Source organism: Actinomadura sp. NPDC049382 (assembly GCF_040677125.1).
GTDB classification, from domain to species: Bacteria; Actinomycetota; Actinomycetes; order Streptosporangiales; family Streptosporangiaceae; genus Spirillospora; species Spirillospora geliboluensis.
The window spans coordinates 56,416-106,135 of the sequence record NZ_JBFARO010000021.1 but is presented as its reverse complement, the minus strand read 5'-3'; the positions used below and the strand labels follow the sequence as shown (position 1 = coordinate 106,135).

Genomic DNA, 49,720 nt, shown 5'->3' with positions numbered 1-49,720 from the left:
CCAGCTTGTCGCGCCCGCGCAGGAACGAGAGCTCCAGCAGGACCGACAGTCCGGCCCGCGCCGGGGCGCTCTCGTCCACGGCCGTCCCGCCCATCACTTCCCGCCCTGGAGGATCTTCTGGCACTCCTGCTGCGCGGCCTCGAAGTCGGGGTCCTCGCCGACCTTCGCGTCGATCCGGATGCCGCGCTGGCCCGGCTTCGGGTCGGGGAACGCCTCAACGCCGTGCTGCCGCATGCATTCGGCGTGCTTGCGCGCCCGCTCCTGCATCTGCGGGTCGGGGGCGCCGGTGGCGTTCGCCTGCGGGTTGTACTGCCGGCACGCCTCCATCGCCTTGTCGACGGTCTCCTTGTTGCCCTTGACCTTGAGCTGGACGCCCTTGCCGGGCTGGGGGTCGTCCATGTCCACGCCGTGCTCGCGCATGCACTGGGCGAACTTCACGCCCAGCTCGTCCAGGTTCGGCTTGGCGCCGCCGCCCGCCGGGCCCTCCTGCTTCGCGCCGCCCGCCGACGCCACGCCGGTGTCGCCGCCGCCGTCCGAGCCGCATCCGGTCAGCGCCAGCGCCAGCGCGAGCGGCAGCGCCGCCAGGATCCGCAGTCGCATGTCTCCTCCTCGTCCGCCGGCCGGAGCCGTTCCGGCCGATGCCGAGCGATGCAACCCGGCCGGACGTTTCCCCCGCGTTTCCGCGTCCGCGGAGCCGGCGGCTAACGGCGACGAAACACGCCGTCGGGCAGCATCACCCCTCGGAGGAGGAGCGATGAGAGTTCTGGTGGTGGAGGACGAGCGGCTGCTCGCGGACGCGATCGCCGAGTGGCTGCGGGACGACGCGCACGCCGTCGACCTCGCCTACGACGGCGCGGCGGCGCTGGAGCGCACCGGCGTCAACGACTACGACGTGATCGTCCTGGACCGCGACCTGCCGCTCGTCCACGGCGACGAGGTGTGCCGGGAGGTCGTGCGGGCCGGGGCGGCGGCGCGGATCCTGATGCTGACCGCCGCCGCCGAGGTCACCGACCGGGTCGGCGGCCTCGGGCTCGGCGCCGACGACTACCTCACCAAGCCGTTCGCGTTCCCGGAGCTCGCCGCCCGCGTGCACGCGCTCGGCCGCCGGTCCCGGCCGGCCGCGCCGCCGACGCTGCACCGCGCCGGGATCACCCTGGACCCGGCGCGCCGCGAGGTGTTCCGCGACGGCCGGTACGTGCCGCTCGCCCGCAAGGAGTTCGCCGTCCTCGCCGAACTGCTGCGCGCGGACGGCGCCGTCGTCTCCGCCGAGCAGCTCCTGGAGAAGGCGTGGGACGAGCACGCCGACCCGTTCACCGGCGCCGTCCGGCTGACCGTCCTCAAGCTGCGCCGCAAGCTCGCCGACCCGCCCGTGGTCGAGACCGTCAAGGGAGCGGGGTACCGGATCCCATGAAGCTGTCGCTGCGCGCCCGGCTCACCCTCACCTACTGCGGCCTGTTCCTCGTCGCCGGGGTCGTCCTGCTCGGGGTGACCTACGCCCTGTTCAACCAGCAGCTGTCCCGTTCGGGCACGAAGGTCCTCGCGACCCGGCTGGCCCCGGCGCCGGGCACCACGCCCGCTCCGGAGCGGCGCGTCCCGGAGGAGCAGCTGCTGGCCGACACCGAGGGCTGGATGAAGAAGCAGCGGGCCGAGCTGCGCGACGCCGCCATCACGTCGCTGGTGACGCAGGGGTCGATCGCGCTGCTCGTCGTCGGCGGGGCGGCGGCGGGTCTCGGCTGGCTCATCGCGGGCCAGGTGCTGTCCCCGCTGCACCGCGTCACCGAGACCGCCCGGCGGATCGCCGGCTCGCCCGCCGCCGACCGGGGCCTGCACGAGCGCATCGCCCTCACCGGCCCCCGCGACGAGGTGAAGGAGCTCGCCGACACCTTCGACACGATGGTGGAGCGGCTCGACCGGTCCTTCGACGGCCAGCGCCGCTTCGTCGCCAACGCCTCGCACGAGCTGCGCACGCCTCTCACGCTGGGCCGCGCCCTGGTCGAGGTCGCGATGCACCGCGCGTCGGCGTCCCCGGACGTCCGGCAGCTCGGCGAGACCCTGCTGCAGATCAACGCGCGGCACGAGCGGCTCATCGGCGGCCTGCTGCTGCTCGCCCGCTCCGAGAACGAGATCACCCACCGCGCGCCCGTCGACCTGGCGGACGTCGTCGCCCACGTCGCGTCCCAGACCGCGCCCGAGGCCAAGGAGACCGGCATCGCCGTCGAGACCGACGCCGCCGAGGCCATGACGTCGGGCGACGCCCTCCTCCTCGAACGCGTCGTGCAGAACCTCCTGGAGAACGGCCTGCGCCACAACACCGAGGGCGGCTGGGTCAGCGTCGCCTGCCGCACCGAGGACGGCCGCGCCGTCCTGGAGGTCGCCAACTCGGGCCCGTCCGTCCCGCCCTACGAGATCCCGGCGCTGTTCGAGCCGTTCCGGCGCCTGGACGGCGACCGCGTCGTCACCGCGAAGGGCGCCGGGCTGGGGCTCTCGATCGTCCAGTCGATCGTCCGGGCGCACGGCGGGACGGTCAGCGCCGTCCCCCGCGCCCAGGGCGGCCTGGCCATCACGGTCGCCCTGCCCGGCGGCTAACCGCGCGGGATCAGCGCGTCCACGAACGCGTTGCGGAACTTCCCGCCGGGGTCCAGCTCGCCCGCCAGCGCGGCGAAATCGGCGGCGCGGTCGTAGCGGGCGGCGACCTCCCCGGCGGGCGTGGTGCTGAGCTTGCCCCAGTGCGGCCGGGCCCCCAGCGGGACGAGCCGTTCCTGCAGCGCGGCGACCGCGGGCAGCACCCCGGCGGGGTCGTCGTGCCAGGTGAAGTGGAAGGTCACCGAGTCCCTGCCGTACGCCGGGCTCAGCCACAGGTCGTCGCCGCGGACGGTGCGGATCTCGGAGATGTGCAGCACCGGCGTCAGGACGCCGGCGAGCCCGCGCACCTCCGCGATCGCCGCGCCCGCCGCCTCCCTGGGCAGGAACCACTCCGATTGCAGCTCCCGTCCGGCGCTCGGCGTCAGCTCGGGCGGGAAATGGGGCAGCCGCTCGTGCCACGGGCCCGGCTCCCCCCAGCTGGACGGTGCAGGCCGCCGGGTCCATGCCCGGCACCGGGTGGACCGCCGCACTCGCCGCGCGCCCGCCGCCCCACACCGGCTCCGGCGCGCCCGCGCGGCATTTGAGCCACACCGTGGCCTCGCCGCTGCGCCACCCTGTGAACGCGCTGACGCTGTAGGCGGCGCCGAAGACCTCGTCGAACCGGGCGGCCAGGTCGTCCAGCGTGACGCCGAGCCGGACGTTCTGCGCGACCTCGAACGCGGGCTCGACCTCCAGCATCAGCCGCGTGACGACGCCCAGCGCGCCGAGCGCGACGACCGCGCCGGGGAAGCCGGCGTCGGCGTCCCGCCGCAGCTCGCGCAGGTCGCCGTCCGGGCCGACGAGTTCGAGCGCGGTCACGGACGCGGACAGGCAGCGCAGGCCGTCCCCCGACCCGTGCGTGCCGGTCGCACAGGACCCGGCGACCGAGATGTGCGGCAGCGACGCCATGTTCGGCAGGGCGAAACCCTTGCGGTGCAGCTCTACCGCGACGTCCGCGTACCGCATCCCGGCCGCGACCGTCACGGTCGACCGGGCGGTGTCGATCTCCACCTGCGCCGGCAGCCCGTCGAGCCGGACGAGGTCGCCGGTGGTGTCGGCGACCAGGCTGAACGAATGCCCGCTGCCGAGCGCCCGGACCCGCCGCGCGTCCGCCACGACGCGGCGCAACGCGTCCACGGACTCCGGCCGGTGCACCTGCGCGGCGCCGTAGCCGACGTTCCCGGCCCAATTCCTGAGGCGCGCACCTCCGCGTTGATCCACAACGGCACCGTACTTCCGGCGTAGCCCTTCCCATAATGGCCACTTGTGTATTTGTCCATATTTTCCGAACGATTCGCACGTTACGGTGAAAACCAGGTCGATCTAACCGCGGAGGGCCGGCATGACGACCTTGTTCGGCGAGGCGAACGCCAAGGGCGACCTGGTCTCCGGTGACAAGCACGTCCACATGGCGCCGCCCCCCGAAGCCGAGGGCCCGCCCCGGCAGCTCCCGCTGGACGTGCCGGGGTTCACCGGGCGGCGGGACGTCCTCGACCGGCTCAACGCCCTCATCGAACCGCCGGGGCAGTCCCCCGTGATCATCGCGCTGACCGGCATGCCGGGCATCGGGAAGACCGCCCTGGCCGTGCACTGGGCGCACCTGGTGTCGGAGCACTTCCCCGACGGGCAGCTCTTCATCGACCTGCGCGGCTACGCGCGGCGGGGCCCGGTCGCCCCCCGCGAGGCCCTCGGCCAGGCGCTGCGCACGCTGCGCGTCCCGTCCAGCCGGCTGCCCGTCGAGGAGGACGAGCTCGCCGCCCTCTACCGGTCCCGGCTCGCCGGGAAGCGGGCGCTGATCGTGCTGGACGACGCCGCGTCCGCCCAGCAGGTGTACCCGCTGCTGCCGGGCACGTCGTCGTGCGTGGTGGTCGTCACGGCCCGGCGGCGGCTCACCGCGCTGGTCGCGCGCTGCGGCGCCCGGGCGACCGCGCTCGACCTGCTGTCCCCGGCGGAGGCGCGCGACCTCGTCGGCGAGGTCGCCGGGCGGGAGCGGACCCGGCGCGAGCCCGGCGCCACCGCCGAGCTGGTGCGGATGTGCGCGCGGCTCCCGCTGGCGCTGCGGGTCGCCGCCGCGAACCTCGCCACCCGCCCGCACCAGTCGGTGGCCGACACCGTGGACGCGCTCGCGGAGGGCGACCGGCTCGCCAAGCTCGCGGCGGGCGAGGACCCGGACGAGGCCGTCGAGGCCGCGTTCGACCTGTCCTACCGCGGCCTCGCCCCGGACCGGCGTCGCGCGTTCCGGCTCCTCGGGCTCGTCGAGGGGCCGAACGTCGCGGCCGGGGCCGTCGGCGCGCTGCTCGGCACGACGCCGGAGGCCGCCCGGCGCCTGCTCGACGAGCTGGAGACGGCCGGGCTCGTCCAGGCGATCGGCGGCGGCCGCCACCACCTGCACGAACTGCTCCGCGAGTACGCGCGGGACCGGGCGCTCCAGGAGGACCCGCCCGTCGTCCGCACCGCCGCCATCCGGCGGTTCGCGATGTGGTACCTCACCACGGCCCAGCAGGCGGGGCGGTTCCTCGACCGGTACCGCCGGACGATCCGCCAGGAGCTGACCGCGCCGCCGGTGAACCCCGACCCCGCCGAGCGGGCCCGCCACCTCGAATGGTTCGCCGCCGAGCAGCAGAACCTCACCGAGCTGACCCGGCAGGTCGCGCGCCTGCACTGGGACCAGCTCACCTGGGAGCTCGCCGACGCCGTCTACGACTTCTTCGAGCTGCGCCGCTACTGCCACGAGAACCTGGCGGTCCACCGGGCCGGGCTGGAGGCGGCGCAGCGCGGGGCCGACCCGCTCGCCCGCTTCTTCATGCACCACCACATCTCCGTCCTCTACCGGGAACTGGGCCAGACCCAGGAGGCGCTGCTCGAAGCGGCGCCCGCGCTGCAGCTGAGCGTCCAGTTGCAGGACCGGTACGGGGAGGCGGCCGTCCTGGACAACATGGCCCGGACGCACCTGCAGCTCAGCGACTACCGGATGGCCCTGGACCTCGGCAAGCAGGCGCTCGCCATGCGCCGGGAGATCAGCGACCGGCACGCCGAGGCGACCACGCTGGACACCCTCGCGCGCGGCTACCAGGGCCTCAGCGAGTACGACCGGGCGTACGAGTGCGCCGCCGACGCGCTGGAGATCCGCAAGGAGATCGGGGACCTGCGCGGCGAGGCCGAGACCCTCGACAACATGGCCCGCATCTACTACGGCTGGGGCCGGATCCGCGAGTCCCAGGCCGCCACCGAGCAGGCCCTCCGGATCCGCCGCGAGATCGGGGACCGGCACGGCGAGGGCGAGACGCTCGCCTTCCTCGGCTACCTCTACATGCGGATCGGCCGCCACCTCCAGGCCCGCGCCCACGCCGAGGAGGCGCTGAAGATCCGCCGCACGATCACCGACCGGCAGGGCGAGGGGCACGCCCTGGTGTACCTCTCCACGATCAGGCGGCGGCTCGGCTGGCACGAGAAGGCCGTCGAGGCGGGCCTGGAGGCGCTCGACATCCTGCAGGAGCTGCGCGACCGGCACGGCGAGGCGGAGGCGCTCGACAGCCTCAGCCGCTGCTACCGGCGGATGGGCATGTACACGGAGGCCAGGGAGGACGCGAACCGCTCGCTCGCGATCCGCCGCGAGATCGGCGACCGGCACGGCGAGGCCAACACCCTGAACGCGCTCGGCCTGATCGAGCTGAACGCCGGGCGCCTCGGCCGGGCCCGGAACGCGGCGAAGCGCTCGCTGCGGCTGTGCCACACGATCGACGACAAGCGCGGCATCGCCGGCTCCCTCGACCTGCTCAGCAAGGTGTACCTGCGGATGGGGATCGCCGGGAAGGCGCTGCGCACGGCCGAGAAGTGCCTGAGCCTGGAGAACGACCTCGGCCACAGCTACGGCAAGGTCGTCACGCTGCGCAACGTCGGCGAGATCCTGCTGCGGCTGGACCGCCCCGCCGACGCCCTCGTCCGGGTCCGCCTGGCCCGCGACCTCGCGGCGCAGATCGGCGTCCAGCACGAGGAGATCAAGGCGCTCCGCCTGCTCGCCGACATCCACCGGGCCGCCGGCGACCCGGCCGCCGCCGCCACCGAGGCCGAGGCCGACGCCCTCGACCGCCAGCTCAGCCACCTCCTCGGCGACCCCTGACCCGCCCGCCGCCCCGCCGGCTCACCCAAAACCCCTTCCCGACTGGTTGTGGATTTTCTATTCATGAGTTTCGGTCGCTCTTCTGTGGTGCAATTTGCTGCTGAGGCCTGAGTGGGGCCTGTTGTCGCACCCGGGGACGTGCCTTGCTCCCGAATGACCGTTTTCTCACTTGCCGTGGGATTCTCTGGCGGTATTACGGCCACCGCCGCCCGCTGTTCCTGGGCGCCCCGCGCCGCCACTACAGCCTGCACTACCTGTACCGGCACGTTGACCGGACGTACCTGATCTCCCAGGTGCGCAGGGAGCGGGGACGGGTTCCTTTCGAGTGGCAATTCGCAATTATGCGGGCACTCGCCGATACGGCGGCGAGTTCCGTGGTGCGCTCCCCGGTCGAGACCCGGAAGGGCCATTCCTGCGTGGCGGGTCCACGCCACCGCTGGTTCGTCCGCTCCCATACCGAGCACGACCCGGCTCCCGACTGGCTGGCGGTCCCCCTGGTCAGGGACGCCGCGCGCAAGCTCGCCCTGGTGCACCGGAGCGCCGGCGCCGTCGACCAGGCGTCCCTGGACACCGGGCGCACCCGGCTCCACGTCTACGACTGGCCGATGCGCCGGGTCCTCCGGCAGGCCGGCCCGCTGGTCGACGACATGGTGGCGCGGGGGCGCCCGCCGGCCCACATCGAGGCCGTCACGGCCGGGCTGGCCCGGTTGAGCGCCGAGCGGGTCGGGCTCTACCTCGGGCCCAGGGGGCTCACCCACCACGATCTGCGGACCGAGAACCTCCTCGTGCGGGACGGCCGGGTCGTCGAGATCGTCGACTGGGACCGGGCGCACTGGGACGTCCAGTGGTACGACGTCGCGCTCGCCGGGCTGCACCTGGCGCACCTGGGCGCGGACCGGCCGCGCTGGGACCTCGCGGACGCCTTCGTCGCCGCCTACCGGGACGAGACCGAGCACGAGCTCACGGACGAGGCGCTGGCGTGGCTGTTCCGGTTCACGGCGGTGCGGAACCTCGCGGTCTCGCGGTCGCCGGCGAAGTGGGCGCGGCTGCTGCGCGGCGTCGAGGAGCGCTGGCAGAACGGGCCGTCAGCGCTCGTGGACGGTCTTGTCGCCGAGGACCATGTCGCCGTGGACCTCGACGTGGTGGAAGACGGTGGTTCCCTGGGGGCCGTCGGGGTCCGGTGAGCGCTGGGGCGGCGGGGCCGGGCGCGCGGCTGGGCGCGAGGTGGTGCCCGCCAGGTACATCCAGGCTTCGGTGGTGGTCTCCTTCACGGTGACCGTCACGGGTTCGAAGGCGCGCGGGTCGAGCGCGCCGTGCAGGTGGGCGACGAAGGCGTCGTAGACGAACGACGAGACGATGAAGCCCAGGTCGGCGCCCGTCTCGGCGAGGGCGGTCTTGAGGGCGGGCGCCTCCATGAGGCGGGCGGTCTGGATGATGGCCTGGCCGTTCAGGCCCTCGGCGTCGGGCGTGACGGGGCCGACGTGCAGGGCGACGCGGAGCTGGACGCGGACGGCGGGGCTCGCGCGGTGGTTGTGGCGGCGGAGCGCGACGGCCAGGTGGCCGGCGAGCGGGTCGATGAGCGAGGCGGTCGGGACGGCCGGGGAGACGATCACCAGGGCGCCGTCGCCGCGGTCCTCGCGGTAGGTGTCGGCGGCGGGGACGTCGGACACCTCCAGCGCGGCCAGCAGCACCCCGTAGGTGACGTCGCGGACGACGCGGCGGTCGTCGTCGTCGCGGGACGGGTCGCCGAAGCCCGCGACGTCGCAGAAGAGCACGGAGCAGTTGAGCCCCGACCAGGTCGCGAGCGCGCGGTCGGGCGCGCGGTCGAGTGGTGCGTCCACGCACCCCAGTGAACGCCGCCGGCGGCGGGGCGTCCAGGTCGTCCGGCACAGAGCGGCGGGTATTGCGGCGTGTTATGGCCTGCTGGCATTTCCGCGCGTTCGGGGTGCGGTGCGACTTTTGTGGAGTTCCTCGGTCCCTCGCGCGGGGATTTCCGGCCGGAGTTTCCCCCGGCACCGGCACGGAGTCGCGCGGGGGGCGCGGCCCACGCCGGGAGAAATGGCGGAAGCATGAGAACGCGTACCCGACCCGCCCGGGCACGCCGGTGGCTCGCGGCCGGTGCCGCGGGGGTGGCGGCGGCCACCTTCGCGGCGCCGGCCGTGGCGGCTTCGGCGCAGGACCTGCCGATCACGCAGCAGGTGCAGCAGCAGAACCAGTGGTGCTGGGTCGCCAGCGGGCTGACCATCGCCCAGTTCTTCGGAAAGGGGAACGTCAGCCAGAACGACTTCTGCAACCTCGGGCGCGGCTACCCGCGCGGGAGCTACTGCCCGAACCAGGCCGGCTACCTGGAGTACGACCAGCGCGCGTTCCAGGCGCTCGGGCTCTCCCCGGGGCAGGTCTCCGGGCCGCTGTCGCTCTCGTCGGTGCAGGCCGAGATCAACGGGCGGCGCCCGATCCTGACCGGCATCTACTGGACGGCCGGCGGCGGCCACGCCCAGGTCATCTACGGCTACTCCGGACAGACGGTCTCCTACGGCGACCCGTGGCCGTCCAGCCCCCGCTACGGGGAGATGTCCTACAGCAGCTACGTCAGCAACTACCAGTTCCGATGGGGCCAGGCCCTGTCCAGGATCGGGGGTTGAGATGCGCGGCAGTATGAAGATCGCGGCCGGCGCGGTGATCGGCGGCACGGTGATCGCCGGCACGGTGCTGATGGGCGGGAGCGCGGCGCTGGCCGCCGGGCCGCCGTCGGACGAGGCCGCCGCGGCGAAGGCGGCGCAGGCTCCCGCGGCGCAGCAGCGGCTCGCGGAGTTCTTCGTCCACCTGGACCAGCACCAGCGGGGTCAGCTGACGAACCAGGCCGTGACGAAGGCGCAGGCCCAGGCGAAGGCGCCGCGGCTCCAGGGAGCGGCGCAGAAGGTCTACTCGCTGAACCCGGCGTTCGTGAAGGGTGAGAGCGCCCCGGTCGCGACGTTCGCCTACATGGCGGTCGGCGCGGCGTCGGCGAGCGGGCAGCACGCGACGGTGTGGCTGACCGGGTCCGGCGCGAGCTGGCAGGTCATGAACATCATCTCGGGGTCGGACGAGGCGGCCTACCCGGCGCGGGCGGACGGCGGCACGGTGTTCACCGAGCCGCAGATCCACGCCTGGTACCGGCTGAAGGACGGCCGGGTCACCGCCCTCAACGACACCGCCAGGACGTCGGTCGGGAAGGCCGGCGTGACGGTGGCCGCGTACCAGCGGCTCGTGCACGGCCGGTACGCCGACAAGCTCCCCGGGACGGCCTACCAGCGGTCCGGGAAGCTCGGCGGCTACTCGCCGGCGACCGGCGTCCGCGGGCCGGTGCCGGATCGGGGCCCGGCGCCGGCCCTCCTGGCGCTCGGCGCGGGCGGGGCCGTGACCGCCGCGGGCATCGCGGTGGCGCGGCGGCGCAGGGGCAGCTACTAGCGGCTCGGCGCGCGGGTCCCGGAGGCCGGTCCCCCTCCCGGGACCCGCGCGGCGAGCAGTGCCGGGTGCGCTTCGGGGTGCTCGTCCCACCATTCGCGGTAGATCCGCTGGGCCTGGACGAGGCCCAGGTAGACGCCGGTGAATGCTGCGCGCAGCCGCTCCGCCGCCGGTTCGGCCTCGGGGCGCCACATCAGCACCACGCGCTGCGCGAGCGGGTCGCCGGCGATGCGGTGGAACGCGATCCCGTCGCGGGAGGCCGCGGTCGGCTGGTAGAGGCCGACGGCGCGCCCGGACCGGATCAGCGACGCCGAGATCTGCCAGTCGCTCGACCAGTACCGCACCCGCGGGGTGAACCCGGCCTCCGCGCACACGGCGCGGAAGTGGGCGGGCCACGGGCCGTCGTCGAGCGGGTCGTCCAGCCAGTCCCGGTCGGCGAGGTCGGCGAGGTCGACGGCCGGTCTGTCGGCGAGCGGGCCTGCGGCGGCCATCCCGACGAGCAGCGGCTCGCGCTCCACCAGGACGAGCCGCCGCAGCCCGTCGCGCGGGCGCGGGTCGTGGCCGGCCGGCTCCTGGAACAGCCCGATGTCGAGGGCGCCGGAGCCGAGCAGGGCGAGGATGCGGCCGCCGCCCGGGTCGACCCGCAGTTGCAGGCGCGCCTCCGGATGCAGCGCGTCGAGGTGCTCGCCGAGCCCGGTCAGCGCCGGGCACGCCTGGATCCCGATCCGCAGCAGCGGCGGCGCGGCGGGGAGCCGGTGCGCGAGCGCCGCGTTGAGGTCGTCGATGCCGGCGAGCGCGGCGCGGGCGCGGGTGGCGACCTCCGCCCCGACGGGCGTCGGCGTGACGCCCTCCGGCGAGCGGACGAACAGCTGCACGCCGAGGTGGCCCTCGACGCGGCGGAGCATCGTGCTGACGGCGGGCTGGGTGAGGCCGAGCCGCGCGGCGGCCTTGCTGATGCTGCCGGTGGCGGCGATCGCCTCGATCATCCGCAGATGGTGGGGGCCGAGGTCCACGGGCGCTCCTGACCTGTCGTCGCCCCGTGCCGCTGGTTCTCCGCCGCATGCTAGCGCCGGTCCGGCGACGGCGGAATGGCAATCCGTGCCCGACCGGCTCAGCTCGGCCCCGCGTCGCGGCGCAGGTCGCGCGGGCTGACGCCGAAGCGGCGGCGGAACGCGTGGCTGAGCGCGCTCGCGGAGGAGAAGCCGCTCGCGTGCGCGAGGTCGGTGATCGTGACGTTCCGGTAGAGCGGATCGCGCAGCCGGTCCCGGACGAGCCGGAGCCGCTCCTCGCGGATCAGCTCGCGCGGCGTCGTCCCGGCCCGCTGCAGCGCGAGCTGGATCTGCCGCAGCGACCAGCCGAGGTCCTGCGCCATCGCGGTGCCGGTGAGGCCGGGGTCGGCGGCGTGCTCGCGGACGTGCCGGCGCACCACCGCCTCCACCTCCGCGAGGTGGCCCGACGCGGGCGGCCGGGCGCGTCCCGCGACGAGCAGGCACAGCAGCTCGGTGATCCGGTCGCAGGCGGCGTCGAACTGCGGCTCGGACAGGCTGTCGCGCTCCTCCCCGACGGCCCGCACCATGTCGGCGACGACGCGGCCGAGCCCGGCGGTCAGGTCGATGCCGGTCACCGGCAGCGCCGGGACGTTGGGCCGCCCGGCCATCTCGCGCGCCGGGATCGTCAGCACGAGCGCGCGGCCGGGCCGCCGCCGGTCGACCCGCAGCGGCGCGGCCGGCGGGACGAGCCCGCCCGTGCCGGGGCGCAGCCGCGCCTCGCGGGCGCCGTCGAGCATGAGCAGCTCGCCGTGCAGCGGCAGCAGGAACCGGTAGCCCTCGGCGCCGGGATCGGGGCGGCCCTCCTCGTACAGGACGAGCCGGTAGGCGTCGCGCCGGACCGGCCCGCCGAGGAGGTCGTCCACCCGCAGGCCCTTTCCGCCGGTCCGCACCGCGCCGGACCTGGTCCGGAGCGGTGATCGCTTGCGCGCCCGAGCGTAGTACGCGCGATGCCACCGATTCACCTGATTCCAGCGGAAAGTAACGCGATTCAGACTGTCGGTGATCTTGCCGTGCGCCCGGCGGCAGGTTCCTTGCGCGCGGGCACAAGCACGCGCCCCCGAACCGCCCTACGGTGCCGAACCTGTGGCGTGTTCCGCGCCACTCCCCCCACCTCCGGCCCCGCGGCCGGTCCACCTCGCCCGAAAACCCCTCTGCACCGAGGATCTGATGGAGCAATTCCTCCTGGCGGCGGCGTTCGTCCTCGTGGCGGGCGCCGGCATCGCCGCCGCCGCCCTGCTGGCACGCCAGCGGCGGGCGACCGCCGACCTGCGCGAGCAGAACTCCGTGCTCGCCCACGGCCTGGACCTGCGGGAGCGCGAGCTGCGGCACCTCGCCGAGGTCCGGCTGCCCGAGCTCATGGAGTCACTGACCAACCCGGGCGTGCGCGTCACCGGACCGCTGCACGACCTCGACCGCGAGGCCCCCGCGTACGGCCAGGCGATGCGCACCGTCGTGGACCTGTTCTCCGGCGCCACCGCGGGCGTCCGGGAGCGCGCCGACCGGTCGGCGAAGTCGACGCTGCGCGCGATGATGCGCGCCGTGCAGAGCCTCGCGAACGAGCAGCAGCTCGCCATCTCGCACATGCAGGAGCGCCACGACGACCCCGACGTGCTGGAGGGCCTGCTCCGCATCGACCACATGAACGCCCAGCTCGGACGGCGCGCGCAGGCCACCGCCGTGCTGTGCGGGTCGTGGCCGGGGCAGCAGCGGTCGGCGTCCTCGCTGACCGACGTGGTGCGCGGCGCCACCTCCCGCATCCGCGACTACCTGCGCGTCAACCTGGAGGGGTCGCTGAACGCCGCCGTGACGAGCCGCGCCGTCGAGCCGATCGTGCTGACCCTCGCCGAGCTGCTGGACAACGCCGCCCGGCACTCCCGTCCCGACACCGCCGTCGAGGTCAACTTCCGCTCCGCGCACAACGGCGTCGCCATCACCATCGACGACGCGGGCGTCGCGATGGACGCCGACGAGCTGCAGCGCGCGGCGGAGCTGCTGTCCGGCGACGCGTCGGTGGACATCCACCGGCTCGGCGACCCGCCCCGCGTCGGGTTCGCGGTCGCGGGCGTGCTCGCCGCCCGGTACGGGTTCCGGGTGTCGGTCGACAGCCACTCCCCCTACGGCGGCGTGCGCGCCGTGGTGTTCGTCCCGTCCGCGCTGCTCACCGAGATCCCGGACGAGCGGGCGCCCGCACCGGCGGCGGAGCTCCCGGCGGCCGCGGCGGCGGGCGCGTCAACGGCCGGCGGGCTGCCCAAGCGCAGCCGCGTCGCCGTCGCCGAACGCCCCGCCGAACCCGAGGGCGACGCGGCGGCCGCGCCGGACACCGGAGACTCCGGCGGCGCCCCGGTGCCGCCACCGCCCCGGCCGGCGCGGGAGACCGCCGCCGGCCTCGGCGCCTGGCAGCGCGGCACGCGCTCCGGCCGCGCCGCGACGCCGTCCGGCGACCCGTCCGGGTCCGGCGCTGACAGTAAGGATCTGCGGCCATGAACGAGGGGTGGAACGGCGCGATGGACGACGGTACGAACCGGCTCGGCTGGATGCTCGACGACGCGCTGCGGATGCCGGAGACCCGCTACGCGATCCTGCTGTCGGCCGACGGCCTGCTCATGGCGCACTCCGAGCGGATCGGCCGGGACGAGGCGGAGCGGCAGGCGGCCGGCATGGCGGGCCTGCAGTCGCTCGCCCGCAGCACCGCCGAGTTCTGCGGCGACGCGGGCACCACCTGGCGGCAGACGGTCAACGAGTTCGACGACGGCTACGTGTTCCTCGTCGCCGCCGGCCCCGGCGCCTACCTCGCGGTGTCGGCGACGCAGCGCGTCGACATGGAGACCGTGTCGTTCCGGCTCCAGGAGCTGGTGCAGCGGCTGGGCAAGGAGCTGACCAGCCCGCCGCGACCGGGCGCGGGCAGTCCCGCATGACCCCGCGCCGGAACGAGCGCGCCCTGGTCCGCCCGCACGTCGTCACCGGCGGGCGGGCACACCCGACCCGCAACGTCTTCGACCTCGTCACCCTCGTCATCGCCACCGGCGACCTGCCGCGCAAGGGCCTGACCCCGGAAAAGCTCCGGATCGTCGAGCTGTGCCGCGGCGGCGCCCTGTCGGTCGTCGAGATCTCCGGGCACCTCGACCTGCCCGTCGGGGTCGTCAAGGTGCTGCTCTCCGACCTCGTCGACGGCGGGCACCTCACCACCCGGGCCGCCGCGCCCGCCGACCGGCAGCCGAAGGTCCGGCTCCTTCAGGAGGTGCTCGATGGGCTCCGCGCTCGCCTCTGACCCGTCCTACGTCCGCGACAGCGTCCGGACCGCCGTCAAGATCCTCATCGTGGGGCACTTCGCGGTCGGCAAGACCACCTACGTCGGGACGCTGTCGGAGATCCGCCCGCTGCGCACCGAGGAGCGGATGACGCAGGCCGGCGCGACCGTGGACGACCTCGCCGGCATCCGCGACAAGACCACCACCACCGTCGCGATGGACTTCGGCCGCCTCACCCTCAGCGACGACCTCGTCCTGTACCTGTTCGGCGCCCCCGGCCAGCAGCGGTTCACCCGGCTGTGGGACGACCTGGCGCGCGGCGCCCTCGGCGCGCTGATCCTGGTGGACACGGCCCGGCTCCAGGAGTCGTTCGCCGTCATGGACATCGTGGAGAAGCAGGGCCTGCCGTACGCGGTGGCCGTCAACCACTTCGACGGCTCGCCCGTCTTCCCGGAGGGCGAGGTCCGCGAGGCCCTCGACCTCGCGCCCGGCACGCCGCTGGTCACCTGCGACGCCCGCGACCGCAGGTCGTCCACCGAGACGCTGATCTCCCTCGTCGACCACCTCCTCACCCTGGACACGGAAACGGCATGACCGAACCGGAGCGCTTCCCCCTGTACGGCCCCGAGTACGCCCGGGACCCCGCCGCCACCTACGCCCGGATGCGCGCCCACGGCGACCTCGCGCCCGTCGAGCTGGCCCCCGGCGTCCCGGCGACGCTGGTCATCGGGTACGAGGCCGCGCTGGAGATCCTGCGCGACCCCGACACCTTCCCGCGCTGCAGCGAGGTGTGGGAGGAGGAGGTCGGCCCGAGCTGCCCGGTGCTGCCGATGATGATGGCGCGGCCGAACGCGCTGTTCACCAACGGCGCCGTGCACGCGCGCCTGCGGTCGGTGATCGTCGACAGCCTCGACCGCATCGACCCGGCGGCGCTGCGCGAGCACACCCAGGTCAGCGCCGACACCCTCATCGACCGGTTCGCGGGCGACGGCAAGGCCGACCTCATCGGCCAGTACGCCCGCACGCTGCCGCTGCTGGTGTTCAACCAGATGTTCGGCTGCCCCCGCGACATCGGCGACAAGCTCGTCCGCGGCATGAGCGCCATCTTCGACGCCGTGTCCGCCGAGGAGGGCAACGCGCTGCTCGCCGAGGGCAACGCCGAGCTCGTCGCCTACAAGCGGGCGAATCCCGGCGCGGACGTGACGTCGTGGATGATGCGGCACCCGGCCGGCCTCGACGACCTGGAGATGGCCCACCAGCTCACGCTGCTGATCGGCGCCGGCACCGAGCCGGAGCAGAACCTCATCGCCAACGGCATCCTGCTGCTGCTGTCGGACGACCGGTTCGGCGGCGACCTCGCGGGCGGCAGCATGCCCGTCGAGGACGCGCTCGACGAGATCCTGTGGACCGACCCGCCGATGGCCAGCTACGGGACGACGTTCCCCCGCCGCGACATCGACTTCCACGGGCACCTGCTGCCCGCCCACCAGCCCGTCCTGATCGGCTACGCCGCCGCGAACACCGACCCGTCCCGGTCGGTGGCCGACCGGAAGGGCAACCGCGCGCACCTGTCGTTCGCCGGCGGGCCGCACACCTGCCCGGCCAAGAGCCACGCCCGGCTGATCGCGTCCGCCGCCATCGAGGTGCTCCTGGACCGGCTGCCCGACCTGGACCTCGCCGTCCCGCGGGACGCGCTGGAGTGGCGTCCCGGCCCGTTCCACCGCGCCCTGGTCGCCCTGCCGGTCACGTTCCCGCCCGCGGAGACACGCTGACCTGAACCAGCGGCGGGGGTGCGCGCATACCACCGGCCGTGACGGCACCTGAGGCGATCCCCGACCCGCCCGCGGCCCGCACCGACCGGACGATGCTCGCCATCGGCGCCGCCGCGCTCGCGCTGGTCGTCCTCGCGCTGGTGGTGCGGCTGGGCGGCGCGTTCAGCGAGACCGCCGTCCCCGGCCTGTCGCGGGCGGGGGCGCTCACGAAGACCGGGCTGTCGGTCGCCAAGCTCGGCGGCGATGTCGCGGCGGTCCTCACGGTCGGCTGGCTGCTGGTGGCCGCCGTGTTCGTGCCGGGGACGTCCGGCACCGGCCGCCGCTGCCTGCGCGCAGCGTCGCTGACCGCGCTGGCGTGGGCGCTGTGCACGCTGGCGCTGATCGTGTTCACCGTCCTCGACCTCTTCGGGACGGGCCTCGGCGGCGTCACCGGGAACATGCTGCGGACGCTGCTCATCGAGCTGCCGCAGGGCCGGGCGCTGCTGCTGGTCCTCGCCGCCGCGCTCGCCCTGGCCGTCGCGGCGAGCCTGCCCCGCGCGGCGGGCGGCGCCGGATACCTGCTCGCGGGCGCGCTCGCCGCGATGCTGCCGCCGCTGTTCACCGGGCACGCCGCGAGCGCCGCCAACCACGCGCTCGCCGTCTGGAGCCTCGCCGCCCACGTGGCGGGCGCCGCGCTGTGGGTCGGCGGGCTCGTCGCCCTGGTCACCCTCGCGCCCGGCATGCGGGACGGCCTGCCCCGCGTCGCCGAGCGGTACAGCGGCCTCGCGCTCGCCGCGTTCGCCGTCGTCGGCGCCAGCGGCGCGGTCAACGCCTGGGTGCGGCTCGGCGGCGTCCACCTCGGGTCGCGGTACGGGATGCTGGTCGTGGCGAAGGGCGCCGCGCTCGCCGTGCTCGGCGCCCTCGGCTGGTGGCACCGCCGCGCCACGCTCCCCGCGCTCCGGGACGGCGCGAACCGCCGCCCCTTCCTGCGCCTCGGCTCGGTCGAGGTCCTCGTCATGGCGGCGACGATGGCGCTCGCCGCCGGGCTGTCCCGCACACCGCCGCCGGAGAACGCCCCGGGCACCCTCGACGTCGTCGCGCTGCGGCTCGGCTTCCCGCTGCCCGGCCCGGCCGGGCTCGGCCCCTACCTCCTCGACTGGTGGGTCGATCCGCTGTTCGCCGTGCTGATCGTCACCGCGGCCGTGCTGTACGGGGTGGGCGTCGCACGCGTCCGGGACTGGCCGGCGCGCCGCAGCGCGGCGTGGGCCGCCGGCCTGCTCGTCCTGCTGCTCGCCACCGCGAGCGGGATCTCCCGCTACAGCATGGTGCTGTTCAGCGCGCACGCCGTCCAGCACGTCCTCGTCGGGCTCATCGCGCCGCCGCTGCTGCTGTACGGGGCTCCGGTGCGGCTCGCGCTCCAGGCCATGCGCGGGGAGGGCCGCGCGCTGCTCGCCGCCGCAGCGGGCAGCCGGGGGCTGCGGGCGCTCAGCCATCCGGCGGTCGCGTGCCCGCTGCTGCTGCTCAGCCTCTACGCGTGGTATGTGTCGCCGCTGTTCCCGCCGTCGCTCGGCAACCACGCGCTCCACTCACTCGCCATGCTCGCCTTCCTCGCCGCCGGGCTGGCGTACTTCCACGGCGCGACGGGCGCGCTCGTGCCGTTCGCCCTGCTGCCGCTGCACGTGCTCGCCGGGGTGGCGCTCATGCGGGACGGGACCGTCCTCGGCAACTGGTACGAGGACCTCGGCCGCACCTGGGGCCCGCCACCGCTGGACGACCAGCACTTCGGCGCGCTGCTGCTGTGGACCGCCGCGGCCGCCGTCACGGCGGCGCACGGCGCCCACGGACTCTCCCGGCGCTACGGGCTACTCCGGCGCTACGGGCTACTCCGGCGCTACGGACTCACCCGGTACTACGGGCGGGGCCGCCGGTCGACGACGCGGCTGAGCGCCTCCACGACCGTCGGGTCGTACTCGGCGGCCGAGTCGAGCCGGAGCCGCTCCAGCACGGCGGCGCCCCGGTCGCGGTCGGCGGAGTCGCCGACGAGGTCGTCGTAGGCGTTGGCGACCTTGATGATGCGGCTGGCGAGCGGCGGCGGCAGCGGCCGCTGCCCACCCGCGTCACCGGCCGGGTCGCGGCCCGTCCGGTACGGGTGCGAGGACAGCTGCACGACGTGGGCCACCCGGTCCAGCACCCCGGTCTGCTTGATCACCTCGGCGCCCAGCTCGGCGATGCGGCGCTGCTCGGCCGGGGACGCCAGCACGGTCGCGCCGCCCGGGATCGGGTCGCCGAGCGACAGCTGCCCGATGTCGTGCATCAGCGCCGCGTACTCCAGTTCGAGCAGCTCCTCCTCGGCCATGCCGAGCTCGCGGCCCATCGCGACCGCGAGCCGCGCCACCCGCCGCGAGTGCCCGGCCTCGACGTAGCCGCCGACCTCGGTGACCCGCGACAGCGCGCGGACGGTCTCCAGGTAGGTGGCGCGGATCCCGGCGTACCGGCGGAACGCGAACTGCGTCACCAGGATCGGCACGGTGAAGATCAGCAGCGCGGCCTCGCCCATCGCGGTCGTCGCGACCGCGATCAGCATGGCGGTCGCGCTGGTCGCCGCGCACAGCGCGATCTTCGCCTCGATCTCGTCGCGCAGCGCGATGCCGAACCGCGCCCGGACGGTCTCCGCCCGGATCACCGCGGCGATCAGCACGTCGCTGAAGCACGACGCGACCACGACGAGGCCCATCACGGCCAGCAGCAGGTACCAGGCGAGGTCGAGGGTCAGCACCGGCCGGAAGCACAGCGCGATGACGGCGACGTTGAACAGCCGGCGGGCCATCGCGTCCGGCCGCGGCATCCGGCCCACCGCGATGTGCGGCAGCGAGCCGACCAGCATGCCGACCGCGGTGACGGCGACGACCTGCAGCGCGGAGTGCTCGGCCGGGACGACGCCGAGCGGCGCGCCCGGCGGGGCGCCCTCGGGGCCGACGCCGACCAGCAGCGCGTACCCCATCGCGCCCGCGGTGGCGATCGGGGCGACCTCCCGGTTGCCCGGCATCACCATGCGGAACAGCTCGCCCAGCGCGATCAGCACGCCGAACATGATCGCGATGTCGGCCTGCCGGAGCCCGACCGCGGCGACCTGGGTGACGGCGACGACGACGAACAGCCCGGCGGTCGCGATGAGCAGCAGCTGGCCGGAGTCGATGGTCTGCCACGCCGCCCGTTCCCGGGCGGGCATCTGGCCGGTGGTCACTGGTGCCGCACCTCGTCGCCGCCGGTGACCCGCAGCGGGGCGCTCGGGTCGTCGTGGTCCTGCCGGGTGGTCTCGACGACGTCGTCGTCCGGCAGCACGACCGGGTCGGGCGGCTCCCAGCCCTCGCGGTCGAGCGCGCGCAGGAACGCCTCGACCATCTCGGGGTCGAAGTGGTCGCCCATCCCGCGTCGCAGCTCGGCCACGGCCTCCTCGATGCTGCGGGCGGCCCGGTAGGAGCGCGTCGAGGTCATCGAGTCGAACGCGTCCGCCACCGAGATGACCCGGGCGAACTCGGGGATCTCGTCCCCGGCGAGGCCCATCGGGTAGCCGCGGCCGTTCATCTTCTCGTGGTGGTGCATGATCCCGGCGAGCGCCTCGTCCAGGAACCCGATCTCGCGGACGATCTCCAGCCCGCGCATCGGGTGCAGCTGGATCGCGGCGAACTCCTCCTCGGTCATCGGCCCGTTCTTCTGCAGCACCTTGGTGGGGACGCCGAGCTTGCCGACGTCGTGCAGCATCCCGGCGTAACGGATCGCCTCGACCCGGTCGGCGCGCATCCCGATCTCCTGCGCGATCATCACCGAGCCGCGGGACACGCGCTCGGAGTGCCCGCGGGTGTAGTAGTCCTTGGTCTCGACCGCCTGGCACAGCGCGGCGAGGGTGGCGGCGTGCGCCTGCTGCTGCGCGTACGCCTGGTCCATCGCCCAGCGGGCGATGAACAGCGGGAGCAGGACGAGCACGGCGGCGAACGGGCCGACCCGCGGCCACAGCCCGGCGATCAGCAGGCCGACCATGCCGTACCCGAGGCAGCCGACGGCGAGCTGGCCGCTCTCGTGCAGCAGCTCGCGCGGCGCGGCCTGCCGGCTGAGCAGCAGGACCCCGGCGGTCAGCGCCAGGTTGACCACCACGAACGCGACCAGCGCGCCGAGGAACGGCCCGATGACGTGCTCGACCCAGCGGGCCTTCTCCGGGTGGAAGCGGTCGCCGCCGAGCAGCTCGAAGACCGTCCCGGAGACGAAGCCGCTGAGCGCGAACTGCGCGCCGTTGAACACGCGCTTGACCGGGGCGAAGAACCGCTGCCCGGTGACCACGGCGACCAGGCCGAGCAGCGCGGCGCCGGTGGGGCCTAGCAGCACCACCGAGGCCAGGCTCGCGGCGAAGCTCAGCGACACCCTGGCGCGCGCGACGGTCAGCCGCGCGGGCGCCGAGTCGCAGACCAGGAACAGCAGGGCCAGCACGACCAGCTTGCCCCAGTCCAGCTCCGCGAAGGACGAGGTCGCGATGAGGCCGGCCGCGACGGCCACCACACCGCTGACGTACGCCCAGGCAGCGAGAGGAAGTCCACGCATTGCCGCCCCTCGGGGAGTGACGAGATGGCGGGCCGCCGCCGGGGTGCTGTGCGCCTGCCGGCACCTAGACCCAGGACACGCCCTTGGTCAGCATCAACGACGACGCCGGGGCGCTCGGGCACCGGCCGTGTCCTGCCGGCGACACGCGTTCGTGCATGGCTCCTTGCCTCCCCCCGCCGATCCGGGCCGTCCCGGCCTCGCGGCCGGCCTTCCGAGGGGCCGGGCGCGGGGCCCGGCTTCCCGGGCGAGCACATACCCCGAATTGCATCGGCACGCACGTGCTCCCGTCGCTGATTTCGGCATAAGCCTAACGCGAACTGCCCAGGTCACACAGGCGTCAGGGAAAAACTGAGCAAAGCGTGAACCGACCGTCACCATAGGTGATCAATTGCCCCGGTGAATACACCCAACGTAAGCGCACAATCCGACTGCACAACAGAATGCACGTGCATCGGCAAACGCACGCCCAACCCGAGTCTTTTTCATCCCCGTCGGCCACCGCCGGTACGCCATACCGTACCTCTCGGATGAAAAAGACTCACCCCAAGGAAATAACCGCAAAGCGACAACCCCGTGTTTTGGGGTATGCGCCCGAATTCAGCCGCGCGCGGCGCCGCGCTCGCGGGCCCAGGCGACGGTCTCGGCGATCCCCTCGGCGAGGGCGGTCGTCGGCTCCCAGCCGAGCGCCTCGCGCGTCGCCGCCGGGTCGACGGACATCGCGGGCAGGTCGCCGAGCCGGGGCGGGGCGAACTCCGGGTCGTCCGGCGCGCCCGCCGCCTCGGCGACCAGCGTGTGCAGGTCCCGGTCGGTCGTCTGGAGCCCGGTGCCCACGTTGAAGCGGCCCCCGCCGCCCGCCTCCCCGGCGGCGCGGGCGAAGGCGTCGACCACGTCCAGGACGTAGACGTAGTCGCGGGTCTGCGTGCCGTCGCCGTAGACCTTGGTCGGACGGCCGGCCAGCAGCGCGTCGGTGAAGATCGACACGACGCCCGCCTCGCCCTCGGGCGTCTGCCGCGGCCCGTAGACGTTCGCGAGCGTCAGCGTCGTGAAGTCGATGCCGTGGAGCTGCTTGTACATCCCCGCGTACACCTCGCCGGCGACCTTCGAGGCCGCGTACGGCGACGCGGGCCGCAGCTCGGCGTCCGCCGGGACGGGCAGCGCGTCCGGCACCCCGTAGACCGCGCAGCTGGAGGTCACCACGACCTTCCGCCCGCCGGCGGCGCGCGCGGCCTCCAGCACGTTGGCGGTGCCGACCACGTTCGTGCGGGCGTCGCCCAGCGGGTCGGACACGCTGACGCGCACGCTGACCTGCGCGGCCAGGTGGCAGATCACCTCGGGGCGGCGGACCGCGACCTTCTCCGCCAGCGCCGGGTCGGCGACGTCCATCTCCCACATCTCGACACCGGGGCGGATGTTGGTGCCGGACGACAGGTCGTCCACGCCGATGACCTCATGGCCGTCGGCGAGGAGCCGGTCGACGAGATGGGAGCCGATGAAGCCGGCCGCGCCGGTGACGAGTGTGAGCACCCGCAGCACGATACCGAAGCGCCGGGCCCGCGCCCGGCCGCGACGGGACGGGCGCGGGCCTCAGACGCTCTCGGACCTGTCGGCCCCGCCGGACGCCTTGATCTCGCCGCAGATCTCCTCGATGCGGCCGAGCACCTTGGCGCGCAGGTCGGTGGGCGCCTGCTCGCACCCGCAGGACTTGTTCACCAGTTTCTTGACGGCCTCTTCGAGCCCGTACTCGCGCAGGCACGGCCCGCACTCGTCGAGGTGCTGGCGCACCTCGCCGCAGCCGCCCTGGTCGAGCTCGCCGTCCAGGTAGGTGTAGACCCGCGCGAGGACCTCGTCGCAGGGCGTCTCGTGGTGGTTCCCACAGCTCATGATGACCCCCTGGTGGCGCGCGTCAGGCCGCGCTCCTCAGCGTAGTCCTCCAGCATGCCGCGCAGCTGGCGCCGGCCGCGGTGCAACCGGGACATCACCGTGCCGATGGGCGTGCCCATGATCTCGGCGATCTCCTTGTAGGCGAAGCCCTCGACGTCGGCGAGGTAGACGGCGATCCGGAACTCCTCCGGCAGGTCCTGCAGGGCCCGCTTCACGTCCGAGTCGGGCAGGTGCTCCAGCGCCTCGGCCTCCGCCGACTTCAGCCCGCTGGAGGTGTGCGACTCGGCGCGCGCGATCTGCCAGTCCTCGATGTCCTCGGTGGCGGCCTGCTGCGGCTGGCGCTGCTTCTTGCGGTAGGAGTTGATGAACGTGTTGGTCAGGATGCGGTACAGCCAGGCCTTGAGGTTCGTGCCCTCCTTGAACTGGTGGAAGGACGCGAACGCCTTGGCGAACGTCTCCTGGACGAGGTCCTCGGCGTCGGCCGGGTTGCGCGTCATGCGCAGCGCGGCCGAGTACAACTGATCCAAGAACGGGAGCACGTCGCGCTGGAACCGCTCCTGGCGCTGCTCCACGGTCTCCGTGGTGCCCGGTACCTGTCCCACCCCCTCGGCTGTGGCGCCCTCGGCCCTGGCTCGGCCTGCGGCGTCGTGTCCCACAGACGATATCGGTCCGCGCGGCCGGCCGACGCGGACGGGTGGCCGCGCGTCGCCGCGGGCCGCCGCGGCGCCGGCTCTCCGCTGCTGGTCGGCGACGGCTGTCGTCATCGGCTCGCACCTCCGTATTGCTCGTGTGAGACGGTGCAACACCGGAACGGCCCCGCCGATTCCCGGGGTGAGGCCCCGGCCGGATCCCCGCCGCACCCGGTGCCGCGTCACTCAGGGTGATGATCGGGGCCGGACGGGGAAGGTAGTGACATAGACGGCGAGAACAGGAGCATTTGGTGCACTCCGTGCCATCGGCGCGACCTTCCGAGCCCAGCATCGCCAGCCTGCGCGACACCTCCGGAGCCGCGGCCGGGGACTCCCTGGCCAGCTACTGGAGGTTCTACCGGGCGGTGGCGGACGCCCAGCTCGCCCGGTGGCTGCCGCGGCGGCCGTCCCGCGTGCTGGACATCTCCGGCGGCCAGGGGCACAGCGCCCGCCGGGCCGCCGACGCCGGCCACGCGGTGCTGGAGGTGCGCGATCCCGACCGCCCGGGCCGCCCGCCCGGCCGCGCCCGCCAGGACGGCGCCCACCGGGACGGAGCGGAGCGCCCGCCGCAGGGCCCGGTCCCGGTGGTCGGCGACTCCGGCACGCTGCCCTACCTCGCCGACGCCTCGGTGGACGCCGTGGTCGCCGAGAACCGCGTGCTGTCCCGGCACCTCGCCACCGAGGCCACCGTCGCCGAGATCGCCCGCGTGCTGCGCCCCGGCGGCCGCGTCCTGCTCTGCGTCGACTCCCTCACCCTCGGGATGGCGCTGCTCGCCGAGCGCAACTACTGGGCGCACCTGTCGGACGTTCCGAGCGCCGAGGTCGTCCTCGTGCCCTGGCCGGACGGGACGATCACCCGCTCGTTCTCGTCCCACCAGCTCCGCGAGCTGCTCGCCGACGCGGGCCTCGACGTCGAGTGGATCCGGCCGCGCACGGTGCTCTCGCCCTCCACGGTCGAGCACGTCCTCGGCGAGTCGCCCCGCGCACTCGCCCGCCTGGTGCGGACCGAGCTGAACGCCCGGCAGACGGACGAGTCGCTCGGCATCCACCTGCTCGCCAGCGCCCGCCGGGCCGGCTAGCCGGAGCCGGGCGCGGGGCGAGGGGGCGGCCGGTCAGCGCCTGCGGTCGCGCCTGCCCTGGCAGGCGATGCAGCGGGCGGCGTCCGGGCGGGCCTCCAGGCGGCCCTCCGGGACGGCCTCGCCGCAGTCGACGCACCGGCCGTAGTCGCCGGCGGCGATCCGGTCCAGGGCGGCGGCCACCCGGCCGCGGTGGCGTTCGAGGGAGTCCAGCGCGGCCTCCACCCGGTCGTGGTCGGTGAGACCGGCCCCGGCGTCCGCGGCGGAACTGTCGCGCTCGGGCGTCTCGCCGCGAAGAATGGCGATGGAACGGTCCAGATCCACGAGCATGGCCTCGAGGCGGGAACGGGCGGCGGCGGTGTCCACGGTCGTGCGCACTCCTCGCACTGGAGCCGCCCTCCCCCGCCGAGGCGGCGCGGTCACAACAACGGGTCAGAACAAACTGTCGGCCTGATCACCAGAGCTATCCCCAGAAATGACCGGCTCTATGAGTTCCGGCCCGTTGTTTCGCACGCTGTTGACGGCTTTCGACACCGGGAAGGCGTCCATTGTCCCGGCCATGGCGGGCACGAGCAGCCCGCGGACCTGCTCGGTGTCGGTGAGCTCCGGGTCGAGCCAGGCGTCCCAGCGGTCCCGCTCGACGATCATCGGCATCCGGTCGTGGATCCGGCCGAGGTCGTCGGGCGCGTCGGTGGTGATGACGGTGCACGTCCACACCCACTCACCCTCCTCGATCCCCCCGGCACCGCCCTCGGGCGCCTTCCACAGCTCGTACAGCCCGGCCATCGCCATGACCTCGCCGTCGTTCGGCCGGATGAAGTAGGGCTGCTTCTGCGGCTTCTTCTTCGCCTTCTTCTCGCCCTCCGCCGGGTCGGGCGAGTCGCCCTGGTCCTGGATCGTGTACCACTCGAAGTAGCCGTCGGCGGGCAGCAGGCACCGGCGCCGGGCGAACGCGCGGCGGTAGGACGGCTTCTCGTGCACGGTCTCGAACCGCGCGTTGATCATCCGGGAGCCGATCGAGAGGTCCTTGGCCCAGGACGGGACGAGCCCCCAGCGCACCGTCCGCAGCTGGCGGACCGCGGCCTCCTCCTCCGGGGCGTCCTTCGGGCGCCGGTTCAGCACCGCCGGCACCTGCTTCGTCGGCGCGACGTTGTAGTCGGGCTGGATGTCCCCGTCGACCGCGTCTACCTGCACCTGGAACTCGTCCAGAAGCTCCTGACGCGCGCGGGTGGTGGCATAGCGTCCGCACATGGGTCCCATAACACCACGAGCCGGCGACACCCGGCCGCCATGGCGCCGCGGCACGCGTGAGTCCCCTTACGGCCGCGCTTGAGGCGCGGCGCGTTGGGCATGTAGCCGGTCATGCGACCCTTCACGACCATGGCCCGCCCGCTCGTGGCGGCGCCCTACATCATGACCGGCCTGGACGCCATCCGCGATCCGCGCGAGCGCGCCGAGCAGGTCGGCCCGGCCGTCAAGCCGGTCGCCGACCGGATCGAGTGGATGCCCAAGGACCCCGAGACGCTCGTCCGCATCGAGGGCGCGATCAGCCTCGGCACGGGCGCGCTGCTGCTGACCGGCCGGTTCCGGCGGCTGACGACGCTGCTGCTCGCCGCGCAGCTGGTCCCGGCGCTGGCGACCGAGCACCGCTACTGGACCGAGGACGACCCCGAGCGCCGCGCCAGCGAGCGCTCGCACCTGCTGAAGAACGCCGCGCTGTTCGGCGCGCTGCTGATGGCGGCGACCGAGCCGCGCCGCCCGCCGCGCGCCGCGGAGCTGCGCCGCGCGCTGCGCGAGACGCAGATCAAGAGCGGCGCGGACGCGAAGGCGATGCGCCGGGAGGCCGCCGCCACGCTGCGGGACGCCCGCCGGGAGGCCGCCCGCCAGGTGCGGATCGCGCGCGCGGAGGCCGGGCGCAAGGCCGCCGTGCAGGGCGCGAAGGCGGCCAAGACGAAGAAGAGCGCCAAGCCGGGCGGCGGCATGCTCAAGCCGGGCGGCATGCTCAAGGCCGGGAAGGCGGGCAAGGCGGGGGGCAAGGCCGGGGGCCTGCTGACGAAGGCCGGCGCCGCGGGCACGTTCAAGGCGGGCAAGGCGACCGGCGCGCTCAAGGGCATCGCGTCCCGGGGCGGGGCGAAGCGGGGCCGCTCCACCGGCCCGGACGTGCGGACGGCGGCGGCCCACCGCGCGGGGAAGGCCGCGAAGGCGGGCAAGGCCGCGGGCAAGAGCATGAAGGCGGGCACCGCCACCCAGGCGGCGAAGGCGATGAAGGCCGGCAGGACGGTGAAGACCGGCACGGCCGTCCAGGCGGGCAAGGTCCTGGAGGCGGTCAAGCGCTGACTTTCCGAAGAGAGCCTTAAAAGACCCTCAAGACGGTTGAACCCGGGGGCGGAGCGGTTCCGTACTGCTTGACGACCGCCCGCATTCGAGCACCCCGGAGACGCCCCGGCCATGGCACTTCCCGGATCGACCGGCCGCCGGCCCGGCGGGTTGCGGAGCCTGCTCCGCCGCCCCGGCCCGGCACGCCCGCCCGGCGGCGCCACCGCCCCGGACGACGAGGACATGGTCACCGCGCTCTACCGCGAGTACCATCGGCCCCTCCTCGCGTTCGTCCTCCGGCTGACCGGCGGTGACCGCCAGTGGGCCGAGGACGTGGTGCAGGAGACCATGATCAGGGCGTGGCGCAGCGCGGACCGGCTGGACGACCGGACCTCGTCGCTGATGCCGTGGCTGGCCACGGTCTCCCGGCGTATCGTGATCGACCACCGGCGGCAGCGCGAGGTCCGGCCGCCGGAGGTCGGCGACGGCCCCCTGGAGAACGTGCCGATGGCGGACGAGCTGGACGGCCTGCTGCGCAAGGTCGTCGTGGCGGAGGCCCTGGAGTCCCTGTCGCCCGCGCACCGGCAGGCGCTGACGGAGACGGTGCTGCGCGACCGGACGGTGAACCAGGCCGCCGAGCACCTCGGCATCCCGGTGGGGACGGTCAAGTCCCGCGTCTACTACGCGCTGCGCGCCCTGCGCGTCGCCTTGGAGGAGAGGGGGGTGACCTCGTGAGTTCCCAGATCGAGCACACCGATGTCGGCGCCTACGCGCTCGGCCTTCTCGAACCCGGCGACCGGCGGGCGTTCGAGGCGCATCTGGCCGGCTGCGGCCGCTGCCAGGCCGAGCTGGGCGAGCTGTCGGGGACGGCCGGGGCCCTCTTCTCGCTGGTGCCCGAGCCGGGCCTGTCCCCGGGCGGGGAGGAGGCGGAGGCGGGTGAGGACGAGCCGTCCACACCCCCGGCCGCCGTCCTCGACATGGTGCGCGGCCGGCGGCGCGCCGACCGGAGGTTCCGCCGGGGCGCGTACGTGGTCGGCACGGCCGCCGCGGCGGTGGCGCTGGGCGCGGGCGTCGCGATCGGCGCCGCGCTCGGCGAGGAGGGCGAGCAGCGGCAGCCGCCGCCGGTGGCGCAGCCCGTCGCGGGCCGGCAGTTCCACGCGACCGACGCGGGCACCGGCGCGTCCGGGACGGTCGGGCTGGTCGACAAGGGCTGGGGCACGCAGGTCAGCCTGGAGCTGCGCGGCATCAAGGGGCCGCTGCGGTGCCACCTGGAGGCCGTCTCGAAGGACGGCGAGCGCAGCGTCGTCGCGGGCTGGCGCGTCCCCGACAAGGGCTACGGCGTGCCGGGCCAGCCCAAGCCGCTCGTCATGCAGGGCGGGACGGGGCTCGACATGGGCGAGATCAGCAGCTTCGTGGTCAGGCTGGACGGCGGCGGGACGCTCCTCACCATCCCGCTTTGACCTGCCGCGGCCCGATAGCCTTGGGGCATGCCCTCTCCGCATTGGTCCGCCCCCGTCGCGCACGCCCCGGTGGACGCCGTGGTCCCGCTGCCCGGCTCGAAGTCGATGACGAACCGGGCGCTGGTGCTGGCCGCGCTCGCCGCCGCGCCCGGCCGGATCGTCCGGCCGCTGCGCAGCCGCGACACCGACCTGATGGCCGCCGCGCTGCGCGCGCTCGGCACCGGGGTGGCCGAGGACGGCGACGACTGGCTGGTCACCCCGGGTGAGCTGCGCGGCCCGGCGCGCGTCGACACGGGCCTGGCCGGGACGGTGATGCGGTTCCTGCCGCCGGTCGCGGCGCTCGCCGCCGGCGAGGTGTCCGTGGACGGCGACCCGCGCGCCCGGGAGCGGCCGATGGGCCCGATCATCACCGCGTTGCGGGCGCTCGGCGCCGGCATCGACGACGGCGGGCGGGGCGCGCTCCCGTTCACCGTGCGCGGGACGGGGTCCGTGGGCGGCGGCGCGGTGGTGATCGACGCGTCCGGGTCGTCCCAGCTGGTGTCGGGGCTCCTGCTGGCCGCGCCGCGTTTCGAGAAGGGCGTGGAGGTCCGGCACGAGGGCCCGCCGGTGCCGTCGGGCGCGCACCTGGCGATGACCGTCGAGATGCTCCGCGAGGCGGGCGCGGTGGTCGAGGCCGAAGAGAACGTCTGGCGGGTGGCCCCCGGCCCGCTCCGGGGCCGCGAGTGGGTGATCGAGCCCGACCTGTCGAACTCGGCGCAGTTCCTCGGCGCCGCGCTCGTCACCGGCGGGCGGGTGACCGTGCCGGGCTGGCCCGCGCGGACGACGCAGCCGGGCGACGCGCTGCGCGGCCTGCTCACCGAGATGGGCGCGGAGGTGTCGCACGGGCCGGACGGCCTGACCGTGCGGGGCCCCGCCGGCGGGTTCCGCGGCCTGGAGGCCGACCTGCACGAGGTCGGCGAGCTGACCCCGGTGCTCGCGGCGCTGTGCGCGCTGGCCGGCTCGCCGTCCCGGCTGACCGGCATCGCGCACCTGCGCGGGCACGAGACCGACCGGCTGGCCGCGCTGGTCGCCGAGATCAACGGGCTGGGCGGCGACGCCGCCGAGCTGCCGGACGGGCTGGAGATCCGGCCCCGCCCGCTGCACGGCGGCGTGTTCCACACCTACGACGACCACCGGATGGTGATGGCGGCGGCGGTGCTCGGACTGGCCGTTCCCGGCATCGAAGTGGAGAATCCGGAGACCGTGGGCAAGACTCTTCCGAACTTCACTCGGTTGTGGGCGTCCCTGCAGGCGCCCGCCTGACGGCAGGGGCGGACACTGGCTCGACGAGCACACGACTACGACGAGGACGACGTCCGGGTGCGGCCCGGGCGCCGCGGGTCGCGGCCGCGCACCCGCCGCCGTCCCGCGCACGATGACGCCTCCCCCGGCTTCGTGACGGCCGTGGACCGGGGCCGCTACCGCTGCCTGGTGGATCTCGGCACCGACGACGAGCGCGCCGTGACCGCGATGCGCGCCCGCGAGCTCGGCCGCAAGGGCGTGGTCGTGGGCGACCGGGTGGCGGTGGTCGGGGACGTGTCCGGCGCCGCCGACACCCTCGCCCGGATCGTCCGGGTGGAGCCGCGCACCTCCTCGCTGCGCCGCACCGCCGACGACACCGACCCGTTCGAGCGGATCATCGTCGCGAACGCCGACCAGCTCGCGATCGTGACCGCGCTGGCCGACCCGGAGCCGCGCCCCCGCATGATCGACCGGCAGCTCGTCGCCGCCTACGACGCCGGGATGGAGCCGCTGCTCTGCCTGACCAAGGCCGACCTCGCCGGCGCGGAGGCGCTGGTCGCCGAGTACGCGCCGCTCGGCGTCCCGTACGTGGTGACCCGGCGCGGCGGCGGCCTCGACGAGCTGCGCGGCCATCTGGCGGGGCGCACCAGCGTCCTCGTCGGGCACTCCGGCGTCGGCAAGTCGACGCTGGTGAACGCGCTCGTCCCGGACGCCGAGCGCGCGGTCAGCCATGTCAACGCGGTGACCGGCCGCGGCCGGCACACCTCCTCGTCGGCGATCGCGCTGGAGCTGCCCGGCGGCGACGGCTGGATCATCGACACCCCGGGCGTGCGGAGCTTCGGGCTGGCGCACGTCGACCCGGAGAACGTGATCAACGCGTTCGACGACCTGGCCGAGGGCGCCGCCGAGCGCTGCCCGCCGCACTGCGACCACTTCCAGGACGACTGCGGCCTGGACGGGTGGGTCGCCGACGGGCACGCCTCGCAGGCCCGGCTGGACTCGCTGCGCCGCCTGCTCGCCAGCCGGGAGTCGGACGCCGAATAGCCGGGCGTCGCCCGCGCCTCGCCTTCGCATTGCCCGCGACGGCTCGCCGTCCGCGTCGGTAAGGTCCCCTTCATGCCTCAGTTGATCGCGGCGCGGTACGAGCTCGTGGAGGTGCTCGGCCGGGGCGGGATGGGCGCCGTCTGGCGGGCCCGCGACCGGACGCTGGACCGCGAGGTCGCGGTCAAGGAGGTGACGCTGCCGCAGGGCCTGGACGAGGCGCAGGTCGAGCGGCTGTACGCGCGGACGTTCCGGGAGGCGCGGTCGGCGGCGCGGCTCGACCACCCGGGCATCGTGACGGTCCACGACGTCGTCGAGGAGGACGGCCGGCCCTGGATCGTCATGCAGTTCGTCCGGGCGGAGTCGCTGGACCGGGTCCTCAGGCGGGAGGGGCCGCTGCCGCCCGCGCGGGTCGCGGCGATCGGCCTCGACCTGCTCGACGTGCTCGGCGCGGCGCACGCGGCCGGGGTCGTGCACCGCGACGTCAAGCCGGGGAACGTGCTGCTGCCGGGCGGCCGGGCCGTCCTCACCGACTTCGGGATCGCGACCGTGGCGGGCGACGAGACCCTCACCCAGGCGGGCGCGATCGTCGGGTCCCCCGCGTACCTGGCGCCCGAGCAGGCCCGGCACCAGAAGGCGACCCCGGCGTCCGACCTGTGGTCGCTGGGCGGGACGCTCTACGCCGCCGTGGAGGGGCGCCCGCCGTTCGCGCGGCCGGACGTGTGGGGCGTGATGGCCGCCGTCCTGTCCGACGACCCGGACCCGCTGCGCCTCGCCGGGCCGCTGGCGCCCGTCCTGCACGGGCTGCTGCGCAAGGACCCCGCGCAGCGGATCGGCCCCGACGAGGCCCGGCGCCTGCTCCGCCGGGCCGCCGACGCCGCGCCGCCGGCCATCGCGCCCGGCCCGCCGCCGCACGACATCACGCTGCCGCCGCCCGGCACCGCCCCGACGGCTCCCCCGCCGCCGCCCCCGCCGCGGCGGCGGGTGCCGTGGCCGCTGATCGTGCCCGCGGGCGTCTTCGCGGCCGCGCTCGCCGTCGCCGTCATCGTGGTCGTCATCTTCACCAGCAACGGCAACGAGCAGAACCCGAGCGGCCGGCCCGGCACCTCGACGTCGGGAACGCCGTCGCCGGCGTCGTCCGCGCCCTCCTCGCCGCCCGCCGACTACCGGATCTACCGCGGGTCGAGCTTCGTCGTAGCCGTCCCCAAGGGGTGGAAGGAGGAGGCCGAGGGCGACGACGTCACGTTCACCGACGAGACGAAGGGCGTGACGCGGGGTCTGGCGTTCCAGCGCCTCGGCTCGTCCTTTCAGAGCCCCGGTGACGGCCTGGCGGCCGCGATCGGCCAGATGAAGAGCGACACGGGGTCGTATCCCGACTTCAAGCAGGAGAGCTTCGAGCGGAGCGTCCCGTACAAGTACGGGCCGGCGGCCGAACTGCAGTTCACCTTCACCAAGAACGGCACGCCCGGCCGCGCGCGCGTGCGGGTGTTCGGCTCGGGCGGCGTCCTCTACCAGGCGCTGCTGGCGACCGACCAGGCGCACTGGGACGAGAGCGTCGCCTACTACGATACGTTCCTGCAGAGCCTCACCATGAAGTCCTGACCATGAAGTCCTAGCGGCGCGGCCCGGCCGCGCCCCCCGGACTTACCCGCGCGACTCCTCGAACAGGGTGCGGGCCTTGGCCTCGGCCTCGTTCAGCGCCTCGACGTGCCGGGGCGCGAGCTCCTCCACGCAGCGGGTCATCTCCTCGGTGACGTGGCTGAACGCGGTCTCCTCCGCGCCGCGCAGCGCCGCCCGCACGGTCGCCGACCGGGCGCCGAGCGCGGACCACTCCAGCTCCAGCCGCGCGACGGCCTCGTCGAACGCCCGGGACGTCTCGGCGCCCGCGCTCTTCAGCTCGTCGGGGACCGGCCCCCGGCCCGCCTTGCGGGCGTGGCCGGACAGCGTCGAGATGCGGCTCGCCAGCTCCAGGCCCTCGCGGGCCAGCGGCAGCACGTCGTGGATCAGGTCGGTGACCGCCTTGGCCAGCTCCTCAACCCGCGTCAGCAGCGTCTGCGTCGCCGCCTCCAGCGCCTTGGAGGTGCGTTCGGCGACGCGTGCGGCGACGTCCTCCTGCTGCCGGGACAGGACGGGCACGACGTCGCGGTCCAGCAGCCGGCGCAGCTCGCGCTCCCACGCGCCGCGGTCGCCGGGACCGGCGCGGCCGGCCCAGTCCGCCCAGACCCGCTCGATGCGCTCGGCCCCGGACGCGGCGATCTCCGCCGTGATCTCGTCGAGGGCCTCGCCCACCCGGGCCTTCAGCCGGTCCACGCGCCCGTAGAGGGCCTCGCGTTTGAACGGGTCGTTGAGCTCGTTGAGCTGCGCCTGCAACCGGCGGGAGACGTCGATCGCGTGCTCGGCGAGGGGGACGAGGCGGTCGGCGAGCTCGTCGAGCGTTTCCGCCCGGCGCGGGTCGGTCAGCTCGGCCACCCATGCGGGAAGGTCGTGCGCCATGGCCCCCATGCTGCCACCACCCGCCCCCCGAAACCGGCGATCGCGGCCCGGCGCGCCACGTCCGGACGCCGGAAAGGCCGGTACGGCACGGACGGGTGTGTCCGGGCGGGGGCGATCAGGGTAGCGTTGCACGCCGTGGCGGGCTATTCCGATGACCTTCGTCTCGCGCATGTGCTGGCGGACGGGGCCGACGACATCACGACCAGGCGTTTCCGCGCCCTCGATCTCGACATCGAGACCAAGCCGGACCTGACGCCGGTCAGCGACGCCGACCGCAGCGTGGAGGAGCAGATCCGCGGCACGCTGAAGCGGGCCCGCCCGCGGGACGCGGTCATCGGCGAGGAGTACGGCAAGACGGGCTACGGGAACCGCTGCTGGATCATCGACCCGATCGACGCGACGAAGAACTTCGTGCGCGGCGTGCCGGTGTGGGCGACGCTGATCGCGCTGATGGAGAACGACGAGATCGTGGTCGGCGTGGTGTCGGCGCCCGCGCTGAACAAGCGCTGGTGGGCGGCCCGCGGCGGCGGCGCCTGGACGGGCCGCAGCCTCACCCGCGCCACCCGGATGAACGTGTCGTCGGTGGGCGACCTCGCCGACGCGTCGCTGTCGTTCTCCAGCCTGAGCGGCTGGGAGGAGCAGGGCCGCCTCACCCAGTTCCTCGACCTGACCCGGTCGGTGTGGCGGACGCGGGCGTTCGGCGACTTCTGGTCGCACATGATGGTCGCCGAGGGCGCGGTCGACATCTCCACCGAGCCGGAGGTGTCGCTGTGGGACCTCGCCGCCCTCCAGGTGATCGTGGAGGAGGCGGGCGGCATGTTCACCGACCTGTCCGGCGTCCCGGGCCCGGACGGCGGCAGCGTGGTCTGCTCGAACGGCAGGCTGCACGCCGACGTCCTGCGCGCCCTGGGCGGCGGCCAGCTGTCCCTGCGCATCTGACCTCCCCGCGCTGGGCATACCCTCCGCGCGGCCAGATCATGATGGCCATCCGCCCCACTCGCGACATATCGTGGAACAGCGGTCGCGGGGCGGCCGTTGTACCAGATGGGCGGTGTCCCGGATGGGCGGCCCTTAACGGAGGTACCAGATGTCGACCCAGACCAAGGTAGTGATCGGCGGCGTCGTCGTCGGCTTCCTGACCCTGTTCGTCTTCCCGTGGTGGCTGAGCGCGCTGATCATCCTCGGCGTCCTCGGCGCGCCGCTCGTCGGCTACATGATGCTCGACCCGTCGCAGCGCAAGCGGGTCCGGTCGCAGGGCCGCAAGCGGCTCGGGAGCTGAGGCCCGGCGCCCGTTAGGGTGCGGGGGTGGCGGAAACACGGGTCGGGGTCGTCGGCGCGGGGATCCTCGGGCTGGCGATCGCGCGCCGGCTGGCGGAGACGCGTCCCGGCGTCCGGGTGACGGTCCTCGACAAGGAGGACCGCGTCGCGGCCCACCAGACGGGCCACAACAGCGGCGTCGCCCACGCGGGCCTGTACTACGCGCCCGGCTCGCTCAAGGCGACGCTGTGCAGGCGCGGGATCGGGCTGCTCAAGGAGTACTGCACCGACCGGAACCTGCCCTACGAGGAGTGCGGCAAGGTCGTCGTGGCGCGCGACGCGTCCGAACTGGCCGCGCTGGACGAGATCGAGCGGCGCGCGACCGCCAACGGCGTCCCGGGCCTGCGCCGCCTGACGGGCGGCGGGCTGCGGGAGATCGAGCCGCACGCCGCCGGGGTCGCCGCGCTGCACTCCCCCACCACGGCGATCGCCGACTTCCCGGCGGTCGCCCGCGCGTTCGCCGCGGACGTCGCCGCGGCCGGCGGCGAGATCAGGCTCGGCTTCGAGGTCGTCCGGCTCGGCCGGGCCGGCGACCGGGTCACGGTCGCGTCCCCGCACGAGGAGCTGGTCTTCGACCGCCTCGTCGTGTGCGCGGGGCTCCAATCGGACCGGGTGGCGCGCCTGGCCGGCGACGCGCCCGCCCCGGCGATCATCCCGTTCCGGGGCGAGTACTACCGGCTCGTCCCGTCCCGGACGGCCCTGGTCCGCGGCCTGATCTACCCGGTGCCCGACCCCCGCTACCCGTTCCTCGGCGTGCACTTCACGCGGCGCGTGGACGGCGGCGTGGACATCGGCCCCAACGCCGTCCTGGCGCTGGCCAGGGAGGGCTACCGGCGGCGGGATGTCCGCCCCGGCGACGTGTGGGAGACGGTCCGCTGGCCCGGCTTCCGCCACCTTGCGCGGCGGCACTGGCGGACGGGCGCGAAGGAGCTGTACGGGTCGGCGGTGAAGCGGGCGTTCGTCGCCGAGGCGCGCGGGTTCGTCCCGGCGCTCACGGCCGTCGACGTCGTCGCGGCGCCCGCCGGGGTCCGCGCGCAGGCGGTGGACCCCGACGGCTCGCTCGTCGACGACTTCCGCATCGGGCGCGTCGGACCGGTCGTGACGGTCCGCAACGCCCCGTCCCCGGCGGCGACGTCCTCCCTGGCCATCGCCGAGCACGTGGTCGAGCGGCTCTAGTCCCAGAGCTTGCGGACGTCGCCGCGCGGGTCGGCGGCGGTCGCGTCGCCCGGCCCGTCGAACGTCCGCACCGGCCGCGCGGACGGGTCGAAGCGCTCCCAGCCGGGGTCGCCGGAGGCCGCGAAGTCCACCCAGTGGCGGTGCATCCGGTCGGCGAGGGCCTGCGGCGGGTTCGGCCCGGTCAGCCCCTCCTCCTCGGCGGTCAGGTTGTCGAACACGAAGCCCAGTTCGAGGGCGTGGCAGGCGCCGAGGCCGTGGTTCGGCGACCGCCACGCGAACTCGTACATCCAGGTGCGGCCGCCGGAGGCGGCGTGCCCGGCGGCGGCGCGGTTCGCCGGGATCCGGAACAGGTGGTCGGTGATGATCGTCGCCATCAGCTCGCCCGCCGTCAGCTCCGGGTACCGGTCCCGGTAGGCGCCGGGCAGCCCGGCCGGGACGCCCATCCCGGTGGTGACGAGGCCCACGACCTCGTCGGTGAGCTGGTCCGCGAGGCCGGTCGGCATCAGGAAGAACCGGAACTCCTCGGAGGTGTAGCCGATGAGGAGGTCGACGTCGCGGCCGGCGCCGGCGGCGATGGCGTCCTCGGGCCGCCGGGCGAGCAGCGCGCCGTCCAGCACCGGGGTGAGGGACATGCCGCCCGCCGCGGTGGTGGCGCCCCACCGGCCGGGGTCGGGGACCATCGAGACCTCGGCGGCGACGGACGACTGCGCGGGCAGGATCGCGGCCGGGTCGAGCGCCGCGAACGCCTCCGCGGTCGGCTCGATGCCGAGCCGGGCGGCCATCTCCTTCGTGACGAGCATGGCGTCGTCCGGGTCCTGCGCGATGCTGCCCGCGCCGCTCTGCGCGATCGCACGCCGGAACAGCCCGAGGTCGAGGGAGAGCAGGGTGGTGACGCTCATCCCGCCCGCCGACTCGCCGAAGACGGTGACGTTGCCCGGGTCGCCGCCGAAGGCCGCGATGTTGTCGCGGACCCACTCCAGCGCGGCGATCTGGTCGAGCAGCCCCCGGTTGAGCGGGGCGCCCGGCAGGTTCGCGAAGCCCTCGACGCCGAGCCGGTAGTTGACGGTCACGCAGACGACGCCGTCGCGGGCGAAGTTGCGCCCGCTGTAGACGGGGACGGCGCCGGACCCGTTGCGGAACGCGCCGCCGTGGATCCACACCATCACGGGCAGCCCGGTGGCCCCCGGCTCCGGCGTCCAGACGTTCAGGTTGAGGCAGTCCTCACCCGGGATGTCGGGGTCGGGCAGCAGGGCGTCGTACGGCTTGGGGTAGCCGGGCTTCGGCGCGGTCGGCCCGTACTCGAAGGCGTCGCGGACGCCGTCCCACGGCTCCGGCGGGCGCGGCTCCCGGAAGCGGTTCGGCCCGAACGGCGGCGCGGCGTAGGGGATGCCGAGGAAGGCGGTGACGCCGTCCCGCGTCCTGCCGCGCACCTTTCCGTGGGACGTCTGGACGACCGCCTCCATGCCGCGCCTCCGGTTCTAGAACGAAGTTCGATGACCAGAGCGTACGGGACGGACGGCGGCGGCGGAACGCCCCCGGTCACCCGTCCCGGGGCGCGGGGCGGAGCATCCGGGTGAGGTAGTCGCGGGCGAAGGCGCGGATGGCGTCCTCGTCCTCCAGCCGCAGGCCGCCGCCCGGCACGAGCAGCAGCGACACCGCGAGCCGCAGCAGCACCTCGGCGACGGTGTTGTGGTCCTGCGCGTCGCCGGGGCGGGCGCGGCGCAACCGGTCGGCGAGGATGTCGCGGGCGGCGAGCATGACCGCGCCGCCGTTCATGCTGAGCTGCGGCAGGAACGCCTCAGGCTCGCTCTCCAGGACGCGCCTCATCAGCGGATGGGTGCGGGCGCTGCGCAGCCCGACCACGAACCCCTCCACGACGGCCTCCTCGGCGGACCCGAGGTCCTCGGTGGCCTCGGCGATCGCGGTGAGGAACCGGTGGCACTCGCGCAGGATGACCGCCTGGAGCAGCTGCTCCTTGTTGCTGAAGCGCCGGTAGATGGTGGTGCGCGCGACCCCCGCCCGCTTGGCGACGTCCTCGACGCTGACCCTGCGCAGCCCGTAGGTCTCGAACTCCGCGAGCGCGGCGTCCAGGATGCGGGTGTCGAGGTCGTCGGCCCCGGTGTCGGGCTCGGACAGCCGCGCGAGCAGCTCGTCCGAGGTCGTCGCGTCCATCGTCATAGCCGCACCCTAGCCGGATCGGGCACCCGGTCCGTGCCCGCCGGATGCTACACAGATACAATAATCGTCGTTCTGTACTTCTGTCTCACACTCGCGGCGGTGCACATGACGGACCAGGCCGAGACGCAGCCCCCGGCCCCGCTCGGACCGGGCTCGCTGACCTGGCGCTACTTCGGCGACACCCGGATGGTCCTCGTCGGGCCCCGGGCGGCCGTCCTGCAGAACATGCTCCCCGCGCTCGGCCAGGGCGTCCTCGACCACTCGGTGTTCTTCAAGGAGACGTTCGCGCGGGTCAAACGCTCCGCCGGGCCGATCCTGGACACCGTCTACGGGGCGGAGCGGTCCGCCGAGACGGGCCGCAAGGTCCGCGACTACCACCGCGACATCAAGGGCACGATGCCGGACGGCACCCGCTACCACGCCCTCGACCCCGAGACCTACTACTGGGCGCACGCGACCTTCCTCGACAACATGCTGTACGGGATCGAGACGTTCATCCGCCCGCTCGGCGACGGCGAGAAGCGCCGCATCTACGAGGAGTCGAAGACCTGGTTCCGGATGTACGGGGTCAGCGACCGGGCCATGCCCGCGGACTGGGAGGCGTTCCAGGCGTACTGGAAGCGGATGCTGGACGAGGAGATCGTCCCCCACAAGACCGCCCGGTACGGCGTCGGCTACGTCACCAAGGGCCTGCCGCGCCCGAAGCGGGTGCCCGCGCCGGTGTGGCGCGCGGTGTCGCCGCCGCTGAACGCGGTCGCCCGGTTCATCACGGTCGGCGGCCTGCACCCCCGCATGCGCGAGCTGCTCGACCTGCCGTGGAGCGCCGCCGACGAGCGCCGCCACCGCCGCTTCGCGGCGGCCGTCCGCGCCGGCAACCGGCTGTGGCCGCTGCTGCCCGAGTCCGTCCGCTACCTCCCGCAGGCCCGCCGCGCCTTCCGGGAGGCGCGGAAGGCGCGGCGGACCTGAGCGAGAAGAAGATCAGGAGTTCGACCGGATCCTCGCGTCGTACTCCTTGCGGGCGTCGGGGTCGTACTCCAGGAAGATCTTGTCGAGGCCGAGGCGGCGGGAGGTCGCCTGGCGGAGCCGCTCGGGGAACAGCGCGCCGAGCCGGACCTGCGTGCCGAGCTTCTTCGGCACCGCCACCTGCGGGCGCGGCTTGCCGATCAGCTCGACGACGGCGGCGGCGATGTCCTCCGGCTCGCAGTTCTTCTGCCCCTTCGGGCTGCGCGTCCCGGCGACCAGCTCGGTGTTGGTGAACGTCGGCAGCACGGCGCTGACGTGCACGCCCCGATCCTGCACCTCCAGCCGGGTCGCCTCGGTGAAGCCGACGACGGCGGCCTTGCTGGCGTTGTAGAGGGCGAGGCCGGGGGTGAACATCACGCCGGCGAGCGAGGCGATGTTGATGACGTGCCCGGACCGGCGCGGCAGCATCCGGCCGAGGGCGAGCTTGGTGCCGAGCATCACGCCGTGGACGTTGATGTCGATGCAGCGGCGGGCGTCCGCGTCGCTCTCGTCGGTGACCGGCCCGATCGGCATGATCCCGGCGTTGTTGACGAGGACGTCGAGGGTCCCCGCGGCCTCCTCCGCCGCGTCCAGGAACGCGGTGAACGACTCGCGGGAGGTGACGTCCACGGTGAGGCCGGTGACGCCGAGCGACGCGGCGGCCTCCTGGACGGCGGCCTCGTCGATGTCGCCGATGATGACGGTGGCGCCCTTGGCCTTGAGGGCGCGGGCGGTGGCGAGGCCGATCCCCCGCGCGGCTCCGGTGATGGCGATGACCTTGCTCATTGCTGCTCCAGGCGGTCGAGCCGGACGGGAAGCCCGTCCTTCGGCGAGGGAAGGGACGTGGTGTCCAGGGGCCATTCGTACCGCGCGGGGACGCTCCAGCGGTAGCGCTGGAGGACCTGGTGCAGGATCGTCTTCACCTGCATCCCGGCGAAGTACAGCCCGATGCACTTGTGCGCGCCGCCGCCGAACGGGGCCCACGCGTACTTGTGGGCCTTGTCCTCGCGGCGCTCCGGCGAGAAGCGCTCGGGGTCGAACCGCTCCGGGTCCGCCCACCACTGCGGCATGTGGTGGTTGCTGAGCATCGGCACCACGACCATCGTCCCGGCGGGGACGTGGTAGCCGAGGATCGAGGTGTCCTTGACGACCTTGCGGGGCAGCGCCGGGACGGGCGGCAGCAGCCGCAGCGACTCCTTCATCACCATGTCGATGCCGGTGAAGGCGTCCAGGTCGGCGTAGGCCGGCTGCGGCTTGCCGAGGCCGACGGACTCCTCGCGCAGCCGCTCCTGCCATTCGGGGAACTTGGCCAGGTAGTACGACATCGTCGTCAGCGTGATGGTGGTGGTGTCGTGCGCCGCCATCAGCGCGAAGATCATGTGGTTGACGACGTCCTCGTCGGTGAACCGCTGCCCGTCGTCGGTCTCGGCCTGGCACAGCGCGGCGAACAGGTCGTCGCCGCCGTCGCGCCGCTTGGCGGGCAGGTGCCGGTAGAAGAACTCCTCCAGCACCTTGCGGGCCTGGAGCCCGCGGTGCCAGCGCAGCCCGGGGACGGGGAACCGCACGTAGGCCGTGCCCGCGCGGACGGCGTCGATGAAGGCGCCGTTGACCCGCGCGCGCTCGGCGTCGTCCAGGTCGACGCCCATGAACACGTCCACGGCGAGGTCGAGCGTGAGCTTCTTGATGTGGTCGTACACCTTGAAGCCGGGCCCGGGCTCCCACGCCTCGACGCCCTTGACGATGCCGGGCGCCATCGCGTCCATGTAGGCGCGCAGCCGGGCGGGCGTGAACGCCTGCTGCATGATGCGGCGGTGGTGCAGGTGCTCCTCGAAGTCGAGGAGCATGATGCCGCGCTTGAAGAACGGCCCGATGTAGTAGCTCCACGCGGGCCCGCTCGCGAACGCCTTGTCCCGGTTGACCAGGACGACCTCGGCGGCCTCGGGCCCCTGGACGGTGCAGGTGCGCTGCCCGAGCAGCCAGCCCCACGCGACGGGCCCGTACTGGTCGTAGCGCTTGCGGGCCATCCCGATCGGGTCGCGCATCACGGCGAGCGTGCTGCCGATGTAGGGGACGCCGGGCACGCCGGGGACCGGTTTCAGGCCGCTGCCCTGCGGCGGCGGCGCGAGGACGCTCGTCATGAACCCTCCGGGACGCGTGCAACAAAAAACCGGATTCTGTTGCTTTGTTCTAACGTAGCGGACGCCCGTAAGTCCAGACTTATCGCTCGTGACTTGCGCGTCAGCGCGCCTCGCGGGCCGACGGCGCCCGGAGCAGCCGCCGCCGCGCCGCGTCCGTCAGCGGCCGGTACGCGCCCGCCTTGTCCCGGTAGTAGGCGCGGCCGTCGCCGGCGGCGGGGACGCCCTCGTCCCGCAGCGGCGCCGTCCGCAGCCGCCGCCCCGCCGTGACGGGCATCTCGTCCACGACCCGCACCAGCGCGGGCCGCAGCCCCGGCTCGACCCGCAACAGCGCCTCCGACAGGTCGATGGCCTTCAACTCGCCGCCGTCCCGCAGAATGACGGCGGCGGCGGCCAGCTCCCTACCGCCCACAGGAATCCCGTAGACCGCGACGCTGTCGACGTACGGCAGGTCGCCGAGCGCGTCGCGGATGGGGCCGGGCGGGACGATGCCGTCGGCGGTGCGGATCAGCTCGGTCTCCCGCCCGACGAGCCAGTAGTCACCGTCGGCGTCCCGGCGGAACAGGTCGCCGGTGATCGTCCACGCGTCCTCGGGCCAGAACACGCCCCGCACCGGACGGGCCGCCGCGCCGATCGCCGACAGCCGGACCCGGGCGAGCAGCATGCCGATCTCGCCGGGCTCGCTCTTGACCGCGAACCCGTCGGGCCCCTCGGCGAGCCGCCCTTTCTCCAGGTCGTACCGCGCGAGCCGGACCCGCGCGCTGCCGGGCAGCGGCCGGCCGAGCGAGCCGGGCTTCTTGCCGCTCATGTTGACCAGCACCGCCTCGCCCTCCGTCGAGGCGTAGAACTCCAGGACCCGCGCGGGGGCGAACCGGTCCTCGACGCGCCGCCACAGCCCGCGCGGCATCCCCGACCCGATGAACAGCCGGACGGCGTGGTGCCGCTCGGCCGGGTTCGGCGGCGCGTTCACGAGTTCGCGCAGCATCGTCCACGTATAGGACGCGACGGTCACCCCGTAACGGCGCGCCTCGTCCCAGAAGGTCTCAGGATCGAACGAACTCGCCAACGCAAGCCGCGCACCCCCGGCCACCGCACCGCCCAAGCTCATTAGCAAGGCGGACGAATGCTGTAGCGGAGTGATGCTGTAGACGGTGTCGGACGACGAGAGCGCCGCCGACGAGGCGGTGCCGAACGCCGACAGAGCCCACCGCCGGTTCGTGATGCGGCTGGCCCGCAACTGCTCGCCGTCGCCCCGGAACAGCACGAACGCGAGGTCCCCGGCGCGCCCCGGGTTCGCCCGGTACCACCCCGGCAGCTCCACCTTCGCGGGGTCGATGGTCTCCATGTCGATCAGCGTCCCGCGGTCGCCGCGCCCGACGCCGCCGAGCAGGTAGCCCTGGACGCCGTCCAGCCGCGCGGCCATCCCGGCGTGCTCCGGGTCCGCGATGACCCGCGTGACCTGGCCCAGCCGCGCCTCCGCGGCCGGATCGCCGTCCGGGCGCAGCAGCACCGCGACGGCGCCGAGCCGGCTCAGCGCCGCGACGAGCGCCAGCGCGGTCGGCCGCGTCTCCATCAGCACGCCCACGGCGTCGCCGCGCCGCACCCCGATGTGGATCAGCCCGCGCACCACGGCGTCGACGCGCCGCTTGGCCGCGTCGTGGGTGTGCGCGCGGCCCTGGTACAGGAAGAAGACCTCGCCGGGCCGGTCCCGGGCCTGCTCGTCCAGCAGCAGCCCCATCGACATGCGCGTGTCGGACTGGATGCGCTCCAGCCGCGCCAGCCGGGGCAGGTTCTGCGCGGCCTCCCCGCTGAGCTGCCGGGTGCCGTGGACGACCTGCGACGCCGTCCGGAGCGCCGACCGCGCGGCGCTGGCCCCGATGCCCATCGCCAGGTGCAGCCCGTAGCCCGCCGCGCCGCCGGGCAGGCCGGCGGGCTCGGCCTCCTCGTCCCCCGCGACCGGCGCGACGATCTCCGGAAGCTCGTCCTTGCCCTCCCGCCACAGCGCCCACGACGCGACGGCGGGCCAAGTCTGCGCGATCGCGAGGCTGCCGACGACGAGCCCGAAGTGCCCGGCGCGCAGCGACGCCTCGTACACCTGCGCGCGCGGCGCGGCGCGGCGGATGCCGCGCACCATCGGCGGCGAGGCGATCTCGTCGACCTCCCCGACGAACGTCAGCACGGGGCAGGTGATGTCGGCGAGCGTCACCAGCCGGTCGCCGATGACGAACCCGCCGGTGAGCATGCGGTTGTGCTGGATGAACTGGCGGAGGAACTCGGCGAGCGCGGGACCGGGCCACGACACCCACCCGTCCCGCTCCAGGAACCGCCGCTGCCGCTCCCTGGGCGCGAGCCGCTCACGGTCGTGCAGCTGCAGGATGAAGTCGACCCGCGACCGGACCGACTTGACCGGGCTCAGGGCCTGGAACCCGAGCCGCGTCACCCACCCCGGCACCGCGAACCCGCCGAGCACCCAGTCGGGGATCCGCTCGACGCCCTCCGACGCGAGCCAGCTCGGCAACCCGAACGGAAGCCCCTGGCTGGTGTCGGACGGGCTGCCGAACGTCACGACCGACTCGATGCCGTCGCTGCGCCGGTAGGCGGCGGCCTGGTAGACGAACATGCCGCCCTGCGAATACCCGGCGAGGTGGACGTCCCGCCCGGTCGCCCTGCGGATCCGGTCGACGGCGTCGCTGACCGCCAGCACGTGGTCGCTGACGGTCCGCTCCAGCCCGCCGGGCTCCCGCTCGGGCGCGCCGAAGTCGACCACCCACGGGTCGACGCCGAGGTCGTGCAGGACGCGCACGGCGCTGACCCGCGAGGAGATGTCGTACACCTCCGCGGTGATCATCAGCGGCGGGACGAGCAGCACCGCGGGCCCGCCGGCCGCGTCCGGGAAGTAGTGCCGCAGCCGGTACACGCGCTGCTCGGTCACCACCTCGCACGGCGAGGCGTCCTCATCGGTGTCGAACCCGCCGAAGCGGGCGACCTCCAGGGCGTTCTGGGCGGTGGAGCCCAGGCGGGCGCCCAGGCGGAACAGCGTTCTGGCAACAGCCGGCATCGTCGACCTCTCACAGCGTCACCGCCATGTTGTCGTGTTATCACCGGCTTTAGCAATCAGCGGACGACCCGTGCGCCGTCCATCTGGCCGCCCTGCAGCCGCTCCCACATGTACCGGCGGCGGGGCTTGCCGCTGGAGGTGCGCTGGATCAGCCCGGTGCCCACCACGATCGTGAGTTCGACGTCGTCGCCGACCCGGCGCCGCAGCGTCTCCCGCACGGACGGGATCCACTCCTCGCTCTGCGTCTCGGCGAACAGCGCGAGCCCCTTCTGCCCGGCGCCCGGCACGCCGACCACCACGATGCGGCCCTTCCCGAGCCCGCTCACCTCGGCGATCTTGGATTCGAGGTCCTCGACGTACACCGACCGGCCGCGCACCTTGATGCTGTCGCCCATCCGCCCGAGGACGAACAGCTGCCCCTCGTGGAAGAACCCGGCGTCCCCGGTGTAGACCTTCCCGTCCGCGAACCGCGTCGACTTGGCCTCGGCTCCCGCGTAGTACCCCGGGCAGGCCGAGGCGCCCCCGACGACGATCTCCCCGAGAAGCCCGTCCTCCAGGGGATGCCCGGAGTCGTCGACGATGACGACGGACACATCGCTCTCGGGCGTCCCGCACCCGACGACCCACCCGGCCTTGGCGCCGAGCGACTGGGCCCCGAGCCGGTGCTGGTCCAGGATCCGCACGGGCTGCCCGAACGCCAGCGCCTCCGGGTCGGGCCGGACGGCGAGCGGGTCGCGGGGCGCGTTGTCCATGGTGACCAGCAGCGTGGTCTCGGCCATCCCGTAGGCGGGCTTGAACATCGACCGCGAGAACCCGTAGGGCTCCACGAGCTGGGCGAACACCTCAAGGGCGTGCGGGTCGATCGGCTCGGCCCCGATCAGCGCCATCTTCCACCCCGAAAGGTCGAGCCCTTCCAGCTGCTCCGGCTTGACCCGCCGCGCGCAGTACGCGTAGGCGAACGGCGGCGCGGCCGTGTGCTGCGCCTCCGCGAAGCAGCGGATCCACCGTGCGGGGTCGCGGATGAAGTGGTCGGGCCGCATGAGCCGCAGCATCCCCTGCCGCGCGATGGGCGTGATGAACGTCCCGATGAGCCCCATGTCGTGGTAGAGCGGCAGCCAGGACGCGACGACGTCGCCGTCCTCGTACCCCGCCATCCGCGCGATGAGGTCGCTGTTGGCCTCCAGGTTCTCCCAGGTGACCATGACGCCGCGCGGGGCGCCGCTGGACCCGGACGTGAACTGCAGCAGCGCCAGCTCTCCCGCGGGCTGGACGTCGGCCTCGGCGCCCTGCCGGGGCTGCCACGGCTCGCCGCTCATCCCGGCCTGGTCCATGGCGCGCCCGGCGTACTCGGACAGGTCCTTGGACGCCACCACGAGCGCCGGCGACGCCTGCCGCAGGATGGCCGCGACGTGGGCGACGTAGTCGTCCCCGTCCTGGAAGAGCGGCGGCGTGATCAGGCAGACGGTGGCCCCCGCCGCCCACACGCCGAAGTACGTCTCGATGCAGGTGAAGTCCGTGGGGAGGATGAGGCACACGACGTCGCCCGGCCGGACGCCCTCCTCGATCAGCGCCCCGGCGGTGCGCCGCGCGGCGGACGCCAGCTCACCGTAGTCGCGGTACTCCCAGCCGCCGTCGTCGGCCGCGAGGTGCACGCCACGTCCGGTGTTCGGCCGGTCCAGCCATTCGCGCAGCGCAGATGCCATCGTCTTCCCTTCACCCTGATCCGCCACCCACGTGACTCGCGGGTAACTTCACCAGGACCGGACGCCTCCGTCAACCGGTTCGACCGGTCAAAGAGACCGGGCGGTCATTTGGAGGCTCCCGACAAGCGCGTCACCCGGCGGAGGCGGACGTCCGGCGCCCTTGCACGACCCGCGCGGCGAGCCGCCACCCGAGCAGCACGGCCCCGAGGAACAGGGTCGCCACGATGACGAACGCGAGCGCCGTCCCCTGCCCCGACACGGCCCGCAGCACCATGCCGACGGCGACGGCGGACACCCACACGCCGACCCCGGTCGGCACCAGCGCGTCGGCCCGCCGCCAGGCCCGGGTCAGGCCCCATCCGACCCCGGCTCCGACGAGGAAGGGCCAGGCGGTCGTGGCGAACCCCGCCAGGCTCGCGGCCTCCTCGTGCGAGGCCCGCCCGATCGCCACGAAGACGAGCACGGAGCAGACGTCCGCCAGCCCCGCCAGATAGTTGCGCATGCCTCCAGGCTAGAGCCGGAGACCAGTGACCTGACACGGGACCGGCCAGGCATTTTCCCGGTATCGGGCGGGTATCAGACCGAGCCAACGACCGAGTCACCTGGAGGCGTCATGGCAGAGCGAGGCGAGGACGGGAACTGGCCGCGCCTGCGGCTGGCGGACTGGACCGACACCCGCGAGACGCTGCACATGTGGATGCAGATCGTCGGCAAGATCCGGATGGCGCACGAGCCGCTGCTGAACCACTGGTGGCAGGTCACCCTCTACGTCAGCCCCAGGGGCCTGACCACGTCGTCGGTCCCGTACGGGAACGGCGCCTTCGACATCGAGTTCGACTTCGTCGACCACGTGCTCCGCATCAGGCGCAGCAACGGCGAGACCCGCGACCTGAACCTCGCCCCGAGACCGGTGGCTGACTTCTACACCGAGCTGATGAGCACCATGGACGACCTGGGCATCCGAACCCAGATCAGCGCCACACCGAACGAGGTGGACCCGGCGATCCCGTTCGCCGAGGACAACGAGAAATCCTCCTACGATCCCGAAGCCGCGCACCTCTTCTGGCGCCAGCTGATCCAGGTCGACCGCGTCCTGGGCGCGTTCCGCGCCCACTTCACCGGCAAGGTGAGCCCGGTGCACTTCTTCTGGGGCGCGATGGACCTGGCCTGCACCCGCTTCTCCGGCCGCCCGGCCCCCGCCCACCCCGGCGGCGCCCCGAACTGCCCCGACTGGGTGATGCTGGAGGGCTATTCGGGCGAACTCTCCAGCGCCGGCTTCTGGCCGGGCGGAGGCGAGGAGGGCGCCTTCTACTCCTACGCCTACCCGGAACCCCAGGGCTTCGCCGACCACAAGGTCCCCCAAGGCGCCCACTACGACCAGACCCTGGGCGAGTACGTCCTCCCCTACGAAACAGTGGCAGCCTCAGCAAACCCAGACGCAACAGCAGCAGACTTTCTCCAGGCCACCTACGAGGCAGCAGCAGAAAACGCAAACTGGGACCGACAAACCCTAGAAGAATCCCCAACCCGCCTAAACCACCACAAACAGGACTAAAGGGGGGTCTAGGGGCGAAGCCCCAGGGGCGGGCGGGCGGGGGATGGTGGAGGCACCGGGGGGAACGGGGGGTCGTCCCCCCGAAAACGGCGAAGGGTCCCCTCGGGGAAGCCGCAAAGCGGCGACCAAGGGGACCCTAGGACCAGTAGCGGGGGCAGGATTTGAACCTGCGACCTCTGGGTTATGAGCCCAGCGAGCTACCGAACTGCTCCACCCCGCGGCGATGGCTCAACTGTATGGGGTGGGGGGTGGTTAGGCAAATGGGCGGGTGCGGGGGTTTGGAGGGCGGCGGTGAGCATGGCGGTGAGGTCGGCGGTGTAGGCGTGGTGGTCGAGGGCGGGGGGCTGGTGTTGGGCGGTGCGGGTGGCGCGGTCGGCGAGGGCGGCGGTGAGAAAGGCGATGAAGTGCTGGACGCGTTCGAGGGCGAGGGGTTCGGGGTGGGTGGCGCGGCAGGCGTCTTGGAGGAGTTCGAGTTGGCGTTGGAGGGCGGTGCCGCGCAGGAGGGGCGGGAGGTGCCGGTCGCGGATTCCGGCGCGTCCGGCGAGTTGGGCGGTGATGCGGAGGAAGTCGCGGCCGTGTTCGGTGCGGAGTTCGTCGGCGGTGGGGTGGACGATGGCGGCGGTGATGGCGGGGAGGTCGCGGGGGTGGAGGCGGGGTAGGGCGGCGGCGCGGGCGGGTTCCATGCGGGTGATGCCGGCGTGGAGGACGGCGTCGAGGAGGCCGGCGCGGGAGCCGAAGTGGTAGGTGACGGCGGAGTCGTTGCCTTGTCCGGCGAGGGTGACGATGTCGCGGGTGCGGGCGGCGTCGATGCCGTGGGCGGCGAAGAGGTGGGCGCCGGCGTGCAGGAGGGCGTCGCGGGTGGCGCTTGCGTCTTTCGGCACGCCGATGATACTAACAGGGGGCGTTAATAACGACGCCTGTTAATAGCGGGAGGCCGCGCGCATGGCGGACGTCTACGACCCGTTCGACCCCGGTTTCCAGGCCGACCCCTACCCCGCCTACACCCGGCTGCGGGACGAGGACCCCGTCCACCGCCACGACGATCCGCCGTTCTGGGCGCTGTCCCGGTTCGACGACATCTGGGCGGCGACGCGGGACGCGGGGACGTTCTCGTCCGCGCAGGGCCTGACGTTCTATCCGGACGAGATCGGGACGCTGGGCCTGGCCCCGACGATCGTGATGCTGGATCCGCCGCGCCACACCGTCCTGCGGCGCCTGATCAGCCACGGCTTCACCCCGCGCCGCACGGCGGCCCTGGAGGGCCTCCTCCGCGAGTTCGTCCGGTCCCGGATCGCCCTCATGGAGCGCAAGGCGGCCGACGGCGAGACCCCGGACCTGCACCGCGACTTCTCCTCGCCCCTCCCCACGTACGCGCTCGCGCACCTGCTGGGGGTCCCCGAGTCCGACCGGGCCCGGTTCGACCCGTGGGTGTCGGCGCTGACGACCCTCCAGGACGACGGCTTCGACTTGAAGGCGCTGAAGGACGACGCGGTCGCCGCCGTCGCGGAGATGTTCGCCTACTTCACCGACGTGATCGCCGCGCGCCGCGCCGACCCGTCCGACGACCTGATCAGCGCGCTGACGGCGGCCGAGGCGGACGGGGAGCGCCTCACCGACTGGGACATCCTCGGCTTCTGCTTCGTGATGGTGGCGGGCGGCAACGACACCACCGGCAACCTGATCTCGCACGGGATCGCGCTGCTGGACGGCGACCACGCGCAGCGCGAGCGCCTCGCCGCCGACCCGTCCCTGATCCCGAACGCGCTGCTGGAGTTCCTGCGCCTGGAGAGCTCGGTGCAGGCCCTCGCGCGGACGACGACGCGCCCGGTCGTCCTCCACGGGACGGAGATCCCGGAGGGCGAGAAGGTGATGATGCTGTTCGGGTCGGCGAACCGGGACGAGCGGGAGTTCGGCCCGTCCGCGCACGAGCTGGACGTCACCCGGGAGATCCCGCGCCATCTGGGCTTCTCCAGCGGCGTCCACTTCTGCATCGGCTCGCACCTGGCGAAGCTGCAGGCCCGCGTCGCCCTGGAAGAGCTCCTCCAGGCCCACCCCGGCACAGGGGTGGACCTAGAGAACGCACAGCGGATCGCCTCCCCGTTCACCCGGGGCTGGGTCTCGCTCCCGGCCACGGGCATCGAGCCGGCCTAGCCCATGTGCGGGTACCGGTAGTCGGTCGGCGGGACGAACGTCTCCTTGATCGACCGCGGCGACGTCCACCGCAGCAGGTTGAAGACGGACCCGGCCTTGTCGTTCGTCCCGGACGCCCGCGCGCCGCCGAACGGCTGCTGACCGACGACGGCGCCGGTGGGCTTGTCGTTGATGTAGAAGTTGCCGGCGGCGTAGCGCAGCACCTCGGCGGTGTGCGCGGCGGCGGCCCGGTCGTCGGCGATGACGGCGCCGGTGAGGGCGTACTCGGCGGCCGACTCCATCTGGGCGAGCATCTCGTCGTACCGGTCGTCCTCGTAGACGTGGACGCCGAGGATCGGCCCGAAGTACTCGGTGCGGAAGATCTCGTTCTCGGGGTCGTCC

45 protein-coding genes, 1 tRNA gene and 2 pseudogenes (1 of these 48 cut by a window edge) are annotated in these 49,720 nt (G+C 73.9%); 25 read left to right on the top strand and 23 right to left on the bottom strand.

Annotation, left to right across the window (positions count from 1 at the left end; genetic code table 11):
• Window positions 1-93 precede the first annotated feature (93 nt).
• Window positions 94-600, bottom strand: a complete 507-nt coding sequence (locus AB0K34_RS16105) for a hypothetical protein (protein WP_301177875.1) — start codon at window positions 598-600, stop codon at window positions 94-96.
• Window positions 601-754: 154 nt separating this feature from the next.
• Between AB0K34_RS16105 and AB0K34_RS16100 the strand changes: the two genes are divergently transcribed.
• Window positions 755-1,411: a response regulator transcription factor gene (locus tag AB0K34_RS16100; protein WP_301177874.1), complete on the top strand. Its 657-nt coding sequence runs from the start codon at window positions 755-757 to the stop codon at window positions 1,409-1,411.
• A complete protein-coding gene (locus AB0K34_RS16095) occupies window positions 1,408-2,586 on the top strand; it encodes a HAMP domain-containing sensor histidine kinase (protein WP_138633176.1) in 1,179 nt (392 codons plus the stop codon). Before AB0K34_RS16100 ends, AB0K34_RS16095 begins: the two co-directional genes overlap by 4 nt.
• Here the strand turns inward: AB0K34_RS16095 and AB0K34_RS16090 are convergent.
• A pseudogene (locus AB0K34_RS16090) lies at window positions 2,583-3,843 on the bottom strand (FAD-binding protein). The gene AB0K34_RS16095 and the pseudogene AB0K34_RS16090 overlap by 4 nt on opposite strands.
• A gap of 121 nt (window positions 3,844-3,964) precedes the next feature.
• On the opposite strand from AB0K34_RS16090, the gene AB0K34_RS16085 reads away from it, so the two are divergent.
• Together AB0K34_RS16085 and AB0K34_RS16080 are read left to right on the top strand one after the other, a co-directional pair.
• Window positions 3,965-6,742, top strand: a complete 2,778-nt coding sequence (locus AB0K34_RS16085; RefSeq protein WP_364549251.1) for a tetratricopeptide repeat protein — start codon at window positions 3,965-3,967, stop codon at window positions 6,740-6,742.
• Window positions 6,743-6,885: 143 nt separating this feature from the next.
• Window positions 6,886-7,926: a phosphotransferase gene (locus AB0K34_RS16080; RefSeq protein ID WP_364549248.1), complete on the top strand. Its 1,041-nt coding sequence runs from the start codon at window positions 6,886-6,888 to the stop codon at window positions 7,924-7,926.
• On the opposite strand, the gene AB0K34_RS16075 is transcribed toward AB0K34_RS16080, so the two are convergent.
• Entirely contained in the window at window positions 7,828-8,583 is a 756-nt protein-coding gene (locus tag AB0K34_RS16075) for a hypothetical protein (RefSeq protein ID WP_364549245.1), read from the bottom strand. The two genes, AB0K34_RS16080 and AB0K34_RS16075, sit on opposite strands and share 99 nt — an antisense overlap.
• A gap of 228 nt (window positions 8,584-8,811) precedes the next feature.
• Between AB0K34_RS16075 and AB0K34_RS16070 the strand changes: the two genes are divergently transcribed.
• The gene (locus AB0K34_RS16070) at window positions 8,812-9,384 is read left to right on the top strand and encodes a papain-like cysteine protease family protein (protein WP_138638256.1); all 573 of its coding nucleotides are present in this window, start codon (window positions 8,812-8,814) and stop codon (window positions 9,382-9,384) included.
• Between the two features lies 1 nt (window position 9,385).
• The gene (locus AB0K34_RS16065) at window positions 9,386-10,189 is read left to right on the top strand and encodes a hypothetical protein (RefSeq protein ID WP_364549242.1); all 804 of its coding nucleotides are present in this window, start codon (window positions 9,386-9,388) and stop codon (window positions 10,187-10,189) included.
• Here AB0K34_RS16065 and AB0K34_RS16060 read toward each other — a convergent pair.
• A complete protein-coding gene (locus AB0K34_RS16060; protein ID WP_364549241.1) occupies window positions 10,186-11,199 on the bottom strand; it encodes a LysR family transcriptional regulator in 1,014 nt (337 codons plus the stop codon). The two genes, AB0K34_RS16065 and AB0K34_RS16060, sit on opposite strands and share 4 nt — an antisense overlap.
• A gap of 98 nt (window positions 11,200-11,297) precedes the next feature.
• Entirely contained in the window at window positions 11,298-12,125 is an 828-nt protein-coding gene (locus tag AB0K34_RS16055) for a helix-turn-helix domain-containing protein (protein ID WP_364549239.1), read from the bottom strand.
• A gap of 277 nt (window positions 12,126-12,402) precedes the next feature.
• Here AB0K34_RS16055 and AB0K34_RS16050 point away from each other — a divergent pair, with 277 nt between their 5' ends.
• The 6 genes and pseudogenes from AB0K34_RS16050 to AB0K34_RS16025 all read left to right on the top strand — a co-directional run.
• Entirely contained in the window at window positions 12,403-13,719 is a 1,317-nt protein-coding gene (locus AB0K34_RS16050) for an ATP-binding protein (RefSeq protein WP_364549236.1), read from the top strand.
• Window positions 13,716-14,150: a roadblock/LC7 domain-containing protein gene (locus AB0K34_RS16045; RefSeq protein ID WP_240807972.1), complete on the top strand. Its 435-nt coding sequence runs from the start codon at window positions 13,716-13,718 to the stop codon at window positions 14,148-14,150. Before AB0K34_RS16050 ends, AB0K34_RS16045 begins: the two co-directional genes overlap by 4 nt.
• Complete coding sequence (locus AB0K34_RS16040) at window positions 14,147-14,503, top strand: DUF742 domain-containing protein (protein ID WP_138638252.1); 357 nt, start codon at window positions 14,147-14,149, stop codon at window positions 14,501-14,503. Before AB0K34_RS16045 ends, AB0K34_RS16040 begins: the two co-directional genes overlap by 4 nt.
• Window positions 14,481-15,077 (top strand): ATP/GTP-binding protein, encoded by a 597-nt coding sequence (locus AB0K34_RS16035; RefSeq protein ID WP_364549233.1) that lies wholly within the window; start codon window positions 14,481-14,483, stop codon window positions 15,075-15,077. The genes AB0K34_RS16040 and AB0K34_RS16035 overlap by 23 nt, the downstream gene beginning before the upstream one ends.
• Window positions 15,074-16,255: a cytochrome P450 gene (locus AB0K34_RS16030; RefSeq protein ID WP_301177608.1), complete on the top strand. Its 1,182-nt coding sequence runs from the start codon at window positions 15,074-15,076 to the stop codon at window positions 16,253-16,255. Before AB0K34_RS16035 ends, AB0K34_RS16030 begins: the two co-directional genes overlap by 4 nt.
• A 92-nt stretch (window positions 16,256-16,347) precedes the next feature.
• A pseudogene (locus AB0K34_RS16025) lies at window positions 16,348-18,051 on the top strand (cytochrome c oxidase assembly protein); the annotation flags it as partial.
• 92 nt (window positions 18,052-18,143) lie between these two features.
• Here the strand turns inward: AB0K34_RS16025 and AB0K34_RS16020 are convergent.
• The 5 genes from AB0K34_RS16020 to AB0K34_RS16000 form a co-directional block, all read right to left on the bottom strand.
• On the bottom strand, window positions 18,144-19,463 hold the full coding sequence (locus AB0K34_RS16020) for an HD domain-containing phosphohydrolase (protein WP_138638260.1): 1,320 nt from the start codon (window positions 19,461-19,463) through the stop codon (window positions 18,144-18,146).
• Window positions 19,464-19,474: 11 nt separating this feature from the next.
• Window positions 19,475-20,827, bottom strand: coding sequence for an HD-GYP domain-containing protein (locus AB0K34_RS16015; RefSeq protein ID WP_138638249.1), 1,353 nt, complete (start codon window positions 20,825-20,827; stop codon window positions 19,475-19,477).
• 597 nt (window positions 20,828-21,424) lie between these two features.
• On the bottom strand, window positions 21,425-22,351 hold the full coding sequence (locus tag AB0K34_RS16010; RefSeq protein WP_301177607.1) for an NAD-dependent epimerase/dehydratase family protein: 927 nt from the start codon (window positions 22,349-22,351) through the stop codon (window positions 21,425-21,427).
• Between the two features lie 60 nt (window positions 22,352-22,411).
• The gene (gene rsrA, locus AB0K34_RS16005) at window positions 22,412-22,708 is read right to left on the bottom strand and encodes a mycothiol system anti-sigma-R factor (RefSeq protein ID WP_171069158.1); all 297 of its coding nucleotides are present in this window, start codon (window positions 22,706-22,708) and stop codon (window positions 22,412-22,414) included.
• On the bottom strand, window positions 22,705-23,310 hold the full coding sequence (locus AB0K34_RS16000) for a sigma-70 family RNA polymerase sigma factor (protein WP_138638246.1): 606 nt from the start codon (window positions 23,308-23,310) through the stop codon (window positions 22,705-22,707). Before AB0K34_RS16000 ends, rsrA begins: the two co-directional genes overlap by 4 nt.
• Before the next feature lie 338 nt (window positions 23,311-23,648).
• On the opposite strand from AB0K34_RS16000, the gene AB0K34_RS15995 reads away from it, so the two are divergent.
• Entirely contained in the window at window positions 23,649-24,476 is an 828-nt protein-coding gene (locus AB0K34_RS15995) for a methyltransferase domain-containing protein (RefSeq protein WP_364549229.1), read from the top strand.
• 33 nt (window positions 24,477-24,509) lie between these two features.
• Here AB0K34_RS15995 and AB0K34_RS15990 read toward each other — a convergent pair whose 3' ends face one another.
• Window positions 24,510-24,851 (bottom strand): TraR/DksA family transcriptional regulator, encoded by a 342-nt coding sequence (locus AB0K34_RS15990; protein WP_364549226.1) that lies wholly within the window; start codon window positions 24,849-24,851, stop codon window positions 24,510-24,512.
• A 54-nt stretch (window positions 24,852-24,905) separates the two neighbouring features.
• A complete protein-coding gene (locus AB0K34_RS15985; protein WP_364549224.1) occupies window positions 24,906-25,724 on the bottom strand; it encodes an SOS response-associated peptidase in 819 nt (272 codons plus the stop codon).
• Window positions 25,725-25,835: 111 nt separating this feature from the next.
• Here AB0K34_RS15985 and AB0K34_RS15980 point away from each other — a divergent pair, with 111 nt between their 5' ends.
• The 6 genes from AB0K34_RS15980 (at window position 25,836) to AB0K34_RS15955 (ending at window position 32,173) form a co-directional block, all read left to right on the top strand.
• The gene (locus tag AB0K34_RS15980) at window positions 25,836-26,810 is read left to right on the top strand and encodes a DoxX family membrane protein (RefSeq protein WP_364549221.1); all 975 of its coding nucleotides are present in this window, start codon (window positions 25,836-25,838) and stop codon (window positions 26,808-26,810) included.
• Window positions 26,811-26,921: 111 nt separating this feature from the next.
• Entirely contained in the window at window positions 26,922-27,524 is a 603-nt protein-coding gene (locus AB0K34_RS15975) for a sigma-70 family RNA polymerase sigma factor (RefSeq protein ID WP_364549218.1), read from the top strand.
• The gene (locus AB0K34_RS15970) at window positions 27,521-28,249 is read left to right on the top strand and encodes a zf-HC2 domain-containing protein (protein WP_364549215.1); all 729 of its coding nucleotides are present in this window, start codon (window positions 27,521-27,523) and stop codon (window positions 28,247-28,249) included. Before AB0K34_RS15975 ends, AB0K34_RS15970 begins: the two co-directional genes overlap by 4 nt.
• 27 nt (window positions 28,250-28,276) lie before the next feature.
• Window positions 28,277-29,551 carry a 3-phosphoshikimate 1-carboxyvinyltransferase gene (gene aroA / locus AB0K34_RS15965; protein WP_364549212.1) on the top strand — a complete coding sequence of 425 codons (1,275 nt, stop codon included), beginning with the start codon at window positions 28,277-28,279 and terminating at the stop codon, window positions 29,549-29,551.
• Window positions 29,552-29,608: 57 nt separating this feature from the next.
• A complete protein-coding gene (rsgA, locus tag AB0K34_RS15960) occupies window positions 29,609-30,574 on the top strand; it encodes a ribosome small subunit-dependent GTPase A (RefSeq protein WP_364549209.1) in 966 nt (321 codons plus the stop codon).
• A gap of 72 nt (window positions 30,575-30,646) precedes the next feature.
• Window positions 30,647-32,173, top strand: a complete 1,527-nt coding sequence (locus tag AB0K34_RS15955) for a serine/threonine-protein kinase (protein WP_364549206.1) — start codon at window positions 30,647-30,649, stop codon at window positions 32,171-32,173.
• A 42-nt stretch (window positions 32,174-32,215) separates the two neighbouring features.
• Here the strand turns inward: AB0K34_RS15955 and AB0K34_RS15950 are convergent, their stop codons facing one another.
• The gene (locus AB0K34_RS15950; RefSeq protein WP_364549204.1) at window positions 32,216-33,064 is read right to left on the bottom strand and encodes a hypothetical protein; all 849 of its coding nucleotides are present in this window, start codon (window positions 33,062-33,064) and stop codon (window positions 32,216-32,218) included.
• Window positions 33,065-33,199: 135 nt separating this feature from the next.
• Here AB0K34_RS15950 and hisN point away from each other — a divergent pair, with 135 nt between their 5' ends.
• From hisN to lhgO, 3 genes are all read left to right on the top strand, one after another.
• The gene (gene hisN / locus AB0K34_RS15945) at window positions 33,200-34,003 is read left to right on the top strand and encodes a histidinol-phosphatase (protein WP_138639206.1); all 804 of its coding nucleotides are present in this window, start codon (window positions 33,200-33,202) and stop codon (window positions 34,001-34,003) included.
• Between the two features lie 148 nt (window positions 34,004-34,151).
• Window positions 34,152-34,343: a hypothetical protein gene (locus AB0K34_RS15940; RefSeq protein ID WP_138639205.1), complete on the top strand. Its 192-nt coding sequence runs from the start codon at window positions 34,152-34,154 to the stop codon at window positions 34,341-34,343.
• A gap of 26 nt (window positions 34,344-34,369) precedes the next feature.
• Window positions 34,370-35,557, top strand: a complete 1,188-nt coding sequence (gene lhgO, locus AB0K34_RS15935) for an L-2-hydroxyglutarate oxidase (protein ID WP_364549201.1) — start codon at window positions 34,370-34,372, stop codon at window positions 35,555-35,557.
• On the opposite strand, the gene AB0K34_RS15930 is transcribed toward lhgO, so the two are convergent.
• Window positions 35,554-37,020, bottom strand: a complete 1,467-nt coding sequence (locus AB0K34_RS15930) for a carboxylesterase/lipase family protein (protein ID WP_364549199.1) — start codon at window positions 37,018-37,020, stop codon at window positions 35,554-35,556. The two genes, lhgO and AB0K34_RS15930, sit on opposite strands and share 4 nt — an antisense overlap.
• A gap of 76 nt (window positions 37,021-37,096) precedes the next feature.
• Window positions 37,097-37,735 (bottom strand): helix-turn-helix domain-containing protein, encoded by a 639-nt coding sequence (locus AB0K34_RS15925; protein ID WP_364549197.1) that lies wholly within the window; start codon window positions 37,733-37,735, stop codon window positions 37,097-37,099.
• 105 nt (window positions 37,736-37,840) lie between these two features.
• Here AB0K34_RS15925 and AB0K34_RS15920 point away from each other — a divergent pair, with 105 nt between their 5' ends.
• Window positions 37,841-38,701 (top strand): oxygenase MpaB family protein, encoded by an 861-nt coding sequence (locus tag AB0K34_RS15920; RefSeq protein WP_364549256.1) that lies wholly within the window; start codon window positions 37,841-37,843, stop codon window positions 38,699-38,701.
• A 12-nt stretch (window positions 38,702-38,713) separates the two neighbouring features.
• Here the strand turns inward: AB0K34_RS15920 and AB0K34_RS15915 are convergent, their stop codons facing one another.
• From AB0K34_RS15915 to AB0K34_RS15895, 5 genes are all read right to left on the bottom strand, one after another.
• Window positions 38,714-39,523 (bottom strand): SDR family oxidoreductase, encoded by an 810-nt coding sequence (locus tag AB0K34_RS15915; protein WP_364549194.1) that lies wholly within the window; start codon window positions 39,521-39,523, stop codon window positions 38,714-38,716.
• Complete coding sequence (locus AB0K34_RS15910) at window positions 39,520-40,875, bottom strand: cytochrome P450 (RefSeq protein ID WP_364549191.1); 1,356 nt, start codon at window positions 40,873-40,875, stop codon at window positions 39,520-39,522. The genes AB0K34_RS15915 and AB0K34_RS15910 overlap by 4 nt, the downstream gene beginning before the upstream one ends.
• A 100-nt stretch (window positions 40,876-40,975) precedes the next feature.
• Entirely contained in the window at window positions 40,976-43,930 is a 2,955-nt protein-coding gene (locus AB0K34_RS15905; protein WP_364549188.1) for an AMP-binding protein, read from the bottom strand.
• Window positions 43,931-43,986: 56 nt separating this feature from the next.
• Window positions 43,987-45,633 (bottom strand): AMP-binding protein, encoded by a 1,647-nt coding sequence (locus AB0K34_RS15900; RefSeq protein WP_364549185.1) that lies wholly within the window; start codon window positions 45,631-45,633, stop codon window positions 43,987-43,989.
• Window positions 45,634-45,763: 130 nt separating this feature from the next.
• Entirely contained in the window at window positions 45,764-46,135 is a 372-nt protein-coding gene (locus AB0K34_RS15895; RefSeq protein WP_364549182.1) for a DUF3054 domain-containing protein, read from the bottom strand.
• Between the two features lie 111 nt (window positions 46,136-46,246).
• Between AB0K34_RS15895 and AB0K34_RS15890 the strand changes: the two genes are divergently transcribed.
• Window positions 46,247-47,188 carry a DUF5996 family protein gene (locus AB0K34_RS15890; protein ID WP_364549179.1) on the top strand — a complete coding sequence of 314 codons (942 nt, stop codon included), beginning with the start codon at window positions 46,247-46,249 and terminating at the stop codon, window positions 47,186-47,188.
• A 146-nt stretch (window positions 47,189-47,334) separates the two neighbouring features.
• Here the strand turns inward: AB0K34_RS15890 and AB0K34_RS15885 are convergent.
• A tRNA-Met gene (locus tag AB0K34_RS15885) sits at window positions 47,335-47,408 on the bottom strand.
• Entirely contained in the window at window positions 47,386-48,069 is a 684-nt protein-coding gene (locus AB0K34_RS15880; protein WP_364549176.1) for a helix-turn-helix domain-containing protein, read from the bottom strand. Before AB0K34_RS15880 ends, AB0K34_RS15885 begins: the two co-directional genes overlap by 23 nt.
• A gap of 61 nt (window positions 48,070-48,130) precedes the next feature.
• Here AB0K34_RS15880 and AB0K34_RS15875 point away from each other — a divergent pair, with 61 nt between their 5' ends.
• Window positions 48,131-49,339, top strand: a complete 1,209-nt coding sequence (locus tag AB0K34_RS15875; protein WP_364549173.1) for a cytochrome P450 — start codon at window positions 48,131-48,133, stop codon at window positions 49,337-49,339.
• Here the strand turns inward: AB0K34_RS15875 and pruA are convergent.
• A protein-coding gene (gene pruA, locus AB0K34_RS15870; protein WP_364549171.1) for an L-glutamate gamma-semialdehyde dehydrogenase crosses the window boundary here: on the bottom strand, window positions 49,336-49,720 show its end. The gene runs 1,247 nt beyond the window's last position; the window shows 385 of its 1,632 coding nt (coding positions 1,248-1,632); the start codon falls outside the window, past its right edge; it ends in the stop codon at window positions 49,336-49,338. The two genes, AB0K34_RS15875 and pruA, sit on opposite strands and share 4 nt — an antisense overlap.

Coding starts and splice junctions, on each gene's coding strand:
- AB0K34_RS15950 (WP_364549204.1), bottom strand. CDS start 33,064: ATGGCGCACGACCTTCCCGCATGGGTGGCCGAGCTGACCGACCCGCGC.
- AB0K34_RS16020 (WP_138638260.1), bottom strand. CDS start 19,463: ATGCCCGCCCGGGAACGGGCGGCGTGGCAGACCATCGACTCCGGCCAG.
- AB0K34_RS15975 (WP_364549218.1), top strand. CDS start 26,922: ATGGCACTTCCCGGATCGACCGGCCGCCGGCCCGGCGGGTTGCGGAGC.
- AB0K34_RS15910 (WP_364549191.1), bottom strand. CDS start 40,875: ATGACGAGCGTCCTCGCGCCGCCGCCGCAGGGCAGCGGCCTGAAACCG.
- AB0K34_RS15875 (WP_364549173.1), top strand. CDS start 48,131: ATGGCGGACGTCTACGACCCGTTCGACCCCGGTTTCCAGGCCGACCCC.
- AB0K34_RS15890 (WP_364549179.1), top strand. CDS start 46,247: ATGGCAGAGCGAGGCGAGGACGGGAACTGGCCGCGCCTGCGGCTGGCG.
- AB0K34_RS15905 (WP_364549188.1), bottom strand. CDS start 43,930: ATGCCGGCTGTTGCCAGAACGCTGTTCCGCCTGGGCGCCCGCCTGGGC.
- AB0K34_RS15925 (WP_364549197.1), bottom strand. CDS start 37,735: ATGACGATGGACGCGACGACCTCGGACGAGCTGCTCGCGCGGCTGTCC.
- rsrA (WP_171069158.1), bottom strand. CDS start 22,708: ATGAGCTGTGGGAACCACCACGAGACGCCCTGCGACGAGGTCCTCGCG.
- AB0K34_RS15895 (WP_364549182.1), bottom strand. CDS start 46,135: ATGCGCAACTATCTGGCGGGGCTGGCGGACGTCTGCTCCGTGCTCGTC.
- AB0K34_RS16050 (WP_364549236.1), top strand. CDS start 12,403: ATGGAGCAATTCCTCCTGGCGGCGGCGTTCGTCCTCGTGGCGGGCGCC.
- AB0K34_RS16100 (WP_301177874.1), top strand. CDS start 755: ATGAGAGTTCTGGTGGTGGAGGACGAGCGGCTGCTCGCGGACGCGATC.
- AB0K34_RS16040 (WP_138638252.1), top strand. CDS start 14,147: ATGACCCCGCGCCGGAACGAGCGCGCCCTGGTCCGCCCGCACGTCGTC.
- AB0K34_RS16070 (WP_138638256.1), top strand. CDS start 8,812: ATGAGAACGCGTACCCGACCCGCCCGGGCACGCCGGTGGCTCGCGGCC.
- AB0K34_RS16045 (WP_240807972.1), top strand. CDS start 13,716: ATGAACGAGGGGTGGAACGGCGCGATGGACGACGGTACGAACCGGCTC.
- AB0K34_RS15915 (WP_364549194.1), bottom strand. CDS start 39,523: ATGAGCAAGGTCATCGCCATCACCGGAGCCGCGCGGGGGATCGGCCTC.
- AB0K34_RS15940 (WP_138639205.1), top strand. CDS start 34,152: ATGTCGACCCAGACCAAGGTAGTGATCGGCGGCGTCGTCGTCGGCTTC.
- AB0K34_RS16105 (WP_301177875.1), bottom strand. CDS start 600: ATGCGACTGCGGATCCTGGCGGCGCTGCCGCTCGCGCTGGCGCTGGCG.
- AB0K34_RS16030 (WP_301177608.1), top strand. CDS start 15,074: ATGACCGAACCGGAGCGCTTCCCCCTGTACGGCCCCGAGTACGCCCGG.
- AB0K34_RS16095 (WP_138633176.1), top strand. CDS start 1,408: ATGAAGCTGTCGCTGCGCGCCCGGCTCACCCTCACCTACTGCGGCCTG.
- AB0K34_RS15900 (WP_364549185.1), bottom strand. CDS start 45,633: ATGGCATCTGCGCTGCGCGAATGGCTGGACCGGCCGAACACCGGACGT.
- AB0K34_RS15920 (WP_364549256.1), top strand. CDS start 37,841: ATGACGGACCAGGCCGAGACGCAGCCCCCGGCCCCGCTCGGACCGGGC.
- AB0K34_RS16035 (WP_364549233.1), top strand. CDS start 14,481: ATGGGCTCCGCGCTCGCCTCTGACCCGTCCTACGTCCGCGACAGCGTC.
- AB0K34_RS15980 (WP_364549221.1), top strand. CDS start 25,836: ATGCGACCCTTCACGACCATGGCCCGCCCGCTCGTGGCGGCGCCCTAC.
- AB0K34_RS15955 (WP_364549206.1), top strand. CDS start 30,647: ATGCCTCAGTTGATCGCGGCGCGGTACGAGCTCGTGGAGGTGCTCGGC.
- AB0K34_RS16015 (WP_138638249.1), bottom strand. CDS start 20,827: ATGCGTGGACTTCCTCTCGCTGCCTGGGCGTACGTCAGCGGTGTGGTG.
- AB0K34_RS15985 (WP_364549224.1), bottom strand. CDS start 25,724: ATGTGCGGACGCTATGCCACCACCCGCGCGCGTCAGGAGCTTCTGGAC.
- AB0K34_RS15930 (WP_364549199.1), bottom strand. CDS start 37,020: ATGGAGGCGGTCGTCCAGACGTCCCACGGAAAGGTGCGCGGCAGGACG.
- AB0K34_RS16085 (WP_364549251.1), top strand. CDS start 3,965: ATGACGACCTTGTTCGGCGAGGCGAACGCCAAGGGCGACCTGGTCTCC.
- AB0K34_RS16065 (WP_364549242.1), top strand. CDS start 9,386: ATGCGCGGCAGTATGAAGATCGCGGCCGGCGCGGTGATCGGCGGCACG.
- aroA (WP_364549212.1), top strand. CDS start 28,277: ATGCCCTCTCCGCATTGGTCCGCCCCCGTCGCGCACGCCCCGGTGGAC.